General features: G+C 61.0%; 64 protein-coding genes and 2 riboswitches (1 of these 66 only partly in view). Of the genes, 11 read left to right on the forward strand and 53 right to left on the reverse strand.

All coding sequences use genetic code 11. The annotated features are described in order from the left end of the window. Positions 1-175 precede the first annotated feature (175 nt). The 18 genes from RIN56_04190 to yyaC all read right to left on the reverse strand — a co-directional run bounded on the left by RIN56_04190 (position 176) and on the right by yyaC (position 16,870). Positions 176-1,570 carry a TldD/PmbA family protein gene (locus tag RIN56_04190; protein ID MDR7865992.1) on the reverse strand — a complete coding sequence of 465 codons (1,395 nt, stop codon included), beginning with the start codon at positions 1,568-1,570 and terminating at the stop codon, positions 176-178. Positions 1,571-1,675: 105 nt separating this feature from the next. Beyond that, complete coding sequence (gene aroB / locus RIN56_04195; GenBank protein ID MDR7865993.1) at positions 1,676-2,758, reverse strand: 3-dehydroquinate synthase; 1,083 nt, start codon at positions 2,756-2,758, stop codon at positions 1,676-1,678. Beyond that, entirely contained in the window at positions 2,745-3,272 is a 528-nt protein-coding gene (locus tag RIN56_04200) for a shikimate kinase (GenBank protein MDR7865994.1), read from the reverse strand. Before RIN56_04200 ends, aroB begins: the two co-directional genes overlap by 14 nt. Then, entirely contained in the window at positions 3,269-4,429 is a 1,161-nt protein-coding gene (aroC, locus tag RIN56_04205) for a chorismate synthase (GenBank protein ID MDR7865995.1), read from the reverse strand. The genes RIN56_04200 and aroC overlap by 4 nt, the downstream gene beginning before the upstream one ends. 257 nt (positions 4,430-4,686) lie before the next feature. Further along, positions 4,687-5,235, reverse strand: coding sequence for a type 4a pilus biogenesis protein PilO (gene pilO / locus RIN56_04210; protein MDR7865996.1), 549 nt, complete (start codon positions 5,233-5,235; stop codon positions 4,687-4,689). A 2-nt stretch (positions 5,236-5,237) separates the two neighbouring features. Then, complete coding sequence (locus RIN56_04215) at positions 5,238-5,765, reverse strand: PilN domain-containing protein (protein ID MDR7865997.1); 528 nt, start codon at positions 5,763-5,765, stop codon at positions 5,238-5,240. Next, entirely contained in the window at positions 5,762-6,832 is a 1,071-nt protein-coding gene (gene pilM / locus RIN56_04220; protein ID MDR7865998.1) for a type IV pilus assembly protein PilM, read from the reverse strand. The genes RIN56_04215 and pilM overlap by 4 nt, the downstream gene beginning before the upstream one ends. 8 nt (positions 6,833-6,840) lie before the next feature. After that, positions 6,841-7,119 carry a late competence development ComFB family protein gene (locus tag RIN56_04225; protein ID MDR7865999.1) on the reverse strand — a complete coding sequence of 93 codons (279 nt, stop codon included), beginning with the start codon at positions 7,117-7,119 and terminating at the stop codon, positions 6,841-6,843. A 234-nt stretch (positions 7,120-7,353) separates the two neighbouring features. Continuing rightward, entirely contained in the window at positions 7,354-8,139 is a 786-nt protein-coding gene (locus tag RIN56_04230; protein MDR7866000.1) for a prepilin peptidase, read from the reverse strand. A gap of 62 nt (positions 8,140-8,201) precedes the next feature. Then, positions 8,202-8,600, reverse strand: a complete 399-nt coding sequence (locus RIN56_04235) for a prepilin-type N-terminal cleavage/methylation domain-containing protein (GenBank protein MDR7866001.1) — start codon at positions 8,598-8,600, stop codon at positions 8,202-8,204. 49 nt (positions 8,601-8,649) lie between these two features. Next, positions 8,650-9,870 (reverse strand): type II secretion system F family protein, encoded by a 1,221-nt coding sequence (locus RIN56_04240; GenBank protein MDR7866002.1) that lies wholly within the window; start codon positions 9,868-9,870, stop codon positions 8,650-8,652. Between the two features lie 151 nt (positions 9,871-10,021). After that, complete coding sequence (locus RIN56_04245; GenBank protein MDR7866003.1) at positions 10,022-11,071, reverse strand: type IV pilus twitching motility protein PilT; 1,050 nt, start codon at positions 11,069-11,071, stop codon at positions 10,022-10,024. 12 nt (positions 11,072-11,083) lie between these two features. Further along, positions 11,084-12,754, reverse strand: a complete 1,671-nt coding sequence (locus tag RIN56_04250) for an ATPase, T2SS/T4P/T4SS family (GenBank protein MDR7866004.1) — start codon at positions 12,752-12,754, stop codon at positions 11,084-11,086. 89 nt (positions 12,755-12,843) lie between these two features. Then, positions 12,844-12,929, reverse strand: a riboswitch (cyclic di-GMP riboswitch). A gap of 146 nt (positions 12,930-13,075) precedes the next feature. Continuing rightward, positions 13,076-13,924 carry a shikimate dehydrogenase gene (locus tag RIN56_04255; GenBank protein ID MDR7866005.1) on the reverse strand — a complete coding sequence of 283 codons (849 nt, stop codon included), beginning with the start codon at positions 13,922-13,924 and terminating at the stop codon, positions 13,076-13,078. Then, positions 13,921-14,697 (reverse strand): carbon-nitrogen family hydrolase, encoded by a 777-nt coding sequence (locus tag RIN56_04260; protein MDR7866006.1) that lies wholly within the window; start codon positions 14,695-14,697, stop codon positions 13,921-13,923. Before RIN56_04260 ends, RIN56_04255 begins: the two co-directional genes overlap by 4 nt. Positions 14,698-14,725: 28 nt before the next feature. Further along, positions 14,726-15,232: a YqeG family HAD IIIA-type phosphatase gene (locus tag RIN56_04265; GenBank protein MDR7866007.1), complete on the reverse strand. Its 507-nt coding sequence runs from the start codon at positions 15,230-15,232 to the stop codon at positions 14,726-14,728. A 118-nt stretch (positions 15,233-15,350) separates the two neighbouring features. Then, positions 15,351-16,058: an RNA polymerase sporulation sigma factor SigK gene (gene sigK, locus RIN56_04270; GenBank protein MDR7866008.1), complete on the reverse strand. Its 708-nt coding sequence runs from the start codon at positions 16,056-16,058 to the stop codon at positions 15,351-15,353. Positions 16,059-16,249: 191 nt separating this feature from the next. Next, on the reverse strand, positions 16,250-16,870 hold the full coding sequence (yyaC, locus tag RIN56_04275) for a spore protease YyaC (GenBank protein MDR7866009.1): 621 nt from the start codon (positions 16,868-16,870) through the stop codon (positions 16,250-16,252). A 259-nt stretch (positions 16,871-17,129) separates the two neighbouring features. Here yyaC and RIN56_04280 point away from each other — a divergent pair, with 259 nt between their 5' ends. Further along, a complete protein-coding gene (locus RIN56_04280) occupies positions 17,130-18,035 on the forward strand; it encodes a LysR family transcriptional regulator (GenBank protein MDR7866010.1) in 906 nt (301 codons plus the stop codon). A gap of 53 nt (positions 18,036-18,088) precedes the next feature. Here RIN56_04280 and RIN56_04285 read toward each other — a convergent pair whose 3' ends face one another. Further along, on the reverse strand, positions 18,089-18,310 hold the full coding sequence (locus RIN56_04285; GenBank protein ID MDR7866011.1) for a sulfurtransferase TusA family protein: 222 nt from the start codon (positions 18,308-18,310) through the stop codon (positions 18,089-18,091). Positions 18,311-18,526: 216 nt separating this feature from the next. Between RIN56_04285 and RIN56_04290 the strand changes: the two genes are divergently transcribed. The 3 genes from RIN56_04290 to RIN56_04300 are packed head-to-tail and all read left to right on the forward strand — an operon-like array spanning position 18,527 to position 20,678. Continuing rightward, positions 18,527-18,937, forward strand: coding sequence for a hypothetical protein (locus RIN56_04290; GenBank protein MDR7866012.1), 411 nt, complete (start codon positions 18,527-18,529; stop codon positions 18,935-18,937). Between the two features lie 5 nt (positions 18,938-18,942). Next, positions 18,943-19,437 (forward strand): type II secretion system protein, encoded by a 495-nt coding sequence (locus tag RIN56_04295; protein MDR7866013.1) that lies wholly within the window; start codon positions 18,943-18,945, stop codon positions 19,435-19,437. Between the two features lie 23 nt (positions 19,438-19,460). Next, a complete protein-coding gene (locus RIN56_04300) occupies positions 19,461-20,678 on the forward strand; it encodes a hypothetical protein (GenBank protein ID MDR7866014.1) in 1,218 nt (405 codons plus the stop codon). Positions 20,679-20,738: 60 nt separating this feature from the next. Here the strand turns inward: RIN56_04300 and RIN56_04305 are convergent, their stop codons facing one another. Further along, positions 20,739-21,299, reverse strand: a complete 561-nt coding sequence (locus RIN56_04305) for an HD domain-containing protein (protein ID MDR7866015.1) — start codon at positions 21,297-21,299, stop codon at positions 20,739-20,741. 135 nt (positions 21,300-21,434) lie between these two features. On the opposite strand from RIN56_04305, the gene RIN56_04310 reads away from it, so the two are divergent. After that, positions 21,435-22,367, forward strand: a complete 933-nt coding sequence (locus RIN56_04310) for a Na/Pi symporter (protein MDR7866016.1) — start codon at positions 21,435-21,437, stop codon at positions 22,365-22,367. Here RIN56_04310 and RIN56_04315 read toward each other — a convergent pair. The 4 genes from RIN56_04315 to RIN56_04330 form a co-directional block, all read right to left on the reverse strand. Next, positions 22,323-23,189: a metal ABC transporter permease gene (locus tag RIN56_04315; GenBank protein MDR7866017.1), complete on the reverse strand. Its 867-nt coding sequence runs from the start codon at positions 23,187-23,189 to the stop codon at positions 22,323-22,325. The genes RIN56_04310 and RIN56_04315 overlap by 45 nt on opposite strands. Before the next feature lie 16 nt (positions 23,190-23,205). Then, a complete protein-coding gene (locus RIN56_04320; protein MDR7866018.1) occupies positions 23,206-23,928 on the reverse strand; it encodes a metal ABC transporter ATP-binding protein in 723 nt (240 codons plus the stop codon). A gap of 47 nt (positions 23,929-23,975) precedes the next feature. Next, entirely contained in the window at positions 23,976-25,697 is a 1,722-nt protein-coding gene (locus tag RIN56_04325; protein MDR7866019.1) for an ABC transporter ATP-binding protein, read from the reverse strand. 181 nt (positions 25,698-25,878) lie between these two features. Continuing rightward, positions 25,879-26,541: an NlpC/P60 family protein gene (locus tag RIN56_04330; protein MDR7866020.1), complete on the reverse strand. Its 663-nt coding sequence runs from the start codon at positions 26,539-26,541 to the stop codon at positions 25,879-25,881. Between RIN56_04330 and RIN56_04335 the strand changes: the two genes are divergently transcribed. Next, on the forward strand, positions 26,492-26,632 hold the full coding sequence (locus RIN56_04335) for a hypothetical protein (GenBank protein ID MDR7866021.1): 141 nt from the start codon (positions 26,492-26,494) through the stop codon (positions 26,630-26,632). The genes RIN56_04330 and RIN56_04335 overlap by 50 nt on opposite strands. Continuing rightward, a riboswitch (cyclic di-AMP (ydaO/yuaA leader) is annotated at positions 26,606-26,739 on the reverse strand. (Overlaps the previous gene by 27 nt.) Before the next feature lie 374 nt (positions 26,740-27,113). On the opposite strand, the gene RIN56_04340 is transcribed toward RIN56_04335, so the two are convergent. The 11 genes from RIN56_04340 to RIN56_04390 all read right to left on the reverse strand — a co-directional run bounded on the left by RIN56_04340 (position 27,114) and on the right by RIN56_04390 (position 36,513). After that, positions 27,114-27,680, reverse strand: a complete 567-nt coding sequence (locus tag RIN56_04340) for a hemerythrin domain-containing protein (GenBank protein MDR7866022.1) — start codon at positions 27,678-27,680, stop codon at positions 27,114-27,116. 28 nt (positions 27,681-27,708) lie between these two features. Then, positions 27,709-28,185 (reverse strand): pyridoxamine 5'-phosphate oxidase family protein, encoded by a 477-nt coding sequence (locus RIN56_04345; protein MDR7866023.1) that lies wholly within the window; start codon positions 28,183-28,185, stop codon positions 27,709-27,711. A 34-nt stretch (positions 28,186-28,219) separates the two neighbouring features. After that, positions 28,220-28,828 (reverse strand): methyltransferase domain-containing protein, encoded by a 609-nt coding sequence (locus RIN56_04350; GenBank protein MDR7866024.1) that lies wholly within the window; start codon positions 28,826-28,828, stop codon positions 28,220-28,222. A gap of 108 nt (positions 28,829-28,936) precedes the next feature. Continuing rightward, positions 28,937-29,269 carry an antibiotic biosynthesis monooxygenase gene (locus RIN56_04355; GenBank protein MDR7866025.1) on the reverse strand — a complete coding sequence of 111 codons (333 nt, stop codon included), beginning with the start codon at positions 29,267-29,269 and terminating at the stop codon, positions 28,937-28,939. A gap of 88 nt (positions 29,270-29,357) precedes the next feature. After that, complete coding sequence (locus tag RIN56_04360; protein MDR7866026.1) at positions 29,358-30,650, reverse strand: TolC family protein; 1,293 nt, start codon at positions 30,648-30,650, stop codon at positions 29,358-29,360. A gap of 37 nt (positions 30,651-30,687) precedes the next feature. Then, positions 30,688-31,812 (reverse strand): ABC transporter permease, encoded by a 1,125-nt coding sequence (locus tag RIN56_04365; GenBank protein ID MDR7866027.1) that lies wholly within the window; start codon positions 31,810-31,812, stop codon positions 30,688-30,690. 3 nt (positions 31,813-31,815) lie between these two features. Further along, positions 31,816-32,949 carry an ABC transporter permease gene (locus tag RIN56_04370; protein MDR7866028.1) on the reverse strand — a complete coding sequence of 378 codons (1,134 nt, stop codon included), beginning with the start codon at positions 32,947-32,949 and terminating at the stop codon, positions 31,816-31,818. An 11-nt stretch (positions 32,950-32,960) separates the two neighbouring features. Further along, positions 32,961-33,923 carry an ABC transporter ATP-binding protein gene (locus tag RIN56_04375; protein MDR7866029.1) on the reverse strand — a complete coding sequence of 321 codons (963 nt, stop codon included), beginning with the start codon at positions 33,921-33,923 and terminating at the stop codon, positions 32,961-32,963. Then, the gene (locus tag RIN56_04380; GenBank protein MDR7866030.1) at positions 33,913-34,854 is read right to left on the reverse strand and encodes an ABC transporter ATP-binding protein; all 942 of its coding nucleotides are present in this window, start codon (positions 34,852-34,854) and stop codon (positions 33,913-33,915) included. The genes RIN56_04375 and RIN56_04380 overlap by 11 nt, the downstream gene beginning before the upstream one ends. A gap of 2 nt (positions 34,855-34,856) precedes the next feature. Next, entirely contained in the window at positions 34,857-35,849 is a 993-nt protein-coding gene (locus RIN56_04385; GenBank protein MDR7866031.1) for an efflux RND transporter periplasmic adaptor subunit, read from the reverse strand. Positions 35,850-35,928: 79 nt separating this feature from the next. Further along, entirely contained in the window at positions 35,929-36,513 is a 585-nt protein-coding gene (locus tag RIN56_04390) for a TetR/AcrR family transcriptional regulator (GenBank protein ID MDR7866032.1), read from the reverse strand. Between the two features lie 322 nt (positions 36,514-36,835). On the opposite strand from RIN56_04390, the gene RIN56_04395 reads away from it, so the two are divergent. The 4 genes from RIN56_04395 to RIN56_04410 all read left to right on the forward strand — a co-directional run bounded on the left by RIN56_04395 (position 36,836) and on the right by RIN56_04410 (position 39,714). Beyond that, complete coding sequence (locus RIN56_04395; GenBank protein MDR7866033.1) at positions 36,836-37,495, forward strand: response regulator transcription factor; 660 nt, start codon at positions 36,836-36,838, stop codon at positions 37,493-37,495. After that, positions 37,488-38,795 (forward strand): HAMP domain-containing sensor histidine kinase, encoded by a 1,308-nt coding sequence (locus tag RIN56_04400; GenBank protein ID MDR7866034.1) that lies wholly within the window; start codon positions 37,488-37,490, stop codon positions 38,793-38,795. The genes RIN56_04395 and RIN56_04400 overlap by 8 nt, the downstream gene beginning before the upstream one ends. After that, on the forward strand, positions 38,786-38,950 hold the full coding sequence (locus RIN56_04405; GenBank protein ID MDR7866035.1) for a hypothetical protein: 165 nt from the start codon (positions 38,786-38,788) through the stop codon (positions 38,948-38,950). Before RIN56_04400 ends, RIN56_04405 begins: the two co-directional genes overlap by 10 nt. Positions 38,951-39,045: 95 nt before the next feature. Next, positions 39,046-39,714: a CAP domain-containing protein gene (locus RIN56_04410; GenBank protein MDR7866036.1), complete on the forward strand. Its 669-nt coding sequence runs from the start codon at positions 39,046-39,048 to the stop codon at positions 39,712-39,714. Positions 39,715-39,775: 61 nt separating this feature from the next. Here RIN56_04410 and RIN56_04415 read toward each other — a convergent pair whose 3' ends face one another. Then, a complete protein-coding gene (locus RIN56_04415) occupies positions 39,776-40,744 on the reverse strand; it encodes a glycosyltransferase family 2 protein (protein ID MDR7866037.1) in 969 nt (322 codons plus the stop codon). A gap of 182 nt (positions 40,745-40,926) precedes the next feature. On the opposite strand from RIN56_04415, the gene mqnE reads away from it, so the two are divergent. Then, positions 40,927-42,015, forward strand: coding sequence for an aminofutalosine synthase MqnE (mqnE, locus tag RIN56_04420; GenBank protein ID MDR7866038.1), 1,089 nt, complete (start codon positions 40,927-40,929; stop codon positions 42,013-42,015). Positions 42,016-42,076: 61 nt separating this feature from the next. On the opposite strand, the gene aroH is transcribed toward mqnE, so the two are convergent. The 17 genes from aroH to RIN56_04505 form a co-directional block, all read right to left on the reverse strand. Further along, the gene (gene aroH, locus RIN56_04425; GenBank protein MDR7866039.1) at positions 42,077-42,439 is read right to left on the reverse strand and encodes a chorismate mutase; all 363 of its coding nucleotides are present in this window, start codon (positions 42,437-42,439) and stop codon (positions 42,077-42,079) included. 166 nt (positions 42,440-42,605) lie between these two features. After that, entirely contained in the window at positions 42,606-42,764 is a 159-nt protein-coding gene (locus tag RIN56_04430; protein MDR7866040.1) for a DUF1540 domain-containing protein, read from the reverse strand. 97 nt (positions 42,765-42,861) lie between these two features. Further along, the gene (locus RIN56_04435) at positions 42,862-42,990 is read right to left on the reverse strand and encodes a hypothetical protein (protein MDR7866041.1); all 129 of its coding nucleotides are present in this window, start codon (positions 42,988-42,990) and stop codon (positions 42,862-42,864) included. Positions 42,991-43,165: 175 nt separating this feature from the next. Next, on the reverse strand, positions 43,166-43,546 hold the full coding sequence (locus tag RIN56_04440; protein ID MDR7866042.1) for a hydrogenase expression/formation C-terminal domain-containing protein: 381 nt from the start codon (positions 43,544-43,546) through the stop codon (positions 43,166-43,168). After that, positions 43,536-44,030: a HyaD/HybD family hydrogenase maturation endopeptidase gene (locus tag RIN56_04445; protein MDR7866043.1), complete on the reverse strand. Its 495-nt coding sequence runs from the start codon at positions 44,028-44,030 to the stop codon at positions 43,536-43,538. Before RIN56_04445 ends, RIN56_04440 begins: the two co-directional genes overlap by 11 nt. Beyond that, entirely contained in the window at positions 43,972-44,727 is a 756-nt protein-coding gene (gene cybH, locus RIN56_04450; protein ID MDR7866044.1) for a Ni/Fe-hydrogenase, b-type cytochrome subunit, read from the reverse strand. The genes RIN56_04445 and cybH overlap by 59 nt, the downstream gene beginning before the upstream one ends. A 12-nt stretch (positions 44,728-44,739) precedes the next feature. Next, entirely contained in the window at positions 44,740-46,635 is a 1,896-nt protein-coding gene (locus RIN56_04455; protein ID MDR7866045.1) for a nickel-dependent hydrogenase large subunit, read from the reverse strand. Further along, on the reverse strand, positions 46,632-47,732 hold the full coding sequence (locus RIN56_04460) for a hydrogenase small subunit (protein MDR7866046.1): 1,101 nt from the start codon (positions 47,730-47,732) through the stop codon (positions 46,632-46,634). The genes RIN56_04455 and RIN56_04460 overlap by 4 nt, the downstream gene beginning before the upstream one ends. A gap of 249 nt (positions 47,733-47,981) precedes the next feature. Beyond that, entirely contained in the window at positions 47,982-48,965 is a 984-nt protein-coding gene (gene nirJ2, locus RIN56_04465; GenBank protein MDR7866047.1) for a putative heme d1 biosynthesis radical SAM protein NirJ2, read from the reverse strand. A gap of 6 nt (positions 48,966-48,971) precedes the next feature. Beyond that, complete coding sequence (locus RIN56_04470; protein MDR7866048.1) at positions 48,972-50,144, reverse strand: radical SAM protein; 1,173 nt, start codon at positions 50,142-50,144, stop codon at positions 48,972-48,974. Continuing rightward, on the reverse strand, positions 50,141-51,157 hold the full coding sequence (locus tag RIN56_04475; protein MDR7866049.1) for a 4Fe-4S binding protein: 1,017 nt from the start codon (positions 51,155-51,157) through the stop codon (positions 50,141-50,143). The genes RIN56_04470 and RIN56_04475 overlap by 4 nt, the downstream gene beginning before the upstream one ends. 124 nt (positions 51,158-51,281) lie before the next feature. Then, positions 51,282-51,488, reverse strand: a complete 207-nt coding sequence (gene tatA, locus RIN56_04480; protein MDR7866050.1) for a twin-arginine translocase TatA/TatE family subunit — start codon at positions 51,486-51,488, stop codon at positions 51,282-51,284. Between the two features lie 66 nt (positions 51,489-51,554). Further along, positions 51,555-53,105: a 5'-nucleotidase C-terminal domain-containing protein gene (locus RIN56_04485; GenBank protein MDR7866051.1), complete on the reverse strand. Its 1,551-nt coding sequence runs from the start codon at positions 53,103-53,105 to the stop codon at positions 51,555-51,557. A 24-nt stretch (positions 53,106-53,129) separates the two neighbouring features. Continuing rightward, complete coding sequence (locus RIN56_04490) at positions 53,130-54,677, reverse strand: ATP-binding protein (protein MDR7866052.1); 1,548 nt, start codon at positions 54,675-54,677, stop codon at positions 53,130-53,132. Next, positions 54,674-55,366 (reverse strand): response regulator transcription factor, encoded by a 693-nt coding sequence (locus RIN56_04495; GenBank protein MDR7866053.1) that lies wholly within the window; start codon positions 55,364-55,366, stop codon positions 54,674-54,676. Before RIN56_04495 ends, RIN56_04490 begins: the two co-directional genes overlap by 4 nt. An 84-nt stretch (positions 55,367-55,450) precedes the next feature. Then, complete coding sequence (gene trxA, locus RIN56_04500) at positions 55,451-55,774, reverse strand: thioredoxin (protein ID MDR7866054.1); 324 nt, start codon at positions 55,772-55,774, stop codon at positions 55,451-55,453. Positions 55,775-55,880: 106 nt separating this feature from the next. Beyond that, positions 55,881-56,289 carry the 3' portion of a TMEM165/GDT1 family protein gene (locus RIN56_04505; protein ID MDR7866055.1) on the reverse strand. 251 nt of this gene lie beyond the right edge of the window, so 409 of the gene's 660 nt are visible here — the last part of the coding sequence; the start codon falls outside the window, past its right edge; the stop codon is at positions 55,881-55,883.

Genomic DNA, 56,289 nt, shown 5'->3' on the forward strand with positions numbered 1-56,289 from the left:
GTTCAGAAGCGTCCAGATGCAAGGCGTACCGGAGGACGGACGCGAAGGCAGTACTGCGGGATGTACGACGAGCGTCCGTCCGAGGAACAACGAAGCGGATGGATGCTTTCCCGCGCCTCTGGGCGCGGATAGCTCAACTAAGGCTCGGGCCAAAGCCCGAGCCAAGTTTCGCTTATCAACGGCCGGAGTGGTCGGTGCCGCCGACGACGATCTCGGGAATGCGTATCGTCGGCTGCGCGTCCGATACCGGCGCCCCTTGGCCATCTTTGCCGCAGGTGCCGATGGAGAAGCCGAAATCGCTGCCCACCATGTCGATCTGGCGGAGCACTTCCGGTCCGTTGCCGGCGAGGGTCGCACCCCGTACGGCGTGGGCCACTTTCCCGTCCCTGATGAGGTAACCCTCGGCGACGTCGAAGACAAAGTCGCCGTTGACGGTATTGACCTGGCCGCCGCCCATCTTCTTGACCAGCAGGCCGTTCTTGACCGAACCGATGACGACGGCCGGGTCTTCCTTGCCGGCGGCGATATAGGTGTTACGCATGCGGGGGATGGGCTTGTGCTCGAAAGATTCGCGCCGCCCGTTGCCGGTGGTGTCGACCTTGTCGCGCCCGGCTGTCAGGTAGTCGTACATGAAGCCTTTGAGTACGCCGTCGGCGATCAGGACGGTCTTCTGGGCGGGGAAACCTTCGTCGTCGAAGCGCAGCGTACCGTAACGGTGCGGCAAGGTGCCGTCGTCAACCACGGTGATGCCGCGGGCGGCCACCTGTTCTCCCCGGCGGCCGGCGTAGACCGACAGGCCTTTCTGGACAAGATCGGCTTCCAGACCATGGCCGCAGGCTTCGTGGACCATGGTGCCGCCGGCAACGCCGGCCATGACGACCGGCATCCTGCCGGCGGGAGCGGGTTTAGCCTCGAGCGAGGAGACCGCCCGGCGGGCAGCCTCGCGGGCCACAGCTTCGCAAGCGTCGCGTCTCGCCAGTTCGAAGCCCTGCGTGCCGCCGATGGCTTCGAACCCGGTCTGGATCTGTCCGCCATCGGCGGCGACGGCGTTCACCGACAGCCGGGTCCGCACCCGGCGGTCCTCAACCAGCCGACCAAGCGAGTTGGCGATGGTCACGTCCTGGATAACGTCCCCGTATACCACTATCACCTGTTTAATCCGCTCGTCGACCTCCCGGGCCGCCGCATCGGCGGCGGACACCACCGCCACTTTGTCGTCGACGGGAACCGAGTCGGGCATGACGGCGATGTCCAGGTCGACCGTCGGCCTGACCGCCTTGAGGTCGATGCTGACGTCGCGCGCCGACACCTTGGCGGCGCGGCTGGCTACGTCGGCCACTTTGATGAGCTCGTCGGCGGTGATCTTATTTGTGTAGGCGTACGCAGTGGTGTCGCCCGAGATGACGCGCACGCCGGCGCCGCAGTCGGCGCCTGTCTTGACGCGCTCGATCCTGTTCTCTTCGCAGGACACCATAGTAGTGGCCCGGTTTTCCACGAATATGTCGGCAAAATCGCCGCCGCGCCGCAAGGCGGTGGCCAAAACGTCGCTGAACACCCTCCGGTCTAGCATTATATCTCCCCCATGCTGCGCGCCGGCCGTGAGGCGGCGCGTTGTCGTAGAGCTAGTATTCGTATTGGCGGACTTTTTACGCAGATGGGCTACAGGGACAGCCGGTTACGTTATTTCCGCCAACACCTGGCGGACCGCACCCTCCGGCACTTCGGCGCTGATGGCGACGCGGCCGATTTCGTCGGGCAGCACCCAGTTGACGGCTCCGTCGACGCTTTTCTTGTCTCTGGCCAGATAGGCCGCAAGGTCTTCCCCGCGGCAGCCGCGGGCGGCCGTCGGCAAACCGAGGCGCCGGAGGAGGGCGGCAATGTTCTCGACCGTCTCCGGCCCGCAACGGCCGAGGATGTTGCTCAGGCGGGCGGCGCCGTACATGCCGATGGCCACGCCCTCGCCGTGGGTGTAGCGGGCGAAGCCGGTGGCCGCTTCGACAGCGTGGCCGATGGTGTGGCCGAAATTGAGGATCATTCTGAGATGACTTTCCTTCTCGTCCTGTTCGACGACCGCAGCCTTGATCTCGCAGGAGCGGCGGACAATCTCGCCGATAACCCCGGCCTCGCGCGCCAGGATGGCCTCGCTGTTGGCGTCCAGCCAGGCAAAGAAGGCGGCGTCGGCGATGACGCCGTATTTGACGACTTCCGCCAGACCGGAGGCCAGTTCGCGGGCCGGCAGGGTCGCCAGCACGGCGGTGTCGGCTACCACCAGGCGCGGCTGATAGAAAGCGCCGATGAGGTTCTTGCCGGCGGGATGGTTGACAGCCACCTTGCCGCCGACGCTGGAATCGACCTGCGCTAGAAGGGTGGTCGGCACCTGGATGAAGGGCACGCCTCTAAGGTAGGTGGCGGCCACAAACCCGGCCAGGTCGCCCACGACTCCGCCGCCGACGGCGATAATCGGCGATTTGCGGTCAAGCCCGCCGTCGATCGCCTTGCTGTAGAGGCCCTCCGCTACGGCCAACGATTTCGATTCCTCCCCCGGCGGTATTACCGCCAGGTCGGCGCGCATACCCGCCCGCCGGAGGGCGGCCAGGGCGCGGTCGCCGTAAAGATCGGCGACATTGGCGTCCGTCACCGCCAGGGCGCGGTCGCCCAGTTTGAGGCGGCGGACAAGGTCGCCCAGCAGGTCGAGCCCGCCGGGGACGATATGGATGGCGTACCCGCCGCCGGTCAGGCTGACGTTAACTTCGGCCATAGATATGCCCCTCCTGCCTGAGAAAGGCGATGATTTTCTCCGCCGCCATCCGGGGCGGGATGTTGCTCGTGTCGAGGATGAAAGCGGCCTGGGCGTACAGGGGAGCCCGCTCGGCCAGCATCCGGGCGACGATCTCCTCGCGATCGGGCCGGGCGAGGAGCGGGCGGGTATTCCTCCGTCCCGTTCGCTCCAGGATGGTCTGGACGGAAGCGGTCAGGCAAATTATCACGCCGCCGGAGCGCAGCCTCTGCATGTTTTCCGCATCGAGCACGACGCCGCCGCCGGTGGCGATAACGGCTTTCCGGTGGCGGGCAACGCGGGCGATCACGTCCTTTTCCCTGGCTCTGAAGTATGCCTCGCCGTGCTTGGCGAAGATTTCGCCGATGGCGAGGCCGCTTTCCTGTTCAATCTTGCGGTCGACGTCGATGAAAGGGCGGCCGAGACGGCCGGCCAGCAGCCGGCCGGTGCAGCTCTTGCCCGTCCCCATGAAGCCGATGAGCACGATGTTCTTCATCGCGGTCCGCCGTCCAGGCGCCGACGGTATTGCTCCACCGCAGCGAGCAGGTCGCCGAGGTGGTCGCCGCCGAATTTCTCCAGCACCGCCCCGGCAAGGACGATGGCCACAACCGCTTCGCCCACCACCGCGGCGGCAGGCACGGCGCAGACGTCGCTGCGCTCGGTGTTGGCGCGGGTGGCCGCCTTGGTGGCGATGTCCACCGACGCCAGCGGCGCCATGAGGGTCGGGATGGGTTTCATCACCGCCCGGACCACAAGGTCTTCGCCGGTCGAGATGCCGCCTTCCACGCCTCCGGCCCGGTTGGTCTTACGGAAGTAACCGCGGGCGGGGTCGTAAAAAATCTCGTCGTGGGCCTGGCTGCCGGGCAGGGCGGCGTTGGCGAACCCCTCCCCTATCTCGACGCCCTTGACGGCCGGAATCGACATCAGGGCCGCGGCGAGCGCCGCGTCGAGGCGGCGGTCCCACTGTACATGGCTGCCCAGGCCGGGCGGCAGTCCGGACACCACGACCTCGAATACGCCGCCAAGGGTGTCGCCGCGCGTCTTGGCCGCGTCGACGGCCGCCATCATCGCCGCTTCGGCCGTCTTGTCGGCGCAGAAGAGCGGCGAGTCCGCGGTAAGGGTACCGATATCGCCCGCCGCGTATGCGCGGCGGGCTGCGGACACGCCGCCGACGGCGACGACGTGGGCGGCCACGGTGACGCCGAGGGCCGTCAGGAGCTGACGGGCGACGGCGCCCACGGCGACGCGGGCCGCCGTTTCCCGGGCGCTGGCCCGTTCGAGGATGTTGCGGATATCGTCATGGCCGTATTTTTGTATACCCGCCAGGTCGGCGTGGCCGGGCCGCGGCGCGGTGACCGCCTCCCCCGCCGCCGGGCCGGATGGCGACATCCGTTCCTGCCAGTTGGCCCAATCGCGGTTCTTTATGGCCAGCGTCAGCGGGCTGCCCAGGGTGCGCCCGAAGCGCAGGCCGGACAGCACCTCGGCCTCATCCTTTTCGATGCGCATGCGGCCGCCCCGGCCGTAGCCCTGCTGGCGGCGGGCCAGGTCGCGGTTCACGGCGGCCAGGTCCACGGGCAGGCCGGCGGGCAGGCCTTCGATGACGGCCGTCAGGCACGGCCCGTGGGATTCGCCGGCGGTCAGGAAACGGAACATCAGTCAGCCCTCCCAGTAGATGAAAGTAAAGAAAAAAATTATAACTGTAGTATTTCGAAACAGGAATAGCCATATCCTGCCTGGCAGACAGCAAAAAACCAAGGCAATCGCCTTGGTCGTAAATTTGCCGAACGGCCGTTCAGAAGTGCCCAGATGCTAGGCGCACCGGAGGATGGCCCGCGAAGGCGTACTTGGTGGCGTACGTCGAGTGGGCCATCCGAGGAGCAACAACGCAGATGGGCGCTGCTGGACGGCCGTTATTTTTTGACGCTGTAGATTACCACCTGCATCTTAGTCTCCAGCCCGCCCCCCAGCTTCATATTCATCGCCAGGGAATTGACGGAGTTGAAGCGCGGCGCGTCCTCGAGCTGCTTGAGGAAGCCCGCGGTCTGGAAAAAGTCGCCCCTGACGAGGATGTCGAGCGGCGTTTCCTGGTAGTTGTTGCGGCTGACGACCGCGGCGGGCTTGATGTGCATGATCTGGACGCCGCTGGCGCGGGCCGCCTTCTCGACGATGACGAGGAAGTCGCTGACGCCCGGCGTCTCGGGCAGCGCCCGGTCTACGACCCGCCGCCTGATGTCGAGCTCGGCCATGTGCTTAGCGGGATCGGGATGGGCGAGCACATGGGCTTCGATCGCATCCACCTGCCGCTTCTCGCTGCGGTAGCGGCCGTCAAGCTCGACGAGCCGGAGCCGCTGCTGCTGGAAAACGAAAGACCAGGCCACGACGGCGACCAGCACGGTGACGAAAGCGAACAACATCAGCTTATGTTTTAGGGAGAGCTCTTTTGGCAGCGTGATCGCCACGGTTACCTCCCCTTGATCTTAAGGGTGATCTCGAATTTGGTCGCAAAGGTGGTAATGTCCCGTTCCGCCTTGACCAATGTCGGCTCGGCGAACAGGTCGTCCTGCTCCAGCTTGCGCATGAAGGCGGCCAGATCCGGGGTGCTCTTGGCCATCCCGGTAAGCTTCAGGAGACCCTTATCGACCGTAAGGTCGGTGAACCACAGTTCGGGAGGCGTCTTGGCCCCGAGCTGGGTGAGGATGGCGTACCAGGATGTGCGCTCGCGGGTGAGGGCGATGAGCACGTTATCCTTAGCGTCGATGCCCTGCTGCTTGGCGTTGGCCGCCAGCATGGCCTCGCGGGACGGGCGCAGGAGCTGGTGGCGGTTTTTCGCTTCCTCCAGGTTGCGCTCGGTGTGGACAAGCATGAACTGGAAATAACCCCAGACGCTCAGGAAAACGCCGAGGACGAGGAAAATAAGGGCGCCGAAAATCCGGCCGGTCCGCCACTTGGGCTGGCGCTCGGCCAGCGGCAGAAGGTTGATGCGGATCATTCTTCCCCTCCCCTCAGCGCGAGGCCGACGGCCACGCCAAGGCGGCCGCCGAGGCTGCGGACATACTGGGGATCGAAGCTGCCGGCGATGTCGAACGGCGCCAGGGGGTCGTGGATGACCACCGGGACGTCGAGCTGGGCGGAGAAATAGTGGACGATGTTCTCCAGGGCGGCGCCGCCGCCGGTAAGAAAGGCTTTATCGATGATCGCCTCTTTGTTCTGGATGCGGTAATACTCGATGGTGCGCTGCGCCTCGCGGGCCGCCTCGGTGACGAGCAGCTCGAAGCGGCGGTGGACGGCGGACGTGTCATCCTGAGTGCCGGGACGGAAGAGCAGCCCCTTCTGACGCTGCTTGAGGCGCTCGGCTTCCGTCTGGCCGAGTTCGAACGCTTCCATAATGACCTCAGTGAACCGCTGGCCGCTGATGGGCACGGGACGGGCCACCACCGGGGCGCCGTCCTGGAAGATGGTGGCGTGGGAAAGCTCGGCGCCGATGTCGACCACCAGGGCGTTGCCGGCGGCCGGCAGCGTGCGGTAGATGGCGATGGGCTCGGCGTCGATGGCCGCCGGACGGAGACCGGCGGCTTTGACCGCGGCCACCAGATCGTCGACGGCTTCGCGGGGCGCGGCGGCGAGCATGACCCGCATCTCAAGCTCGCTCGTGGCGCGGTCGGTGACGGCGTAGTCGTAGTAATATGTGCCAGGGGCGAAGGGGACGTATTTTTCGCTGTCCCATTTCACAGCCTCGCGCAGTTCATCGGGGCTGAGGGGCGGAAAAGAGATTTCGCGCACAAAAAGGGCAGGCACGCCGATGGCCAGCGCCGCGTCGCGGATGCTGGCCCCGCTGGTGCCCACGGCCTGACGCAAAATAGCCGCCAGGGCTTTGACGTCGCGACACGCGCCGTTCTCCACAATGCCGGGCGGCAGATCCACGACGCCGACGGCCTTCAGCAGGGGCCGGCCCTTGCGGCGGTCGATCTGGACGATCTTGACGGCGCTGGTGCCGACGTCGACGCCGAGTACGTTATCCGTCTGACGGGCAAACAGGGACCGCAGGATGTTCCGCATGGGCGTCACTACTCATCGGCCCGGTGGTGGTGGGGCCGCGCCTTTACGAGAATGATGGCGTTGGTGAGCGCGGCGACGATGTCGACATAGAACTGCTGGTCGAGGGATTTGACCTTGGTCAGCGTCTGGCCCTTGTCGGTGACGACGTAGCGGGGCGGCAGAAAATTGAGCGCCAAGGCCGCGATGTCGTACTGGCAGTGCTTGCAGTTGCAGATGTCGGCGTGGTTGGCGAGCTGCTCGGGGAGGTACTGCCAGACGAGGGTTTCCATGTAGTTGATGAGTTCCATAGTCCGCACTCTCCTTTTTAACAGGCCGTTGATAAGCCCCCATCTGCGTCGTTGCTCCTCAGATCGCTTGCTTGCGTACGTTCGAGTACGCGGCGCGGCGCGCTCTTCCGGTGCGCCTTGCATCTGGGGACTTCTGAACGGCCTGGGGAACGGCATTTAGGATAAGCATATCTTAAATATAATTAGACAAAAGCCGCCGGCTACCTGCCGGGCGGCGCGGGGAAACGGAAAATATCAGCGTCTGAGGAAATGGCCCGCGTACCAGGCAACGATATCCGGGCCGTAGAGGAGGGTGACGAACGCGCCGGCGGCGATGAACGGCCCGAAGGGGATGAGGTCTTTGCGCTTCCTGAGCCTGAGCAGCAGCAGCGCCCCGCCGCCGAGGCCGCCGGCGAGGAAGGACAGGAAGAGCGCCAGCAGGGTGTGCTGCCAGCCGAACCACAGGCCGAGCGCGGCGGCGAACTTGACGTCGCCCCCGCCCATGCCGCCGCGGGTGATGACGGCGATGGCCAGCAGCAGGCCGCCGCCGAGGAGGCCGCCGAGGAGCATGTCGAGGAGACCGACGGGCAGGGTAAGCGCCGAGCCCCACAGCGGCGCGTACGCAAAGGAAAGGTTTATCGCGACACCGGCTCCGGCAAGCCATACGAGGACTTTGTCGTAGATGAGCTGGTGGTCGAAGTCGATGAGGGTGATGACGACGAGGAAGGATGTCAGGACAAGGGCTTTAATGAGCGACGACCCAAGGCCGAAAACAAAGAAACACCACACGAACAGCGCGCCGGTCGCAAGCTCGACCAGGGCGTAGCGGGCGGAGAAGGTAGCGCCGCACGACCGGCAGCGGCCGCGGCGGAGGATGTAGCTGAGGACGGGGATGAGATCGGCTGGCCCGAGGCGGACGCCGCAGGCGCGGCAGTGCGAGGGCGGGCTGACAACCGACTCCCCGGCCGGCAGGCGGTAGACGCAGACATTGAGAAAGCTGCCCACCGCCAGGCCGAGAAGGAAGATGATAAGTTCAAACAATTTGGGTTAACTCCCGAAAAAGTAGGTATCAAGGCAGTCCTGCGACTGCCTTGATATTATAATTAGAGATCTTCAGCCATTTTGTCAGTTCCGCCGATATCGATGGTTGCCCTACCTGCTGCGGTTACTTGGTATTTAGTGCCGGTTATTGCGGCGGCAGTAGTCGTTTTAGTAGCAGTAAAGTTTCCCGTAGGCGGAACCGGCACTGCTTGCAGATATGTGGTTACTGGAGCATCTACGTCGCCGGCTGTAATCGTTCCACCATTCGCGAGTGCCATCATGCATGCCGTGTCGATGGTCCTTAAATCAGCCTGAAGCTTCGCACCCCGAGCAGCATCTGCGGAACTAGCGATCTTGGGTATCGCAATTGCGGCCAGAACGCCGATTACGGCAATTACGACGATTAGCTCAACTAACGTAAAGCCTTTATTATTTTTTACATTACGTCTAAAATTCATCAACTTGATTCACCTCCTTTCAATAAATCTAAAAACAATCCAAAGGGCTAGCTTACTTGCCAATACTGGTGATTATGTCAAAGAGCGGCATGAGGATGGAGAAGACAATCATCCCGATAACCACTCCTAGCACCCCAATTAAGATAGGTCCCAACAAGCTGCTAAGGCGATTGACAGTGTCGTCGATGTCGTTCTCGTAAAAGTCAGCGACTTTCTCGAGCATCTTGTCCACCTCGCCCGTCTCCTCACCCACCGCCGCCATCTGCACGACCATCGGCGGGAAAACACCCGACGCTCCTAGGGTAGCGGCCAGACCGAGTCCTTCGCTGACGCCTTCCTGGGCGGCGGTGATGGCGCGGGCCATGAGGCGGTTGCCGGCAGTCTTTTTGACGACCTCCAGGGCGGCGATGATGGGCACGCCGCCGCGCAGCAGCGTGCTGAGGGTGCGGCTGAAGCGGGCGACGGCAATCTTGCGCCAAAGGGCGCCCATGACCGGCACATGCAGGATGAACTCATCAAGCAACCGCTGCCCCTGTGGTTGGCGCAGATAAATCCGCAACCCGTAGATGATGACGGCGATCCCGGCAGCTAGCAATAGACCATATTCGTTCAAGAAGGCGCTGATCGTCAACAGGGCGCGGGTTGGGGCAGGGAGGGTCACCTTCAGGCTAGCAAATATCTGCACGAAACGCGGTAAAACGAAGAGGAGGATAAATACTATCGCCGCCGCCGCGAAGGTCATAATCACCGCCGGGTAGGTGAGGGCCGATTTGACATTGGCGGTCAGCTTGCTCTCTTTTTCAAAATGGACGGCCAGGCGCTCCAGGACGACGTCGAGTACGCCGCCGACCTCGCCGGCTTCGACCATGCTGGCCATGATGTCCGGGAAGACGCCGGGGTGGTTCTGCATGGCCCGCGACATGGTCTCGCCTTCCTGGACCTTGACGAGGATGTCCTTGACCGCCGCCTTGAGGCGGGCATTGCCGGTCTGGTCGACCATGACGCCGAGGCTGACGGTGAGGGAGAGGCCGGCGTCGACCATGGTCGCGAACTGGCGGCAAAAGATAGCCAGATCCTTGGAGCTAACGGGGTTGAAGATATCGGCAAGCCCCCGGAGGGCTGAACCGCTGTCGGCGGCCGGCCTGATCTGGGTGACGAAATAGCCCTGGTTTCTTATGTAGGCCGCCACGGCCGCCTCGTTTTCGGCGACGAGCGAGCCGGTGAGCAGTTGGCCGGTGCGGTCCTTGGCTCTATAAGCGAAAGTCTTTGACACCGGGCTAATCTCCTCTACGTGGGGGCTGGCTAAAAAGTCCATCTGCGGCGTTGGGCCTGCGGGCGCTTGCTAGCGTACATTCGAGTACGCGTCGCTGCGCGTCCTCGGGCCGCCTTGCATCTGGAGCTTTTTATCTCAGCCCGTATGTTTTCTATCCGTTGATTAATTTCAACAGCGTTTCAGGGTCGGCGGCCCGCGCCAGCGCTTCGTCGGTGCTGACCAGGCCGCGGCGGCACAGGTCGCGCAGGGCGTTGTCCATCGTCTGCATGCCGTTTTTCGCGCCTGTCTGGATGACGGAGGCTAGCTGGTGGGTCTTGCCCTCGCGGATGATGTTGCGCACCGCAGGGGTGGCGAGGAGGATTTCGAGGGCCGCGACCCGGCCGCTGCCGCCCTTGAGGGGCAGGAGCTGCTGGGCGATTATGCCCTGGAGGGTAAGCGACAGCTGGACGCGGATCTGCTGCTGCTGGTAGGGCGGGAAGCCGTCGATGATGCGGTCGATGGTCTGGGCGGCGTCGCCGGTATGGAGGGTGGCCAGCACGAGGTGGCCGGTCTCGGCGGCGGTGATGGCGGTGGCGATCGTCTCCGGGTCGCGCATCTCGCCGACGAGGATGACGTCGGGGTCCTCGCGCAGAGCCGACCGCAGGGCGGCGGCGAAGGAATGGGTATCGGCGTGGATTTCCCGCTGGTTGATGATGCTGCGGTCGTGCCGATGGAGGTATTCGATCGGGTCTTCGAGGGTGACGACATGGCAGGCCCGTTCGCGGTTGACGAGGTCGATCATGGCCGCCAAAGTCGTGGATTTGCCGCTGCCGGTGGGGCCGGTGACGAGCACCAGGCCGCGCGGCTTGCGGGCCAGGGTTTTGACCGTTTCGGGGTGGCCGAGTTCGGCCAGCGTCGGCACCTGCTCGGCGACGACGCGGACGACGATGGCGGTGGCGCCCCGCTGGCGGAAGGCGTTTACGCGGAAACGGCTGAAGCCGGGGATAGCGTAGGAAAAGTCGACTTCGCCCCGTTCGTCGAAGACGGCGCGGTGGTTCTCGGCGGCGATGGCCGTGAGGAGCGCGGCGGTGTCGGCGGGCCTGAGGGCCGGCCGGTCGGTGCGGACGAGGTCGCCGTTGATCCTGAGGACGGGCGGGATGCCCACCGTTATATGCAGGTCGGAGGCTTTGCGGGCCACCGCTTCGCGCAGAAGGGATTGCATGCGTTACCTCCGTTATACTCCGCTGTATGCCACGCGCATGACTTCCTCGACGGTGGTCAGCCCTCCCATGGCTTTGGCGATACCGTCCTCGCGCATGGTGATCATTCCCTGGCTGCGGGCGAGGGCAGCGAGCTCGCCGGTGGATGCGCGGCGAATGATGAGCTCGTGCATCTCGGGGGTGACGGGCATGACTTCGTGGATGGCCACCCGGCCGCGGTAGCCGCTGTGGCCGCAGCGCAAGCAGCCGATGCCGCGGTAGAGGGTGACGTCGTCGTCGGGGCCGAGGCCGAGGAAGTGGCGTTCGGGCGAGTCGGCGGGCGGCGTGTATTTTTGTTTGCATTCCGGGCAGATGACCCGCACTAGGCGCTGGGCGACGACGCCGAGCACCGACGAGGCGGCCAGGAAAGGCTCGATCTCCATATCTATGAGGCGGGTGATGGCGCCGGGGGCGTCGTTGGTGTGGGCGGTGGAGAGGACGAGATGGCCGGTGAGGGCGGCGCGGACGGCGATGTCGGCCGTCTCGCTGTCGCGGACCTCGCCCACCATGATGATGTTGGGGTCCTGGCGGAGGATGGAGCGCAGGCCGTTGGCGAAGGACAAGCCGGCACGCGGGTTGACCTGGACCTGGTTGACGCCGTCGAGGCGATACTCGACCGGGTCCTCGACGGTGATGATGTTTTTGCCCGGCACGTTGACGGTGGCGAGGGTCGAATAGAGGGTTGTGGTCTTGCCGGAGCCGGTCGGGCCGGAGACAAGGATCATGCCGTGGGACTGACGGTAAAGATTACGGTATTTACTGAGATTATCGGCGGAAAAGCCTAAGCTGTTAATATCGAGAATCACCGTCTGCTTGTCCAGTATCCTGAGAACCGCCTTCTCGCCGAGGATGGTGGGCAGGGTGGACACGCGGATGTCGATGTCGCGACCGGACTCGTTCACCTTGATGCGGCCGTCCTGGGGCAGGCGCTTCTCGGCGATGTCCATTTCGCTCATTATCTTGACGCGCGAAATCAGCGACGCATGGGTGTGGCGCGGGAAGGTGACCACCTCGCGCAGCACGCCGTCGATGCGGAAGCGGACGCGGAGGTTCTTGTCCTGCGGTTCGATGTGGATATCGCTGGCCCGGTCCTTGACCGCCTGGCTGATGAGCGAGTTGACGATGCTCACCGCCGGGGCGTCGTCGGCGGTCTGGATATCGGCGGCGAGCGGGTCGTCGAAGCGGATCCTGCTGGCCGCTTTCTCGACAAGTTCGCGCACGCCGTAGGTCTCATTGATCGCCTGGACGATCTCGCGTTCGGCGGCGATGACCGGGTATATCTCGCAGCCGGTCACCATGCGGACATCGTCGATGGCGTAGAAGTTGGTGGGGTCGACCATAGCCAGGGTGAGCTTCTTGCCTTCTTTTTTCAGGGGCAGAACCTGATAGCGCTCCGCAAGGGCGGCGGGGATGACGGCGGCGACATCGCTGCTGACGGACATGGCCGACAGTTCGACGTGGGGGACGCCAAGCTGGAATTCGAGCACTTCGATGATACCGTGCTCGGTTATGTAGCCAAGGTTCACAAGGGTCTTGCCCAGTCGTTCCCCGGTTTTCTTCTGGACGGTGAGGGCCTTTTCGAGTTGGGGCTGCGTGATCATACCCGCTTCGACAAGCAGGTCGCCGAGCTTTTTGCGGCTTTTCACCTTTGGCACTCCTTCGGGAGACGAATAAGCGACAGTTTTCAGATAACTAAAAATGGGGAAAAAAAGGGCAACCTTACAAAAGCAAAAAACTTGCAAATGGTCGGTTGCACTACTAGCTCGGATTCAGGCAAGTGCCCATGTTACGCCAAGAACCGTCATTGCTCCCATATGAAGTTGATAGTAAAAGGCTACATTCGACATAATTAGGAGCACTTCCTGCAACAATATGTAATTTTATAACAAATTTGTGAAAAAAGTTTACTTATTTATTATCCGACAATAATTATCCTTTCTTTCGATACTCCCTATACCCGGCCGTCCCTAGCCGCGCAGAGCCCCGTCGAGAGCGGCGCGCATTGCATCGCGGGGCGCTTCCCGGCCTGTCCAGAGGGTGAAAGCGGCCGCCCCCTGCTCGATGAGCATGCCGGCGCCGCCCACTGTCAGGTGGCCGCGTTCGCGGGCGCGGGCCAGAAACTTGGTCAGCGGCGGCGTGTAGATAAGGTCGCAGACCGCCGCCTCCGGGTTTAAGGCCGCCCAATCGAGCGGCGCCTCTTCGGCGGCGCGGGGGTACATGCCGATGGGGGTACAGTTGACGAGGATGTCGCAGCAGCCCAGGGAGGCGGCGAATGCTTCGCCCTGCCAGCCACAGCCGGCGACTGAGCCGGCGGGGAAGGAAACGGCAAAGGCGGTCGCCTTGGCGGCGTCGCGGGCGCCGACGGTTATGGCCGCCGCTCCGTGCTCGATAAAGCCCCAGGCGACGGCGCGGGCGGCGCCGCCCGCGCCGAGGAGTACGGCCCGGCGGCCGGCGATGGCCACCCCTGCGGCGGTAAGCGAGTTGACGAACCCCGCCAGGTCGGTGTTGTGGCCGGTCGCCCGGCCGGCGGCGAAGACGACGGTGTTGACCGCGCCGACCAGTTCGGCGCTGCGGTCGAGCGCGTCAAGAAACGGGATGATGTTCACTTTATGCGGCACAGTGACGTTTATGCCCGCCAGACCGGCGGCTCTGAAGCCGGCGACGGCGGCGCCGAGAGCGTCGGGGGCGACGGCCAGGGGGACATAGACATAGTCGAGCCCGACGGCGGCGAACGCGGCGTTATGGATGGGAGGCGACAGGGAATGCTCCACCGGCCAGCCGATAACGGCGCAGACCTTCGTCTTGCCGGTAATCACAGGTACACCTCCGGCCGGCGGTCCTGCCAAACCTTCATCCCTTCCCGCACCACGGCGACGGCGGCGGGGTCGATTTCGCCATAGATGACCTCCTCCTCCGCCCCGCCGGCGGCGACGATCTCGCCGTCGGGCGCGATGAGGAGGGACTGGCCGGCGAAGGGGCTGCCACGGTGCTCGCCGACGCAGTTGACGGCGCATACGTATATCTGGTTCTCGATGGCCCGGGCGCGGCTCAGAATCTGCCAGGGAAGGGCGCGGACAAGCGGCCATTCGGACGGCATGAAGATTATCTGGGCGCCCTCGTGGGTCAGCGAGCGAAACAGCTCGGGGAATCTGAGGTCGTAGCAGATCGCCAGACCGGCTCTGACGCCGCCGATATCGAACAGGCAGCGGCGGTCGCCGGCGGCGAAGAAACGTTCCTCGCCCGTCATGCTGAAAAGGTGCAGTTTGGCGTAATTCGCGACCGTCGTCCCGTCGGGGCCGATTACGACCGACTCATTATATATCCGCCCGTGGCGGCGCAGCGTCAGCGACCCGGCCACAACCGTCACGCCCTCCCTGGCGGCGATTTCCCGTATCCCGGTCAGCGTCGGCCCGGCCTCGTCCTCGGCCATCTCCGCCACTTGGCGCAGCGCATAGCCGGTTGTCCATATCTCGGGCAGCACGACAACGGCGGCGTTTGCGGCCGCCTCGGCGATAAGGGCCAGGCCGCGGGCCCGGTTGGCCGCGACGTCGCCTGCGATGATGCGCATCTGGACCATAGCGATTTTCACGTACAGCCCTCCACTTCAGATAAATACTCTATTTCATCAGACCTCTGGACCGCAGCATCTTGACGGCCAGTTTCTCGAAGCGGCGGTGGATACGGGTGCCGATGAATTCCTGGGCGGTCAGCGGCTTGACCCAGATAGTCATCAGGCCCATGCGGTTGCCGCCGAGGACGTCGGTGAACAACTGGTCGCCGACAACCACCGCCTCGTGGGGTTCGAGCCCCAGTTCGGCCAGCGCTCGCCGGAAGCCCGTCTTGGCGGGCTTGTACGCCCGCGAGACGAACGGCAGGCCGAAACGGACGGCGATTTCCCGCACCCGCCCGCGCCAGTTGTTGGAAACGATCGCCACCTTAAAGCCCCGGGCCAGCACATCCTCCAGCCAGGCGACGATGGCGGCGTCCATCTCGCGGCTGTCCCAGGGGATGATGGTGTTGTCGAGGTCGAAGATGACCCCGCGGACGCCCTGGCCCGCAAGAGCGTCGAGGTCGATCTCGAACAGGGAGTCGACAACGAGATTAGGACAAAGCAGGCGATACAACAGGGCACCTCCCAGGATTTATTACCAAAAATTATATCACGGCCGCCGTCAAAAGACAAAAAATGCGGCAATAGGAAAAGCCTTACCTTGCGGTAAGGCTCTTGGCAGGTTTTCACGTTTAAAACTGGCCGTCTTCGGCGGACAGGTTCTTGCTGAGCTTGCCGATGGCCCGCTTCTCGATCCGTGATACATAAGAACGGGAGATACCGAGCATCTTGGCGATGTCGCGCTGCGTCTTCTTGCCGCCGTCCGGCATGCCGAACCGCATCTCCAGCACCCATTTCTCCCGGCTGCTCAGGCGGCTTATCTGCTTATTGAGCCGCTCCTGCTCGCACTGGATCTCGACCGCCTCGGCCACCACGTCGGGGGCGGTGCCGAGAACGTCGATCAACGTGATTTCATTGCCCTCCTTATCCACGCCGATGGGATCGTAGAGGCTGACCTCGGTGCGGGTGCGGCGGGTGCTGCGGAAATGCATGAGGATCTCGTTCTCGATGCAGCGGGCGGCATAGGTGGCCAGACGGGTCTTTTTCCCCTGGTCGAAAGTGTTGATGGCCTTTATCAGGCCGATGGTGCCGATGGAGATGAGGTCGTCGATCTCCTCGCCGGTGTTGTCGAACTTCTTGACGATGTGGGCTACCAGGCGCAGGTTTCTCTCGATGAGCACGTTGCGGGCTTTCTCATCGCCGCTCTTGAGGCGCTCAAGGTAGTGCTGCTCCTCTTTTTCCGACAGCGGTAACGGGAAGGTGTTGTTGGTAAGGTAGGCAACCAGGAAGTACAGTCCCTTGGCGACGGCGGCCGCGAGGACCGCAAAAAAAGAAACCAATCCCCTTCACCCCCGCAAAGACTTGTGCTTCATTGTATGGGCTGCGGGGAAATATTGTGCCTGTCAAGTAATGGAAGAGCAGCAGGAAACTTGTACTGGCGAAAAAAAATAGTGTATACTGGCACCAGGAGCGTGATAGGTTATGGAGCAGTTTATCGGCGATCTCGGCGTCCTGTTCGCCGCCGCCCTGGTCATTCTCTATCTGATGTGGGGCCGGCTGTTCCCCCACTGAGCCGGCACAGGGCGGCAGCCGCATCCCTGGCTGCCATCCGCCCCAGGGCGTCGGCGAGCGCCTCGCCGATAACCCGGCTGAGCTTGACCACGACGGCGAGAGGGGTGTTCTGGAGGTCGAGGTAGCCAAGATGGCCGCCGGCGTTCACGACGCCGACGATGGATACGTGGCCGACGCAGGGCAGGCGGTTGCCTACGGCGATGCCCGCTTCGATGCCCCCGTCCCATGCTTCGATGTTCCCGATCTCACCCGTACGGCCGAGGCAGGCGTCGACGGCGACGATAACCGGGTGGGGATGGCGGGCGTCGATCATGCCCACGGTTTCAACGAGATTGCCGGCGTGCACCGGGTGGTCGAGACTGCCGTACACGGTGCATACGCCGCGTTCTTCGAGATAGCTGCCCACCAGCGGCCCGAGAGCGTCGCCGGTGTAACGGTCCGACCCGATGCACAGAGCCACCAGCGGCCGGATGGCGATGCCCTCCTGCCTGTTCAGCAGTCGCCAGCAATGCTCGGCCAGCCGGGCGGCGATACCTGATTCCCTCAGATTTACAACCAGCTTGTCGTCCGCTTTGCCCATTATCCCCCTCCCCCTGCGTCACTCACTTAATCATTATGCGGCGAGAGGGCAATAGTTGCCAAAAAAGCTGGCGCGGCAAGGCCTGGACACCGCTTTCCTGAGAGCTTGAGCCCTGCCGGGTATCGCGAATGCTGATAGAATTCGGCAGGGTATAACTTTTTGGTTATATCTTGAACAAGATGATGAATATGGCCCGGACGGTCACACGGCATCTATCCATGTTATAATTTACACATATTCAGTGGGGAGGTCGGTGCTTATGCAATTAGGGCAATTTGACCTGTTTTGCCAGGTAGCGCGCGTCAAGAGCTTTTCTAAGGCAGCCAAGCTGCTTCATATTTCCCAGCCGGCGATCAGCGCCCAGATCCATTCCATGGAGGAGTTCTACGGCATCAAGCTGTTCGAGCGTACCCCCCACGGCGTGACGCTCACGCCGGCGGGCACGGTGCTGTTCGACTACGCCAAACAGATCCTCGAACTGCACGAAGACCTGGAGCGCAAGCTCACCAGCATGGCCGACGAAAAGAATCAGAAGCTCATCGTCGGCGCCACGCCTACCGTCGGCGGCCACGCCCTCGCCTGCGGCATCTGGACCTTCAAGGACAAATACCCCGACCTGCAGATCAACCTGGAGATCGACAATCCCCAGGAGATCGTAACCAAAATTTACGACAAAGACGTCGACCTGGCCATCGTCGAATGCCCTGTCCGCAGCTACAAAGGGCTGACCATTAAAACGGTGTTCACCGACGAGCTTGTGGCCATCGTCCCCAACAACAACCACTGGGCTGGCCGGACCTCCGTCACGCTCGAAGAGTTGCTGAAGAACCGTCTCATTCTCCGCGAGGAAGGGTCGGAGCTTCACCTGCTCCTCGACGAGGCGCTCAAGCCTCTTAATATGCGCTTCGCCGACCTCAAGCCCAGCACATCCATCTCGAGCGCCAGCGCCATAAAAACGGCGGTCGAGAACGGCCACGGCGTCTCCATCGGGCTCAGGCTGACCGTGCAGAAGGAACTGCGCCACGGCAACATCCTCGCCCTGACGATCGAAAACGTCGACCCACGGGTGGAGTACAATCTCGTCTACCGCGACGACGACCTGACCGGCGTCGCCAAGCGCTTTATCCGCTTCATCACCTCCCCCGGCGAACTGGAAGTCTGCTGATACACATATAAAGCCCCGGTTGCTCTCGCAACCGGGGCTTTTTTGTATTGCCGTCACTTTATTATCTTGACTTGCCAGACGCCCTTTTCGACCTCTTCGACGTCGAAACGGTGGCCGTTCTTGTCGGCCCAGGCCAGGATGTTGCGGACCGAGCGGCTGAAGTCGGATTCGACCACCAGGCAATCGCCGCTGGCCATCGTTTCCAGCTTGGCCTGCGCCATGAGCAGGGGATGCGGACAAGTTTCCCCCAGCATATCGAGATAATGCATCGCCATCATATCCCCTCCCTGAACAGGTTATATTCGCCGTCAAGGCCGAAATCCCTGTCGGCAGGAAGAATAGTGCGAGAAGGATAACTTTTCCGCCACACCACCGGTATTTTTCATGACAAAAAGTGCCGCCATTCGCCAGCACGACAAGGAATCGGGCCGTATGGCAACGAAATTGACCAGTATTGTCACGAAATACGGCAAACGCGGGGGTGAGCGGGAATGGCCAAAAACGAAAGAGGCTGGATACTGATCGACGCTCTCATCGGCATGGTCATCGTCGCCATTGCCCTCACCGCCTTGGCCGTGGCCTACCGCCAGGCCACCGTAGTGACCGTGTCCGCCAACAACCAGGCGACGGCGGTTTGGGTAGCCCAGCAGATCGTGGAGACAATCAAGCAGAAGGACGCCACCACATACACAGGCTTCCTGACCGGCCTGCCGGCCACGGTTACGGTTCCCCCCAACCCGACCGTCTTTACTATTGAAGCAACGGAACTGTCGCCGGATCTGAATATTCATAACAGCATGCGGAATTACGTGCGCCCGGTGAGAGTAAAGGTCAGTTGGACAGAAGCGGGCGGCACCGTATCGATAAATGTAATTAGTTATTATTATTTCAAGGAACTGTGACGGTCATGACTGTGAAAAACGAACGGGGCTTTACCCTCGTCGAACTGATCATCGGCATCGCGATCATGGGCCTGATTATGGCCGCGGTGTTCGGCGTGCTGTCCTCCTCGGTCGCCACCAAGAATTACGGCATGAGCCAGGAAGCGAGCTTCACCCAGGCGCGGGCGGTTATGACCGCCGTCGCCGACGAGCTGCGCCATGCCACGATATCGTCGCCGGCGGTCGGCGTGTCGGCTAATAATATACAGTACACCTATTACAACATCGACACCGCCGTCAGTGAGAACCGCTCCATCAGCTTCAGCGGCGGCTATGTCACCATCACGAGGGCTGCCGGCAACCAGCAGCTCGGCGGCGGCCTCATCCAGACCCTGACCTTCAACCGCGAGTCTGCTTCGCTCGTCAAGCTGACCGTCACGGCCGCCACCCAGACCGGCGGCACGGGCGCGTCGCTCAATCTCGAGTCGATAATACGCTACGGACCGATTAACAGGTACTAGGCACGCCGACAGGAGGAACCGTCATGACCGATCCCAGGATCGACAGACAGCAAGGCTCGGCCACCATTCTGGCCGTTGTGGCGATGATTTTCCTCACCATTGTCATCGCCGGCCTGCTGCCGATGATAACCCAGGAACTCCGCTCGGCCGGCAGCGACCGCGACGTGCTCGAAACCCGCTACGTGGCCGAGGCGGGGGTGAAGCGCGCTCTGGTACACCTGCAACGGGATTCGGATCAATGGGACTGGATAGAACAGAACGGCGTCGCCAACTGGCGGCCATTCGCCGGCGACGGCACCGGCACAAAAGCCTACACGGTGCGGCTTGTTCCTAACATCGAGCTCACTCAACCAAAACCGAAAAAGAAAACCACCTACCAGATATACTCCACCGGCAAGGTGGGTACGATCACCTACACGGCTTTCGACACGTTCACCACACCGCAAGGCAGCAGCGACTGGGGAGGGGGCGACATAAACCCTAACCCGCCCAACCCGCCGCCGCCGCTCAGCAACGAGATCATCGATACGATGCAGACCTCGGGCTATGTCTCCTACAACATAGGCTCAAGCCTCACAATCAACAACAACGTCACCATCACCGGAGGCACCCTCGGCACCAGCGCGACCGACATTACCAATCAAAGCAGCGCACCCATCCAGACGGGCATCAACCTCACCGTCCCCCCCATCCCGATATCGCTCGCCCCGACGACCTATTCGAGCTCCACGCCGCTCAGCGGCGCGCCGCCGTCCGGCACCACCGCGCTAGCCGGCACTTACTATGTCAGTGGCGGCCTCAATACCAACTCCAATAGTATCCTGTCGGCCACCGGCGGCACGAGCGGCGATGTCACCATCTTCGCCAACGGTCCGATCAACATCGGCGACGATGTCGTCACCAACGCCAGCACCAACCTCACCCTCGCCAGCAGCAGCAGTATCAACATCAACTCCAACGTCGACCTGGTCGGCAATATCCAGCTTTATGCCAAAGAAGACCTGATCATCAACTCAAACTCCGATCTGACCGGCGCCGATCTGCAACTGACCGGCTACGGGCTGTTCATGGCTGGCCGCGACATATACATAAACTCGAACGTCAACCTTAACAAGGCGGTGCTGATCGCCGGCCGCGACCTCTACATCAACGCCAACTCGACGGTCGTCGGCCAGATCATCGCCGGCCGCAACATAATCCTCAACAGCAACTGCACCATAATCATGGCCGACGTGCTGTAACCTCAAACCCATAAAAAACAGCCTGTAAATACAGGCTGTTTTTTTATATACTGCTATCGTCTATCCCACCAGCGGCAGGTCGCTCTTGCCGTTGGCGGCGGCTAGCGCCTTGGTGACGAAGGCGACATGCTCGGCGAAGTCTACGCCCATGGCGGCCGCTCCGTCGGTAATCGTCTCGCGGTTGACGGCGCGGGCGAAGGCTTTGTCCTTCATCTTCTTGAGGACGGACTTGACCTCGACGTTGTCAAGGCTTTTGTCGGGCCGGACGAGGGCGCAGGCGATGATGAACCCGGTCAGCTCGTCGAGGGCCAGCAGCGTTTTCTGTAGCAAGGTGCGGTCCCCCGCCCACTCGCGGCCGTGGGACTCGACGTCGGTGATGAACGCGTCGTCAAAGCCGTGGGCGGCGAGAAGCTCGCGGGCGTGATGGGGGTGCTCGTCGGGGAATTTGTCGAAGTCGATATCGTGGAGCAGGCCGACCGCGCCCCAGTAGTCGACGTCCTGGCCGAATTTGCCGGCGTAGGCCCGCATGGCGATTTCGGTCGCCAGGGAGTGCTTGAGAAGCACCTCGCTCTTGACGTGCTGACGGAGGATCTGCATTAATTCGCTGCGGTTGGTTGTCATCGGAAAACCTCCTTGTTTACGGATACACATCTGTTATCCATTATAGCAAAAAACGGTCCGACGCTGAAGAGCAGGAGTCTTAGCATCGCCCCGGCGGTCATAAGTTTAAGGAAACGGGGTATTTCGGAGGCGGATATGTACTTTTTCTTATTCTTCGCCGTCGGTCTGGGCCTGCTGATCGGCGGCCTGCTGGTGATGAGGTCCGGCCTGCGGCATGTCTTCTCCCCCGCCCTCGCCGGCCTGCTCGGCAGGCTGACGGTGACGCCGTGGCGCGGCCTGCTGGCGGGGGCCGCCGGCGCGGCTCTTATGCAGAGCAGCACCGCCCTCACCCTCACGACGGTTGGGCTGGTGAGCGCCGAATATCTTTCTTTCCGCCAGGGACTCGGCCTGGTGCTGGGTGCCAACATCGGCACTTGCTCGACCGTCGGCCTGCTGGCGCTGGACCCGCCCCTGCCGGTTCTGCTGGCGCTGCTGGCCGCGTCCCTGCTTGCGGCCGCCCTGTCCCGGCTGCGCGCCGCGGCCCTGGCCGTAGGCGGCCTGGCGGCGATGCTGACCGGCGTGCAGTTGCTTTCGGGAGCGCTGTCCGGCCTGTCGGAAGCGGCTACCGTCGTCCGCTGGCTGGCGTCCGCCGGTCAGAACCCGCTCGCCGGCATCGGCGGCGGCATTTTGCTCACCTTCCTGTTCCAGTCGAGCAGTGCGGCCACCGGCCTGCTGATGGCGCTGGCCGACGAAGGGACGATCGGCCTGACGGCCGCCGCTTACGGCGTATACGGCAACAATATCGGTTCGTGCCTGTCGTCGCTGGTCGTGGGTGCGGCCGCGCCGCTGGCGGCCAAACGGGTAGCCATGGCCCATATCGTGCTTAACCTGGCGGGGGTGACGGTCTTTCTGCCGTTCACCGCGCTGTTCGTGCAAGCCGCCGCCCTGCTGGCGGACGGTTTCGCCGCCCGCGTGGCGGCGATGCATACCTTGTTCAATATAGTCTCCTCGCTGGCCGTCCTCCCCTTTGCGGGCGCGTTCGCTTCACTGGTCGCCCTGCTTGTTCCCGGCCGGGACGGCGGCGCCTGAGCAGCGCCGGACCACGCCGGCGCCGATGCCGCGGCCAGCGGCTACGAGAACGGCCAGATAGACGGCGACCGCGGTTATGACGATGGTACCGCCGGGGGCGATGTCGAGATAAAAAGACAAGGTCAGACCGCCGGCCACGGCGAGGACGGAGAAGGCCACCGCCCAGGCCATAGTCGCCCGGAAACCGCGCCTAAGGAGATGGGCGGCCGCCACCGGCACAACCATGAGGGCGCTGACGAGCAGGATGCCCACCACCCTCATGCCGACGACGACGACGAGCGCGGTGAGGACGCTGAGCAGGACGCTGACAAATGCGGTGTTTATGCCGGCGACATGGGCGATCTCTTCGTCGAAGGCCACGAGGACGAGCCGTTCGAAAAGCACTGCGACGGACGCAGCTACCATCAGGCCGCAGACGGCGATGAGAATTAGATCCTGGACGGTAACGGTGAGGATGCTTCCGAACAGTACGCCGAGAAGATTGGTCCCGGGGGTGCGGGCCATGCTGCTGAAGATGACCGCCAGGGCGATGCCGGTGTAGAACATAATGGCCAGGGCGGTATCGGCGTGGTGGGCGTGGCGACGGCGGATAAATTCGATGGCGCCGGCGCCGAGCATAGTAACGGCCGCAGCAGCGGCGGTGGGATAGACGCCGAGGAGGTAGCCGCCCATCACGCCGGCGAAGGCGATGTGGCCGAGGCCGTCGCCGATGAGGGCCTGACGGCGCACGACCACAAACATGCCGATGAGCGGACAGACAACCGCCGTTACCAGGCCGGCGGCCATGGCCCGCTGCATAAAATCATAGCTTAAAAAGTCCATGGATCTTTATGTCCTCTCAGCCCGAATAATAAAGCAGATGCGGTTCCTGGGCATGGACGCGGCGGAATTCGGCGCAGTCGCCGAGGAAGCACAGGCCTTTGTTGATACAGGCCACCCGTCCTGCCCAGCGCGTCACCTTGTCGATATCGTGGGAAACGGCGACAACAGTTATCCCGAGGCTTTTGTTGAGTTCGCCGAGGAGGTTGTATATCTTTGTGCTCGTGTCGAAATCCACGCCGCTCGTGGGCTCGTCCAGCAGCAGCAGCCGGGGGTTGCCGGCCAGCGCCCTGGCCACCATTACCCGCTGCTGCTGGCCGCCGGAAAGCTCGTCGACGCGCTTGTCCCTCAGTTCTTCAAGGTCCACCAGCGCCAGCATGTGGGAAACGATATGACGGGCCGCGTCACGGGACAGGTTTTTTTTCCGGCCGGATACCAGGCCGAGAGCGACGATCTCGGCGACGGTGGCCGGGAAATCGGCGATGTTGCGGGCGAAATTCTGAGGGATGTAGCCGATGTCGCCGGCGGCGCGGGCCTCGTCGGACGTCCGGCCGGCGACCGTCACCTGGCCGCTGTCCGGCCTGAGCAGGCCGGCCACCAGCTTGAGCATCGTGCTCTTGCCCGCCCCGTTCGGTCCGACGACGGCGATGAATTCGCCGGCGGCGACCGCCATGGAAAGGCCGCTGAGGACGGTGCTGTCGCCGTATGAATATGTCACATCCGTGAGCTTGATATCGTACATGTCGTATCTCCTCGAAACCTATGGCTTTGTAAACATTATACCCATTTTCAGCCTTTTAGTCCCAGTTCGCCCCTGTCGACCGCACGGGCGTAGACGCCGCCCCGGGCCATAAGCTCGGCGTGGGTGCCGCTCTCGGCGATCTGGCCGCCCGTCAGATATATGATCTTATCGGATGCCAGCAGGGTGGAAAGGTGATGGGTGATGATAAAGGTGGTGCGCCCCCGGCTGACGTTGCGGATGGCGGCCATGACCTGCTTTTCGGCATGGCTGTCGAGAGCGGCGGTCGGCTCATCAAGCAGCATAATCACCGGTTCGAGGATGATGGCCCGCGCCAGGGCGATTCGCTGGCGCTGACCGCCGGACAGGTTGGCTCCCAGTTCACCTACCGGGGTGTCGTAGCCGCGGGGCAGCTCCATGATGAAATCATGGGCGTTGGCGAGCCGGGCGGCATGCTCCACCTGGCTATAGGTAGCCGTCGGCCGGCCGTAGCGGATATTTTCGAGAATGCTGGCGTTGAACAGAACGGGATTCTGCTGGATGAACCCGATCTGATGGCGCAGGGCGCCGATCTTGAGACTGCGGATGTCGACGCCGTCGAGGTAGATAGCCCCGGCAGCGGGGTCGTAAAAACGCAGGAGCAGGTTGGCGAACGAGGATTTGCCGGCGCCGCTCGGGCCGACGACGGCGATGACGTCGCCGGGCTCGGCGGTGAGGCTGATGTTCTTAAGCACGTCGCCGCCGGAAGGGTAGCGGAAGGCTACATCCCGGAACTCCACCCGGCCGGCGGCTTTATCCAGGTCGAGGCGGCCGTCGACGACGGTGTGGGGCTGGCGGTCGAGATCGCGAATGCGCTCCCAGGCCACCATCCCCATCTTCATGCCGGAGAATGCCTGCGTGATCTTGCGCACCGGGGCCGGTACGTTGATGATGTAGATGAGAAAGGCGAACATGCCGCCGATTGTCAGGTCGCCGTTGATAACCTCGCGGCCGCCGAACCAGATGATTACGGTAAGCCCGATGGCGGCGAGGAATTCGACCAAGGGAATCAACAGTGCGTTGAGGCGCTGGACGTGGAAGTATTCCTGCGCGGCTTCATGAATCTGGTGACGGAACTTCCCGTACTCGTAATCCTCGCGCACATAACTCTGCACCATCATCACCGACAGGATCGCCTGGTGCAACAGGCTGGTCATCCTCGCCATCGTGTGCTCCAGCAGGCCGCCGAGGTCGGCGAGCTTGCGGTTGAAGTGGCTGACGGCTACGACAATGAACGGCAGAGTGACAAAAGTCACCAGCGCCAGCTGCCAGTCGAAATAGATCATGATGACCAGGATGGCCAGCAGATTGAGCGATTCCACAACAAGATCGGGAACGCCCACGGTGACAGCCTGCTGGATGAGCAGCAGGTCGTTGGTGAAATAGGAGACGATGTTGCCTGTGGAGGTGTTGATAAAGTAGCTGTAGTCGAGGGAGTGCAGGCGCGAAAACATGGCCGCGCGCATGCGGGCTATCATGGTGCTGCCGGCTTTGGCCATGGTATAACCGTAAAAAAAGTAAAAAACCGCCCTGAGCAAATACAGGATGACAATGCTGCCGACGATAATGTTGAGGTCGGTAAAGTCACCGCTCTCCAGGGCGCCGTCGATGAGGAACTTTATTATGAGGGGAGCCGCAAGCCCGGCTGCCGAAGCGACAACGAAACAAGCCACCGCAATGGTTGTCAGCAGCCAGAACGGGACAACGAATTTTTCCCAATAAAAGCGGAACATAACTCCTCCGACACGGCTGACGTCCGACCACGCGGGGCAATACGCCCCCAACCCGCCATCTCGAACCGCGACCACTATTATTCCACAATCAGAGCCGGTCCACAATCAATAAATACCATCCCCACAGGCAAAATCCCTGCGCGGAAATTAAAATTGGGAGGCGAATGCCTCCCAACAACGACTATACCCTGCGTGCGCCGATATAGCGGGGACCCCAATAACTGTCCGCCATCCGGTCGATCGCGACTCCGCGGCTGGACGTGGCGCTGATGAATTTGCCCTCGCCAAGGTAGATGCCCACATGGGAGACGCCGTCCGCGTAGGTGGTGAAGAATACAAGGTCGCCAGGCCGGAGCTGGGCCTTGGAAACAGGGTGACCGAGGACGTATTGTTCGTCGGCCATACGGGGGAGACCCATGCCGCCCCTGGCAAAAACATAGCGGGTAAAACCGGAGCAGTCGAACCCGTCGGGGGTATTGCCGCCGAAAACGTACGGCACGCCGACAAACCGCAGCGCGGTCTGGATTATCTTCCTAGCAGCGGTCGCACCGTCGCGGCTTACCGGGATATCCCGGCCCATCAGCGACCGGTAGGTATCGGGACCGACAACGCCGTCAGCGTCAAGGCCGCGGTCTTTCTGAAACGCCTTCACGGCCGACGTGGTCATCGCGCCGAACTCGCCGTCCGCAGGACCGGCGGCGTAACCGAGGGCGCCAAGCTTGGCCTGCACCTGGGCCACTTCCTGGCCGAAGTCGCCTTCTTCATAGATGCTTGCGGCAAAAGCCATGGTGGACATGGAAAAAAGCAAACAGCACAAAACAAGGGAACGCCAGACTATCCGCATTATTTCTCCTCTCGACAAGCCCCCGGATATAGCTGCCGCTAAAAAACAGGCAAGCATACGCGGGGTTTTCTTCGCCTCGGGGATTAGCTGACGGGTTAGGGCTAGAGGAAAAGACGCCCTTCTGCGCAACTGCGCAAATTCACCCCTCTATATGTAGTGGTTCTCCCCTACCTGATATGGATTCGGCGCACTATATCGTGAACTGTATTCTACAGAAATGGGAAAAATCCTTTTTTGCGTCAAATATTGTGCGAATAGTTATTCTAAATTCGCAAGCCGCAACCGCTTGAATGCCATTCAAGCGAATGGTGTCCAGTACGCAATTTCAATGTCCGAAAAGCCTTATTAATCCAGTATTTGTTGTCATTCATTTGTCCACATTTCTCAAGCATAAATAGAGACGTCCGCTAGCCAAAGACTTGCTAATACAAATACTCTTTCTTTTTGCCTATCCCGATAAGCACATTTCGTCTTTCAGTTTCAGCCTGTAGGCAGGGTCTGTGGCAAAATCAATTTTTATCGCAAAACAGCTACGGGCGACAAGGGGGTTAGCAAACAAACACAGCTCGATTCTAGCCGAGGTAGGCCGCCCTGAACTCTTTCAGCATGGCGTGAAACTGCTCGTGAGTTCCCGGTCCTATCCGGTCTGCCTCAATCCCTTCGAAGGCTTCTATCATCCCGTCCTGGACAGGTTGTGGAATACCGGCGTCGGCCAGCGGATAAAGAATGTCGTCTTCCTTGGCGATGTGATCTACCAGGAGCTGTGTGTATCCCTGTGCCGCAGCAGCAAGAGCGGTGACGGCGCCCGGCGTTCCCGCGCGGTAGTCTGCCAAAGCGGCGGACATTTCAGCGACCAGCTTCCGGCCGGCGTCGTGTTCGGCAAGCATAACTTGGACCGGCCCTCCTTCGCGGGGCAGTCCTGATTCCAGAAGCGCCGGGAACAGCACCTCCTCTTCCTTGGCATGATGGCACTTGTCGACGAAGACGCGGAAGAAATCGAGCAACTTGGCATAATCACTGACATATGCCGCGTCCAAATTCCCTGGGGTGCCGGCGATCCGCTCGTTTATCCGGCCTAGAACCTTGAGAGCAAGCTTTACCCCATGATGCTCTTCCTTGAGAATGTCCGTCGGTTTCATTGCCCAACCCCTCCCTTACTTTAGAAATTCAGCCCTGGTCCTTACTCCCCGCAAGACCGTGTTTCCCGGTGATGATTTCCATTTGCATCTTATAGACCAGGACACGGTCCAGCATTCTGGCAATGATTGCTTGCCCCTTCTCGCGGTAGCCCGGACTTCTGCTCTCAACTACCCAGGTCATGACCTGTCTTTTTTGCTCCGGATCGTCAATCAGCTCGATCGAACCTTCGACAATTGCGGATTGATACATTCTGCCGAATTTTTCGGGAACGATCGCTGTGGCTCCCATAATCACCGCGCAGGCCCTGGGATTAGCCATCATCGAATCAGTTTTTCTTCCTTCCCGGGCGCCGTGGAAGTAAAGAAATCCGTCTCTGCGGACGTAATCCAGCGGAACGCCGTAAGGTCGGCCGGCCGAGTCGATCAAACACAGCACCGCGTAATCTTGCGCATCGATAACCGCCAATGTTTCTTCGTACGACATCGCCAAATCGTTTCTTCTCACCCCGTACACCCCCACGTAAAATCAGCCGTTGGAATTACTTCTCGGCTACGACCAGCCTTACGATATCTCCGAGCAAGTTATTATCCGTTATCCCCGTAAACCCGGCTTTTGCAACGACCTCGACTGTATCGCGGTTAATATGGTCGCCTAAAAACCTGACCGTGAACGGATTAAGCCAATCCATGAACTGGCGAAGCGCCCTATTGCCGCTCCCCGTATGCTCCAGCAGAATCAGCTTCCCGCCGGGTTTTAGCACCCGACGGCATTCCCGCAGTCCCTGTAATGGGTTGGGGACGGTGCAGAAGACAAACGCTGCCAATACACTATCGAAACTGTCGGCAGCAAACGGCAAGTCCTGCACATCCATGATCTCCAGTCTGACAGGCGCCTTGCACTGAGAAGCTCTCTCTTTGGCCTTTTCAAGCATGCCGGAACTGATGTCAATGCCGAGGATCTCCGTGCAGCAGTCGGCATAAAAAGGGAGATTGAGTCCCGTCCCTATGCCTACCTCCAATACTCGTCCACAGGCCAGACCCGCGGCCCGGCGTCGCCAGCGGGAGGGAATAAACCAGTCGACCGTATCGTAGCTGCCGGCTATACGATTGTACTTGTCCGCAATTTCCTTAACAACCGCGTTATCCAAACCGATCTCCTTTGCCGTCCCAATTCGACAGAGCGTTAGCCTGAAGCTGGCCAGGCGCGGGAGCGCCGGACAATATCCCGGCTGCCAGCAGATCACGGGTAAACAGCCTTACTTTGAATGTTCGGCAGGGACAGCCGCTTTGCCTTTCTCGTGCAAGCTTACTTCTTCGTAAAAATGAGGCGTCGGATAACCATCCAGCAGCGGCAGCACCCGCTTCTGAGCCTCTGCGTGAAAAGTGCTGCCATGCATTGCCTTGAAGGTTTCGTTGCTCTCGTGTTCGACCACTGCTGCATAATTGCCGCCTTCTCGCGGCACGAGCAGCTTTCTGCTGATGAAGCCGGGAAATTTGGCGTACTCTTCGTTGGTCCAGGCGAACCACTGCCGGAATTCCCCGTCTTTCCCGGCTTTGATCGCCGGGAAATAAACTATATTGACCAACATGTTATCTCCTCCTAATATGTTTTGACCTGCTAGTTTCCTGGGCTTAATAACCCATTGGCTCCACCTCTCCTCCTACAAGGCCACCCTGTCACCTCACGGCAATCCCCATGGCTTTGTCAAGTTGCGCCTTGCTGGTGTTATAGTCGTATAACGCCTGAATATAATTGGTCTTGGCCTGGGTCAGCGCCAGTTGGGCATCGATAACGTCGAGGTTTGTGCCTACGCCGGCGGTATAGCGGACTTGGGAGATCTTGAAATCCTCCTCGGCTTTGTCGACAGCAACCTTACTTGTCGCGATGCGTTTTTCCGCTTCCCGCATGTTCAGGTAAGCCTGCTGGACTTCAAGAGCCACGCCGTCCCTCGTTTTCCGGGCCGTCTCGCTGGCGCTGACGACCGCATACTCGGCCTCTTTCACCTTCGAGCGGGTCAGTTGGGTATCGAATAGGGTCAGCGAGACCGTAAGACTGGCCGTCCAGTTGTGATTCTTGCCGCCGGGAAAATCGCTGTCATACCAATCCTTCGCGGCGCTGGCGGTGATGGTCGGCAGAAAACCGGAGCGGGCGGCCTTGACGCCCTGTTTCGCGCCTTCGAAGTTGGCCTGGGCCTGGTTGACATCCGGCCGGTTGCTGAGCGCGTAGCTGATACTGTCGTTCAGGGCTTGGCCGTGTTGTTCGTATTTCAAATCTTCTTTCAGCTTTATCTCGCTCGTCAGCGGCAGGCCGACGACGTTGCTCAGGTTGGCCATCGCCACGTCATAATCGTTCTGGGCCTTGATCAGATTCTGCTGGGCGTTGGCCAGTTCGACCTCGGATCGCAGCACGTCCGACCGCGCGACCGTCCCCGCGTCGTACTGGGCCTGCACATTCCGCAGGTGAGCGACCAGATTGTCGACCGATTCCTGGCTGACCTGCCGCAGATTGCGGGTCTGCAGCAGCTTGAAATAGGCGTTTGTGGCATCCAGCTTTGTCTGCTGCAGGGACTTGGAATAACCGAGGTCGTAATACTTCAAATTGTATTCGGCCTGTCCGACAAGGCCCTCTACCCGCCCGCCGGTATAAAGATCGATAGACAGTTTGAGATAATTATCGAACTTATTGTTTATATCCGGCGTCAGCCCGGTAGTCGGCGACGGGACCGCCGCCGGCGACGTCCGCGTATCGGTATGGGTGTATTTTAGGGTAGGCCCCCAGCCCGCCTTGTACTCCCTGAGCGACCAGGCCGCTTTCTCGCGGTCGGCGGCGGCAATTTTCACATTCGGGTTATTCCGGAGCGCCATGGCTACGCTTTCATCCAGCGACAGTTCGATTGGCGCCGCCAACGCCGCTTGATTAAAGGCAGCGATCATGACGGCGGCCACTAATGATTTACGCCAAAGTCTCATAATAAGCCAGCCTCCAAACTGTACGAACTTAATTGCTCTAAGCGAGCGTCTTGCGGAACCTTTTGACCGCCAGCGCCAGCACCAGGCTCCCGAGGACGAGCAACGCCAGGATTTGCGGCCACAGTATCGCCACCCCCACGCCTTTCAGGAAGATTCCCCGGATAATAACCAGGAAATAGCGCAGGGGATTGAAATAAGTGAAGAACTGTACCACATCCGGCATATTGGCGATCGGGAACATGAATCCGGACAACAGCACCGCCGGCAGGTAGAAGAAGAAGGTCGACATCATGGCCTGCTGCTGCGTATCCGAGATTGTGGAGATGACAAGGCCGATGCCGATCGTTGTCATCAGATAAAAGCCGTTGGCCACAAATAGCGTCGTTATGCTGCCCCTGACCGGTATGTCGAACCAAAAGACGCTGATTAGGGTAACGAAGATCATATTTACGAATCCGAGGATAATCGACGGCATGGTCTTGCCCAGGATAAATTCTGCCGGCGTGATCGGGGTGACGACGATCTGCTCCATCGTCCCCAGCTCTTTCTCGCGGACCACCGACATGCTGGTGAGCAGCAGGGTAACAAGCATCACGATTACCGCGATGACCCCGGGCACGTAAAAATTGCGGCTGGTCAGGTTCTCGTTGAACCACGCCCTGGCCTGGAGGTTTACCCCTCCAAGTTCCCGACCGGAGCCGCCGACCTGCTTTCGCAAAAGTTCGATGGCGTCGTTTCGGATGATGTTGCCTGCGTAGCTCATAACGACGCCCGCCGTGTTGGAGTCGGTGCCGTCGACGATGATCTGGACGGCGGCGGTTCTACCGCTGGCGACATTGCCGCTGAAATCGGCGGGGATGCGAATCACGGCCGACACCTTTCCGTAGTCGATCAGTTCATCTATCTCGCGGTCGCTATGGACCATGGCCTTGACTGTGAAATAACCGGAGTGGATAAACCGGTCGACCAAATCGCGGCTTTCCGGCGTCCGGGCCTGGTCATACACGGCAGTGGCCACCTGCTTCACATCCGTCGTCACGGCGTAGCCGAAAACCATACTCTGGATCAGCGGCATCACCAGGACAATCGCCCGCATCTTCGGGTTGCGGAAGACCTGGATGAATTCCTTTTTGATCATGTGCCGCAAACGTTCGAAGGCCATAATCTACACCAGCCTTTTCCGGAGCTTGACATTGGCGACCGCGATGAGCACCACGGCAAACACCAGGAGAATACTTGCCTCGGATATGAGAATCGGGATGCCGGCGCCTTTCAGATAGATGTTCTTCAAGATGGCGACAAAATAGCGGGAAGGCACGAGGTACGTTATCCCCTGAATCGCCGTCGGCATATTGGCGATAGCGTACATGAAGCCGGACAATAGGAAGGACGGCAGGAAGGTCAGCACCATGGCCAGCTGACTGGCGAGAAGCTGCGACCGAGTCACAATACTAATCAGCATCCCCATGGTGAGCGAGCCGGCGAGAAATATCGCCGCCGCCCCGAAGATGAGCGCCGCGTTGCCCCGCAAAGGAACCTCGAAGAGGTATTGGCCCATCAGCACCGCCAGCAAGACATCCAGCATGCCGATAGCGAAATAGGGCGTCAGTTTTCCCACAATTAGCTCCAGCGGCTTCAGCGGCGTGGTGATGAGCTGTTCCATCGTCCCGTTTTCCCATTCGCGGGCGATAGTCAGTGAGGTCAGCAGCGCGGCGATGACCATCATGATGACGGCGATGAGTCCGGGGATGATGTAGTTTTTGGCCAGCATGTTTTGGTTGAACCACACCCTCGGCTTGGCTTCCAGGGGCACGACCGCCGTTTTGGCGCCGCGCTGCTTGGCTGCTTTTATAAGCAGCGAACTCGTATAGCCGTCAGTCACCGCCTGGGCGTAGCCGATGGCGATTGTCGCCGTGTTGGCGTCGCTGCCGTCGACGATAAGCTGCACATCCGCCGTCTGGCCGCTTTCCAGCCGACGGCCGAAATCGCGGGGCACCACGAGCGCCAATATCGCCTCCCGCCTGTCGATCGCCTGTTCAATCTCCGCGTAGGAACTTACATACCCGGTCACGCCGAAATACCGGGAGGCCGTGAAGCGGCCGACGAATTCGCGGCTGTCGCTGGTGCCGCTCTGGTCCCATACCACCAGCGGCACGTTGTCCACATCCAGGCTCAGGGACGACCCGAAGAGGAATATCAGCAGGATGGGCATGGCGATCGCCATGCCTAAACTGCGCGGATCGCGGATGATGTGGATGAATTCCTTGCGCATTATCGCTACTGCCCGATGGATGTTCATATAATCACCGCCTAGCGCCCGGCTGTGCTGTCGCGGGCTTCGATTATCGACACGAACACGTCCTCCAGCGAGGGTCTGATCTTTTCGAGTTTTGTATAAACGGCTTCCCGCTCTTTCAGCGCGGCGGCGATAACGGGAAGCTCCGCCTGCGCGTCAGCCACCGAGAGGTGCAGCCCGCGCCCGAACAGGGCGGCTTCTTTGATCTCGGGAATCCCGTTTACCGCCTGCAGCATCGCGAAAGGATCGGGGCACTCCAGGTTCAGGATATCCGCGCTCATATACTTGGCCTTTAGTTCGTCGGGGGTGCCGATGGCCACCAGCTCGCCCCGGTAGATCATCGCCAGCCGGTCGCAGTATTCGGCTTCATCCATGTAGTGGGTAGTCACGAAAACGGTGACGCCTTCGGCCGCGAGCTGGTAGATCAGGTCCCAGAAGCTGCGGCGGGATATCGGATCGACCCCTGATGTCGGTTCGTCGAGAAAGATCACCGCCGGCCTGTGCAGGAGGGCGCATCCCAGGGCCAGCCTCTGCCGCCAGCCCCCGGCGAGAACGGAGGTCAGACTGCCCCGATGCTCCTCAAGGCCGGCCATTTTGATTACCCATTGCATGCGGCTCTGTTTTTCGGCCGCGGGAATCTGATAAATGCCACTGTAAAAGTCGATATTTTCCTCTACCGTAAGGTCTTCGTAAAGGGAAAACTTCTGCGACATGTAGCCGATATGGGCTTTGATCTGCTCCGCCTCTTTGAACACGTCGAAACCGATTACCTCGGCTTTTCCGGCCGTGGGAGCGATGATGCCGCACAACATCCTGATAGTGGTCGACTTCCCGGCGCCGTTCGGCCCGAGGAAACCGAATATTTCTCCCCGCTTGACCTGGAAAGACACCTTATTTACCGCCTGGAAACTGCCGAACGACTTTTCCAGGTTTTCTACCGTGACCGCGTATTCAGTAACTTCCGTATTAGCAGGCATTGGCGCCACTTCCCTTTACAGGCGTTATCATCGAGATGAAGACGTCTTCCAGCGACGGGACGACGATTTCCGTCTCCGCCTGCACGCCCCCGCTTGCCAGCGTTTTTTCGACCGCCCGTAGAGCCTGCGTCGGCTCGCCGTTCAACACCACATGGATTTTTGCGCCGAATAATCCCGACGATACCGGGGCCAATTCGTCCGTCAATCTGGCTAGAACCTGTCGTGGCTCGCGGCAGCGCACCTCGACGAGAACACCGTGCATGCCTGCCTTGACCTCGTCCGGGGTGCCGGACATTATCAGCCGTCCCTGATGCAGCAGGCCGATCCTGGCGCACCGTTCGGCCTCGTCGAGATAAGCGGTGGAAACGAAGATGGTGACCTTCTCGGCCAGCAGCCGGTACAGGATTCGCCAGAAGTCCCGCCGCGACAGAGGGTCGACGCCGTTGGTGGGTTCGTCCAGCAGCAGCACCTTGGGGGTGTGAATGAGGGCGCAGGCCAGCGCCAGTTTCTGTTTCATGCCGCCGGACAGGTTCCGGGCCAGGCGATCGCGGAACGGCGTCATATTGCTGAACGCCAGCAGTTCGGGAACTTTCTCCTGCCTGACTTGCCGCGGCACGTTGTAAAGGTCGGCGTAAAAGTTGATATTCTCCTCAACGGTCAGATCCAGATACAGCCCGAAACGCTGGGGCATATAGCTTATGTGGTTTTTCAGCTCTTCCGAATCTTTGACCGTATCACAGCCGTACACGGAGGCCCCGCCGGCCGTTGGGGCCATCAGCCCGGCAAGGAGGCGCATCACCGTAGTCTTGCCGGCGCCGTCCGGCCCCACCAGCCCGAAGACTTCGCCTTCTTTGACGGATAGGCTTAGGTTATCCACGGCTGTGTTAGCGCCGAATTTGCGGGTTAGGCCAACTGTACTGATGGCATCCATGGCTACTGGCCACCCAGCTTAATGACCGCATCTGCGGGCATCCCTGGTTTCAACTCGCGCGCCTGATTTTCGATCATGACCTTGATGCGATAGACTAGCTTCACCCGTTCTTCTGCTGTCTGGATATTTTTTGGGGTGAATTCGGCTTCGGAAGCGATAAAACCGATGGAGCCGTTGTAGGTTTTGCCGGGATATGTATCGGTGGTAACCGCTACTTTCTGGCCGAGCTTCACTCTGCCGAGGTCGGTCTCGGCGATATAGGCTTTGAGCCATACCTGGTCAAGCTCGCCGATCGTCACCACCGGCGTTCCGGGGGCGACGTATTCGCCCGGTTCGATGTTCTTCGAAAGCACCACTCCGTTGATGGGAGCGGCAATCTGCGCATAAGCCAGCCGTGTCTGCGCCAGCTTCAGCTGCTGCTTGGCCTGCTCGACCCGGGCTGCAGCCAGCTCGATCTCTTCCTGCCGCGGCCCCTCTGCCACCAGGCTGAGCTGCTGGGCAACCTGATCAGCGCGGGCGCTCGCCGTCGCAAACGCGGTCTGACTCCGGTCCCTGTCCTGGGCCGATATCGCACTTTGGGCAAAAAGCTGCTGCATGCGACGGTACTCGGCTGCGGCGTTTTGCCTATCAGCCTCGGCGCTCCTGAGCGCCGCCTGCGCCGCCGAAATATCCTGGGGCCGCGAACCGTTGGCAAGCTGCGTCAATGTGGCCTGGGCCGCCAGCAATTGGGCCTTGGCATTGGCAACATCGAGTTCGAGATCCGCGGTCTCCAGACTCGCTATCGGTTGTCCCTTCTTTACGCTTTCGCCTTCATCGACCATCCGCTGCGCGACGTGGCCGGCAATCTTGAACCCCGCGCCTACTGTGGTTGTTTCGATATTGCCTGATACCTTGACTTGATTGGGATCTACCTGCTTTTTGGCGTAGAGCGAATATCCGCCAACGGCTAAAGCGATTACCAGCACGGGGATGAGTATCCTAACCCTTTTTTTCATGGCCTTCCCTCCACACTTCATATTCTGTATGGGTCTATCGTCTATGTGAATATTAATTCACATGTGTTGTAAAAAAATTTCATTTCCCGATACCGCGGGCGTATACGTCCCATAACGGCTTTTTGAAAGCATCCACCGAATTGTCTCCTGCCTGGTTTAGGATGATCAGCGGTTGAATCATGCCGACGAACAGCAGCGCCGCCGACATCGGGTCAATCGCCGCTGCGATTTCGCCCTGAGGCTGTCCTTTAGCAATTATATTCCTGACTTCGGCCACGTAGGACGCGATAACGGAAATCATCCGTTGTTTCAGAGCCGGATTCCTATTGCCCGCCAGCAGTGAGAACATGATCAACGGGATGGCCGGCTGAGTTCTTAAAAAATCGGTATGCAATTTATACAGCAGCTCCAGCTTTTCCACCGCAGCCTTGCCGCCGGCGACCCTGGCGACATTGGCCTGCAGCGACCGGTCGACGAAGTCGACCAGACATTCGATAATGTCCTCCTTGCCGCCAAAATGGCGGTATATGGCGGAAGGAACCAAATTTATCGCCGCAGCGATATCGGCCACGCTGAGATTGTCCAGTCCTTTTTCCTCGATAAGCTTAAGTGATGCGGTAATTATCTCATCCCGCCTTGTTTCCGTAGCTTTTTTCTCGGTCACTTTTGCAGCTCCTGTCATATTGTGAATGATGATTCACTTTCAGTTTAGCACTATTTTCCCTTCCCGTCAACCGACTCTTTTACGGAGATCTCATCCCCTGACGGCGGGTTGCCGTCGCAGCGGCACATACTCTCCCCGAGCAAGCGTGAGCAATAGCCGGCCAGACCGGTAATTCCTCCGTTTCTTTTCGCTAAAATTTGACAATCTTTGAATTTTATTTGAAATATTAAATGAAATTCAAAGAATAATCTTCTAAAATGTAGTTAGTGAAAAGTTTTGCAAATCTACGCAAAAAACAATACTGTTTCGCACGAGGTATTCTATGAAGCTGCTGTTAGTCGAAGACAACCGCAAACTGGTCGATGCCCTCGGTCATGTTTTAAAAACGAACGGCTATACGGTCGATTGCGCGCAGGACGGAGAAACCGGCTTAGAAATGGCTGTAAGCGGCGTGTACGACATCATAATCCTCGACCGCATGCTGCCGCGTATGGACGGCATGGCCTTTTTGGAGGAATTCCGCGGTCTCGGGTATCATACCCCCATTCTCATCCTGACAGCGAAGGACGCCCCCAAGGAACGGGTCGAGGGCCTGGACGCCGGCGCCGACGATTATCTGATCAAGCCCTTCTTCACCGAGGAACTGCTGGCCAGGCTGCGCGCCCTGACGAGAAGGAAAGGCAAAGACCTTGTGGGCGACACCATCTCTATTGACGGGCTGACGCTCAAACCTCTGCTTGGCGAAGTAACCAAAGGCAGCGAAACGATTCACCTGACCGTTAAAGAGTCGCTACTGCTCGAACTGCTTATGCGCAACCACGGCCAGGTGGTTCCCAAGGAGCGGATAATGGAAAAGGTATGGGGCTACAACGTCGACACCGACATCGCCAGCGTCGACCTGTACATCTATTACCTGCGCAAGAAGCTCCAGATCCCCAACATCAAGACGGTTCGAGGGGTAGGCTACTACTTCCATGGGTAACAGCCTTATCAACAAGCTGCATCGCCAGCTGACTCTCGTCAATGTTACGGTCATCCTGCTGCTGTTTCTCATCCTCGTCGTCGGCGCCTATTTTTTCTTCCGGCACGATATGAACAGGCGAAACGATGCTCTTGCCGGCCGGCTGGTGACAGACATAAAGAGTGGTCAATTGACCGACCTGCCGAAGTTCAAAAGCGCCATGCCCGGTCCCCATCCCCCGCCGCCGGCAGGACCTCCCGGTCAACCGCTAGCTTTTCCGCCCGGGCCGCCCCCCCCTATGCACAACTTCTTTTTCCTCAAAACCTCCCCGGCCGGCTCCGTCACTTTCCAGTCGTCCGGGCAGCCGTTCGAGGGCAAGCAACTGGAAGCCCTTGCCGCAAGAGTCCTCGACGACTCCCAAGCACAGGGAACCATAGCTTTCGGCCAGGAGCAGTACACCTATTACAAATCGCCGCTGGAAAATGAGGCCGGTACGCTGATCCTCTTCTACGATATGGGGCAGGATCTGGATATGCTGCGCATTCTGCTCACCTCCCTGATAGTTGTCGGCGCCAACTGTTTGCTGCTGTCGTTCGCCGCCAGCTTCTATATGGCCCGGCGGGCGATCGTGCCCATCAAGGCGGCCTGGCGGCAGCAAACCGATTTCTTGTCCGACGCCTCCCACGAATTGCGCACCCCGCTCGCCGTCATTCAAACTAACCTCGACGTCGTGCTCAACAACAGCGGCGAGACGGTGGCCAGCCAGCATAAATGGCTGACCAATATCCGCGAAGAGTCCATCCATATGGCCAAATTGGTCGACTCTCTCCTGTTCCTCGCCCGGGCCGACTCCAACCAGCAACTTCTCGACCTACGGCCTTTCCCCCTGGGCAATTCGCTGCTACGGGCCGCTGGGCCGTTCGAACCCCTCGCCGCCGCCAAAGGGGTCACCCTCAAATACGCGGTCGACGGCACCTTCAACGGGTATGGGGACGAAGCGCGCATCAAGCAGGTCATCGGCATCCTGCTCGACAACGCCCTCCGGCACACGCCGGCCGGCGGCGAAGTGAAGGTGGCGTTGGCTAAATACGGCCCGAAAGCGGTGCTGACCGTCACCGATACCGGTGAAGGGATCGGCCCCGAATACCACGACAAAATCTTCGACCGCTTCTTCCAGGTCGACCGGTCCCGCAACGACAGCGGGACCGGTCTAGGGCTGGCGATCGCCAAATGGATCGTCGAAAGCCACGGGGGAACGATCGAAGTCAGCAGCGTCCCCGGCAAGGGCGCCTCCTTCGTCGTCGGGCTGCCGTGGAAATGAACAACGGCAATTCCCAACAACTTCATTTCCGCCGTGCTAAAAAGAAGGGCTGCATAATAGTGCAGCCCTTCTTTTGCACAAATAACAGTCAGGCAGAAATTATTGGCTATGGGCCGCCAGCAGGCGCGGCAAGCGGACAGTCCGCCATGCCATAACCTTCCTCGCCTAGCCAGACAGGATACGCACAAGAAAAAGCGAATTATTGCACCATGAGTCAGTTTACATAAATCATAAGAATGGCAGGTGCACAATGATAAAACAAATCCTGAAAAACAAACTGCTCCCGCTTCTGCTCATGATTTCCCTGCTCACGACATCTTTCGGCGGCGCTTTCGCCCTCCCGGCCGCGGCGGCCGACGCGGAGACGGTCCGGGACGAGGGCGCGAATCACGGCTTACTGGCGGCCATCGCCGCAGTGGGCCTGATCGCGGCCCTTTCCAGCGGCGGCTCGTCCGACAGCGGCTCGGCCCCCAGTAAGGAGACCGGCTCGGGGCAGGGTTCCGGTTCGGGCTCAAGTCAGGGCGGCAGCACCAGCGCAACCGCCGATGAACAGCAGGCGTTCGCGCTGCTTAACCGGGATCGGGCCGCCAACGGCCTGCCGGCGCTGAAGGCCAACTCCCAGTTGACTCAACTGGCGCGAAACTACGCCCAGGACATGATCAGTCGCGGCTTCTTCTCCCACTACAACCCCGAGGGCCAGTCACCGTTCGACCGCATGAGGCAGGCGGGGATCAGCTACAACTACGCCGGCGAGAATCTGGCGGTCAATAGCGGCGTCGCCGCCGCCGAGGCCGCATTCATGAACAGTTCCGGGCACCGCGCCAACATCCTCAGTCCCAGCTTCACCGAAGTCGGCATCGGCGTGGCCCGCAACGCCAGCGGCCAAGTGTATGTAGTACAGGAGTTCATCGGCAGATAAGCTGCCTGCGGCAATATAAAGGCCCTGCGGCCCAGACCGGGACCGCAGGGCCTTATTCCTTTTACTGCGGGGGTTGCGGGCTGTTTTCCTCCCCGCCGTCCTGAGGCCAGTTGAGCTTCTCGCGAATCAGGTACAGCGGCCGCCGCTTGACTTCCTCGAATATGCGGCCGACATATTCGCCGATAATGCCCATAAACACGAGCTGAAGGCCGCCGAGAAGCAAGATGCTGGCCGAGATCGTCGCCCAGCCCGGCACAGCCTCGGCGGTGAAAAATTTGATGTAAAGGACGTGCATGGTCAGTCCGACGCTGATCGCCCCGAAAATCACCCCCGTGTAAAAAGCGAAGCGGAGGGGCAGTTTGGAATAAGCGGTTATGCCGTCAAGGGCAAAGGTCAACATTTTGCGGAGCGAAAACTTCGATACCCCGGCGTAGCGAGGCGGAGCGACAAACGATATCTGCGTCTGGCGGAAACCGATGTCGCTGATCATGCCGCGGATAAAGCGGGCCTTTTCCCGGAACAGGCGGAAACTCTCCACCACCCGCTTGTCCAGCAGACGAAAATCGGAACCGCCTTCCTGGACACGAACCTTGGACATGGCGTTCATCAGCCTGTAGAATGTGCTGGACGTGAAATTCTTGAACCAGGAGACACCCTCGGTGGTAAGGCGGATAGTCTGGACGACATCGAAGCCTTCCTCCCACTTGGCGATCAGTTGGGGCAGCATCTCCGGGGGGTGCTGCATATCGCCGTCCATGCTTACCACCGCATCCCCCTGCGCGTGATCGAGGCCGCAGGACAAGGCTCCCTGAAGGCCGTAGTTGCGGGCGAGGACGAGGGCGCGCACCCTCGGGTCCTCCCCGGAAAGGCGGTGGAGGATGGCCGGCGTGGCATCCCGCGAGCCGTCGTCAACAAAGATGAGCTCGAAGCGGTATGGCAGCGGCTCCATATGTTTACACACTTCTTTATAAAAAATGTCGATATTTTCCTGTTCGTTGAAAACTGGCACAACTATGGAAATGAGTTTCATCTTCATCCCTCCATTTCTTAATTATTACATCTGCGGCCCCGGAGGTCAAGCCTCCGTCTGCGGCGCCGCCAGCTTTCCCGCCCACGGCATCGGGACCGCTGAAGCAAAGCTGCGCAACATCGTCCACAGCGACAGGAAAACGGCGGCCGGCCGGCGAATAATTCCGCGAAAGGAGTGGCCTTATTTTGCAGACAACCTACCAGCATATTGCCGCCAGGGTAGCTCGCGGCGAACGGCTTGCACGCGAGGACGGCCTTGCCCTACTCGGCTGCAACGATCTTGCGTGGCTCGGGCAGCTGGCAGACGCCGTCAAGCGGCGCCTGAGCGGCGAATACGTATACTTCAACGTCAACCGCCACATCAACCTGACAAACATCTGCCTGGCAAAATGCCGCTTCTGCGCTTTCGGCTGCGACGCCAAAAGCTCCCAGGCCTATTTCCTCAGCAAAGAAAATGTCCTCGACATCGCCAGCCGCTCGGCCCGTGATCCCGATCTGCGCGAACTCCATATCGTCAGCGGCCTCCATCCCGACTGGCCGTTCGACTACTATGTGGACATCATCCGCTCCCTGAGGGCCGCCCTGCCCCATGTGCACCTCAAGGCGTTCACCGCCGTGGAGATCTGCCACTTCGCCCATATCTCCAGCCAGAGCGTCGCCGAAGTGCTGCAAATCCTCAAAGATGCCGGCCTCGACTCGATGCCCGGCGGCGGGGCGGAAATCTTCAGCGAGCGCGTGCGCCAGGACCTCTGCCCCCATAAGGCAAGCGCCGCCGAATGGCTCGACATTGCCCGCACCGCTCACAACCTCGGCATCCCCACCAACGCCACAATGCTCTACGGCCACATCGAAACAGCCGAGGAGCGGATCGATCATCTCCTGTCACTAAGGGACCTTCAGGACGAGACCGGCGGCTTCCAGACCTTTCTCGCCCTCCCCTTCCACCCCAATAACACCGGCCTCGCGAACGAGGTGACGAGGGCTTCGTCGTGGGAAGACCTCAAAATGGTGGCCGTCTCCCGGCTGATGCTGGACAACTTCCCCCATGTGAAAGCATACTGGATAATGCTTACCCTGCCGGTAGCCCAACTGGCGCTAGGTTTCGGCGCCGACGACATCGACGGGACGGTGACCGAGGAAAAAATCACCCACGCAGCCGGCGCCCGGACCGCCCAACAACTCGACAAGGAAACGCTTATAACCACAATTCGCCAGACGGGGCATACGCCGGTGGAACGGGATTCAGTATATAACATTATCAAGAAGTATTGAGACAATACAAGAGGCTGCCTGACCTTTCCGGTCTGGCAGCCTTTTCCTTTTGTGCGAGGCCTTAATTTCCGGCAATATCCTTGCGGAGGATTGCGGCGCCGTGCAGGTATATATGCCTGATATCCCCCTGGCCCTTGTCGGTATTCCACAGGATGAGGATGCGGATGCAACGGGCCACGCCGTCCGGGCTGGCGATCTCCTGGGCGCCGAACAGCGGCACCTCCGCCCAGCCCATCTCGCGGGCGGCGGCGGCGGGAAACGCCGCGTCGAGGTCGGGGGTCGAGCTGAAAATGACGGCGCCGATGTCTTCACTGGCTATCCCGTTTTCCGCCGCCATCGCCTGAACAAGCTCGGTCGTGCGCCGGAAAATCTCTTCCCGGTTGTTGGCTTCCACTGTTGTCGCCCCGCGTACGCCACGCAGCATGGGCACTCCCCCTTCCTGGCAGGTTATTATCTAGTTCGCGTCCTGGCGCTTTTTTCCTGCCTGCGGTCGGCAAAAGAGCGGCCGAGGAAGAAAAAGAGCCCGGTGCTTGAACTGCTCCAGGCTCATTTCCCTGCTGACGTGTCTTTCCACAGTCACCATCGCGTCGCTACTTGGGTGCGAAAGTATGGCAGTTGGTCTGCTCGCTCTGGCGGGCCTGCATCCCGCCGCCGTCAACGTTGACCTCAATCGCGGACGCGTCGCAGTGCTCGCCCTGTTTCCAGAACTTGCAGGACTGTACTTTACATTTGACTCCCGACAATGACACTATATCTCACCTCCTCGGAAAATACGCCCCTAGTATGGGCAGTTCGCCGTCCAAATATGCCGAAAAAGAGAAAAACCGGGAGAAACATCTCCCGGTTTCATATTAGTTTCCAACCCTCAAGTTGGAGCGACTTAAACCCGAACAAACTGCGCAGCTTGATTACGAGCGGAAACGGCGAATCGAGATCGGCCGGCAAATGCAGGTTAACGCCGTCGAACTCCAGCACGCGATGATCACCGGGGGTTTTCGGCAGCCCCAGTCCCACGGACGGGGTAAGTTTAACCCTCCCTCAGCACAGGCTCATTCCCTGGTAGGAAACAAGGTGGACTACGCCGCCCCTCGCGAGAATGTAGTCACGGGCCTCGGCGCTGATCGTCAGATTCATGCCAGCAACCCCCTCTTCACAGCTCCGCCAGCCGTTGCCTGAACGCGGCCAGGCCGTCGGTCACGTCTTCCGGTTGGGCGGCGGCAATCGCCGGGAACCCGCCCACTTCGATCGTCTCCAGCAGCGGGCGCCGGGACTGATCGTAAAATACGCCGTACCAAACGCCGGCAACGCCGCTCTCCAGCCACTCGGCCGGCTCGGCGCTGTTTTCGATGCTGATGCGCACCCCGCCCTGTCCGAGGCAGTCGCGGATTGCCTGGCGCTCGTCCTGGACGAAGCCCATTTTGTCGATATAGATGGTCCAGCCCTCGCCGCTCGCGGCATAGCGTTCGAGCGCGGCGGCGATTTCGGCGAGCACTGCTTTGGTCTTTTCGGAAAAACCGGTATCAGCCGTCAACAGCGGTCACCTCCACCTGCCAGCGGGCCAGTTCCGCCAGCACCGCCGCCACGGTATCCGGCAGAGCGGCGGCGACGACGGGAGTCAGTTCGAGGCCGACATCCAGCGACTCAGGCTGGACGCCAAGCACAACCACTTCCCCGATTGCCCGGTCGGTAGCTTCCAGCACCGCCAGCACATCCTTGATGCCCAGCTCGTGGAGCGAAACTTTCTCCCGGAAATAAGCCTTGACCTCGTCGCCGGCGAACCGGTAGAACGTGCCGGGCGGCCCGCCGCCGGCGATAGCATCGACGACGACGAGCCGCTTTGTTCCGGTGAGAAAGCGCAGGAGATCCATGCCGAGCGTACCGCCGTCAAGCACCTGAACGGCGGCGGGAAAACGGTAGCGGCCGAGCAGCGCTTCCACTGCCCTGACGCCGAACCCCTCATCCCTGAGCAGAATGTTGCCGATGCCGAGTACCGTAATTTGCTTGTTCGCTGTCATCGGCGATATCTCCTATGTCTACAGGTTTGTGGGCAAAAAATTTCACGCCGGAAAACATGCTCGAAGCTTCGCCTTCCCGCTCCATAAAATCGGCGCGGATGACCAGGTATACGTGGACGATGACGAAGATGACGAGCAGCCAGGCTACATAGTGATGAACGAGATGGACGGTATACTCTCCCCCCAGGAGGCCGTTGACGGGGCCGAAGAACTTCGCCCCCAGGCCATTGGGGTTGACCATGAAATACATCGCGAAACCCGTTACCGCCTCAACGGCAAGCAGTACATACACGCCCAGATAGGCGCTGCGCGCCAGGGAATTGCGCAGGTACGGCCTGTGGTCCGCGGACAGGAAGAGATAATGCTTCATCAGCTCGATGACGCCCTGCCAATATAGCGCGGTCCAGAATCTCGGCAGCAGGCGGTCGCCGCGATTGACGGCGAAACCGTAAATCCGCAGGATGAAGGCCGCCACCAGGATATAGGCGGCAGCGAAGTGAATGTAGCGGATAGTCTCCATCGACATTAACTTGTTGACTGCGAAGGTGGGCTCAACACCCTGGGTGCCGATGAAGAACGGGTTGCCGATATACAGGCCGGTGGCGAACAGGACGGCCACCGAAACGGCCATCAGCCAGTGGAATACCCTCAACCACGGACTGTAGATGTAGTATTCCTTCACAGGACCCTCACTCATGCTTCATCCCCCCTAAACCTTGAAATAGGGGTCGGTATGCACGACGCCCACTTCCTTGCCTTCGGCGTCGTAGAGGTGGGTTGCGCAGGCGATGCACGGGTCGAAGGAATGGATGGTCTTAAGGATCTCCAGCGGCTTGTCGGCCACCTTGACCTTGGTGTCGATCATGCTGGCCTCGTAAGCCCCGTAGCCGGCCTTGCTGTCGCGCGGGCAGCCGTTCCAGGTGGTGGGGACGATGGCCTGGTAATTGTCGATCTTGCCGTCCTTGATAACTACCCAGTGGCCGAGCGCGCCGCGGGGCGCCTCGTGCAGGCCGACACCCTTGGCGGCTTTGGCCCAGCTGGCCGGTTCCCACTTGACGGTGTTGGCGACCGCGGTATCGCCGGCGCGGATATTTTTGATCAGCTTGTCGAAGAAGTATTTGTTGATATAGGCATTGAGCTGAGCTTCCAGGCCGCGGACGGCGGTGCGGCCGACCATGGTGGGCAGCCAGACTTCCGGCGGCAGACCGAGGACCTTGGAAACGGCTTCGATCTGGTCGACGACCATCTTCTCGGCCCATGTCGGCTGGATAACGCCCTTCTTCACCTTGGTGTAAACGATGATGTAGCGGGCCAGCGGGCCGACTTCGGCCATCTTGCCCTTCCATTTAGGCGTCTTGAGCCACGAGTACTTGCCCGACTCGTCAAGATACTTCCACTCCGTTTTGGTGCCTTCCTTGGGGCCGGTGTAGTTCTGGGCTGTCACGCCTTCGAACGGATGGAGGTCCTTGCCGGCCTGCGGGTAGTTATACCAGGAGTGCTCGACGCCCTCGGCAAGAATCGCCGGATCGGCATAGTCTTTGCCGGTCAGGTCGTGATAAACGGCGGCCGACAGTCCCTTGCCGAAGTTCTCGACGACACCGTTGGAGCGAAGCAGCAGCTTCTTGTGGAAATCGCCGTTGGCGATGCCGGTGTAAGGCTCGTCGGGGAAGTCTCCGTACCCCAGCACCCTTTCCTTCGCCAGGCCGCCGCCGTCCACGTAGCCCTTCTGGACATACATGTGGCCGATGGCCAGCAGGTCGGGCAGGTAGAAATAATTGACAAGATTGATGGCCAGCATGATCGACTGGTCGACGACGGCCAGCCGTTCGCTGTTGACCGGGGCGTTCATGTCGTTCATCGAGATCGAGCAGGGCATGCCGCCTACTATGTAGTGCGGGTGAGGGTTCTTGCCGCCGAACACGACGTGGGAACCGACCAGTTCGCGCTGCCGGTCGAGCATGTTGAGATAGTGGCCGACCGCCATGAGATGCACTTCCGGCGGCAGCAGCTGATAGTCGGGGTGATCCCACCAGTGGGCGGCAAAGATGCCGAGCTGGCCGCTTTCGACGATCTGCTTGACCTTGCCCTGGACAGCCTTATAGTAGGCGGTGGTCGCTTTGGGGAAATCTTTCGGATAGGCGTCGAAGTTAAAATCCATCGGCCCGCTGAGCGGCAGGGCGTACTTTTCGAGCACGGTATTCTGCAGCGCGGCGGTAGCGGCCGGGTCGGCCTTGAGAGCCTCGACCGGGCTGACCCAGTCAAGGGCGTGCAGGTGGTAGAAATGGACGAGATGGTCCTGGGCGGTCTGTGTGGCGTTCATGATATTGCGCATATAGTTGGCGTTCTTGGGAATCTCGATGCCCAGAGCGTCCTCGACCGAACGCAGCGAAGCAAGCGCGTGGACGGTGGTGCAGACGCCGCAGATGCGCTGCACGAACGCCCAGGCGTCGCGCGGGTCGCGATCCTTGAGGATCAGTTCTATTCCGCGCCAGGCGGTGCCGCTCGACAGCGCGTCCTCCACCTTGCCGGTCGCTTCGTCTATCTTCAGTTCGACTCGCAGGTGGCCTTCGATGCGGGTTACGGGATCGACTACAATTCGCTTCATGCCTCAGGCCCCCTCACATCAGTATCTTGCTGCTTGGCCTGCTTGCTCTTCTGCATGGCCGACAGCGCTCCGTGGGCTACAACCCCGACCAGGGCCGCGCCGGCGGCTACCATGCCCACCTTGTCGGCGTCGGCGATCGTACCGGGCACCGGCAGGTCGGGCAACCGCTCGAAGAACGGGCCATTGTCCCAGAAATTGTTGCTGCCGCAGGCGAAACAGGGCGCCCCCGACTGAATGGGATACGACAGGCCGTTCCACCAGCGCATGTTGCCGCAGGAGTTGTAAGCCACCGGACCCCGGCAGCCTACCTTGTACAGGCACCAGCCGGCCTTGGCCCCGGCGTCGTCGAACTTCTCGACGAACATCCCCGAATCGAAGAACGGACGACGGTAGCAGGTGTCGTGAATGCGGTTGCCGTAAAACTGCTTGGGCCGGCCCTGCGCGTCGAGCGGCGGCAATTGGCCGAAGAGCGCGAAGTGCATGACGACGGCCGTCATGACCTCGGGGATGGGCGGACAGCCTGGCACCTTGACGATCGGCTTGCCGGAGATTACGTCACTCACCGACACCGATTTCGTCGGGTTGGGCTTGGCGGCCTGGATGCCTCCCCAGGCTGCGCACGAGCCGTACTCGATGATCGCCGCGGCGCCGGCGGCGGCTTCCTTCAGCGCCGCCAGGAACGTGCGGCCGCCGGTCATGCAGTGGATGCCGTTGTCCGCCAGGGGTACGCCGCCTTCGACAGCCAGGATGTACTGTCCGGCGTACTTTTTCATCAGATCCTTCAGGTGATGCTCGAACGCTTCGCCGGCAGACGCCGACAGGGTATCGCTGTACTCGAGAGAAATCATGTTCAGGACGACGTCGGACGCCAGAGGCGACTGCGAACGGATAAAAGCCTCGTCACAGCCAGTACATTCATGGCCGTGCAGCCAGATGACCGGCGGCAGCGTCTTCTTCTCGGCCGCGGCCACCACCTTGGGCAGCATGGCCGGCGACAGGCCCAGCATACCGGTGACAACCGCGCAGGTCTTCAGGAAAGACCGCCGGCTCACGCCCCGTTTCTGGAATAACGCCCACATTGAATCGCTATGTTCCATATGCACCCCTCCCCCTAATAAAAAAATTTTACAAAAAGGTGTTCCCCGTCCGGCGCCAACATCGCACGCTTATTGCCGCCAAAACAAAAAAGCGGGAATCTTCTTTATTCTCTACTTAATCGTATCAGAGAAACGGCCGCGGCTGAACAAGGCATTTTTTTATGATGATATAGGCGTTGTTTATCCCCCCTGGGAGGGGGGACATAAGTAAAAGTAATGACAGGGTATGCCCCTGTCATTGACTCAAGCTCAACGCCCGCAGACACACCACGGCTCCTCGGCCAGGTAGTCGCCGTCCGAATAATAATAGGCCCTGGCCCGGCAGCCGCCGCAGATATCGCCGTAGCCGCAGCGTCCGCAGCCGCCCTTGAGGGGCTGATGGCGCAGCTCGCCAAAGAGGGCGCTGTCCCGCCAGATAGCGTCGAAGGGCGCCTCGCGAACGTTGCCGGCCTTCAGCGGCAGGTACGGGCAGGGATGCACGTCGCCGTTGGGGAGGATCACACAGTAAGTGGTGCCTGCGAGGCAGCCCTTCGTGAAGCGCATCGGGATGCCTTTTTGCCTGGCGATGCGCATGAACTGGGGGGCGCAGGTGGGCTTGAGCTCGATGGGCACCTCGGCCTGCTTGGCGAGAATCCTTTCCAGCAGGGCTTCGTACTGCCGGGTTTTGAGGGTTGTTTCCTCGATATCTTTTCCCCGGCCGGTAGGCACGAGGAAAAAGATGTGGTGCGCCACCGCCCCCAGCTCCACCGCCAGATCGGTTATCGCCGTAACTTCCTCCTCGTTCCAGTTCATTACGGTGGTATGGATCTGGAACGGCAGACCGACTTCACGGCAGGCGGCGATGCCCTTCATCGTCTCTTCCCACGCCCCTTCGTACCCGCGGAACCAGTCGTGCTTCGCCTTGTCGCGGCTGTCGAGACTTATGCCGGCGCACGCCGCTCCCGCTTCCTTTAATCTGGCGGCTGTCTCCGGGGTAATGAGGATGCCGTTGGTGCCGAGCACCGGCCTGAGGCCGAGTTTCCTGGCGTAGGCGATGAGTTCGTAAATGTCGGGGCGGATGAGCGGCTCGCCGCCGCTGAAAACCATGATTTTGAAACCGGCGCGGGCGATCTCCGCCAGCAGCTTCTTGCCTTCGGCTGTCGTCAGCTCGCCGCTTTCGGCGGCGCCGGCGTCGCGGTAGCAGTGCACGCAGCTGAGGTTGCAGGCCCGGGTCGTATTCCAGGATATAATCATGGCGGGCTACTCCTTCCAGTCGGCCAGATAACAGGCTGGGTCCTCGCCCCATAGGTTGCCGGTGGCCGCCTCGGCCCTGATGCGGCAGCCACCGCACAGGCTCTTGTAACGGCACTCGCCGCAGCGGCCCTCGATGTGGGCAGCCTTGTCGCGGAGTTTGAGAAGAAACTCGTCCTGGCTCTTCTGCCAGATGGCGCTGAACGGTTTCTCGCGGACATTGCCGAGGGTGGCGTGGCCCCAGAACTGACATGCATGCACGTCGCCGCGCGGATCGACGTTGGCCATCTTCTCGCCGGCCGAGCAACCGCCGTGCATCGCCAGCAGATTTTTTATCTCCTCCACCCTCTCCGGCTGGGTGCGTTCGATATGCTGGAGGATATAGATGCCGTCGGCGTGATTGTCGGTGGTGAGAATCTCCACCTCTACCCCCCGGCGGTTGAAATCAAGCGTCTTCTCGATTAAGAGGTCGATAGTCTGCCGCTTCTCCTCGGCGGTGGTGTCCAGGTCGGCTATGCCTTTGCCGCGGCCGGCGTAGACGAGGTGATACATGCAAAAGCGGGCGATCTTCTCCCTCTCCACCAGGTCGAGAATTTCCGGCAGGGTATGGCGGTTGAGCTTGTTGACGGTGAAGCGGACACCGGTCTTATTGCCCGCGGCCAGCGAATTCCTGATGCCCTGCAGCGTTTCGGCGAAACAGCCCTTGCGGCCGCGGAAAAAGTCGTGCACCTCTTCGTCGCCATCGATGCTGATGCCCACGTACTGGAAGCCGGTTTCCTTGATCTTGCGGGCCACCTCGGGGGTGATGAGCGTACCGTTGGTCGAGATGACGGGCCGAATGCCCTTGGCCACCGCGTACGCGCCCAGCTCGAACAGATCTTCGCGGATGAGCGGCTCGCCGCCGGAAAATAGCAGCACCGGCACCTTCATGGCCGCGAGGTCGTCGATGAAGATCTTGGCTTCGGCGGTGGTCAGCTCGCCCTTGTAAGCGCGGTCCTCCGCCTCGATATAGCAGTGGCGGCAGCTCAGGTTGCAGCGGTTTGTCATGTTCCAGACGACGATGGGCGTGGCGTCGGACGAGAACTGCAGCATGTGGGGCGGCAGATCGCGGGAGCTGCGGCCGTATTTGACGATATCGGAAATGGTCGCCGTGCCGCAGAGTAATTTAGTACAACCAATCATTCGTTATCCTCCGTGTTTTGCGGTAATATACTCCGGCTGGTGTTTTTCAGCAGGCATTCGATGCAGACCGGCTGATTGCCGACCGGCTGGTAGACCTGCCCGCAGCTCTGGCAGAGGGGCAGGTCGCGTCTGGCTACGTGATAAGGCTCCGGCCGCCCGGGGGGCGCCACCGCCAGCGTGCCCTGCGGGCAGTGGGCGGCGCATAGGCCGCAGCCCGTGCAGCGCCCCGGTCGATGGTAAAAGTCGAGGGCGGTGCCGTGGTCTTCGGCGGTAAGAGCCTTGTTGGGACAGATCCTGATGCACAGGCCGCAGGCCAGGCAGGCTTCGCCGATGGTCACGGCGGTGAAAAAGGGCGACGGCGTTGCGGACCTGAATGCGCCGGCGTGGCTGGCGAACCAATCCTGCCGAGGCAGGCGCTCACGGCCGCCAGCGCCCGCGGCCACCACCTCGCGGACGGTGTCGACCGTCGCTCCGAGGAGGGAGGCAAAAAACGCCCGGCGCGAGATGGGCCGTTCCTTCGCCGTCTCGCGCGCGGCTGCTTCGCCCCGCACGACAGCAGGCTTGCCGGCCGATAACAACAGGCGGTTCGTCTCGGCAATCGTCGCCTCCAGGTGGGCCGCCACCTCCGGCCGGCAGGCCGCGCAGGCGGTATCGTCCACGGCAAGCTGCCGGGCGCCGTCCTTGCCGCTGCCGGACATCGCCAGCAGCAGGCGGCCGTCGATAAAGCCCAGGCAAGGCCAGGGGCTGTCCTCCCGCCGTCGCCGGCAGGCAAACAGCAGCGGAGCAGCCGGATCATCCAAAGCCTTGTCCAGGGGAGCGCGGGGAAAACTCTCGCCCGTCACCGCGTCGGCCGGGCAGGCCGTAAGGCACAGCCCGCAGTCGGTGCAGCGGCCGGCATCGACGGCGAGGCTGTCGTCGATGCACCCGTTTGGGCAGGCCGAGGCGCAGCGCCGGCACTGCATGCGCTTGTAGTTGTCGTTCAGGCAAAGCTGGCGGTCGACTGCCACCGGCATAGTATTCCTCCTCGCGAGGGAATAGATAAGAAAAGGCGGCTTCCGGTCACGAAAGCAGCCTCGGAATGTTGACCTTGATCCCGGGATAGGTCCCGCCTGCCCGGCATTCAAGCAAAGGCTAGGTTTAGGACGTCTTCCCCTGATCCTTGGCGGGGGGCGCTTCCAGAGCGGTAGCGTTGTGTATTTCTTCTCTCACGCCGTTGGTCTCCTCTTTGAAGCCGCGGATGCTCTTACCGATCGCCTTGCCTACTTCCGGCAGCTTCGAGGGCCCGAAGACGACGAGAACGATAACCAGCACCAGTATCAGTTCGGTCATGCCGATATTGAACATAATAAGCCTCCTCTCTGAATAATTACATTATCGCAAACAGGACGAGTTTAGACAATGAATATTTTCTTATGCCGCAATAAACAGGGCCGCGCTCCTGCTAAGCTCTTTCAACCGGCCGTCGCCCCGGAAGCGGATCACGCCCGCCTTCCGGACCGCTTCGGCCAGTGCATCGCGCAGCGTCAGGAATGTATTGGTGTGACGGGCTGCCGCCTTGATCATGTCGTAGCCGTCGCCGCCGGCAATGAGGAAATCGCTCACAGCCACCAGATAAGTCTTATCGGCTGCCAGCAGGCTGCCGTCGGCCATTGTCGCAGCCGCCACCCGCCGGCCGGCCGGGGCCGCGGCGCGGTAATCGACCGTGAGGCCGGAGAACTGGAGTGTGCCATACTTGGGATTGGCGATGCCATGTTCGAGGGCGGCCAGCACCTGGGCGCCTGTCATCTCGGCCACGAACAGGTCGTTGTCGAACGGCATCACCGCGTACATATCGCCGAGGGTGACAGTCCCCGCCGCCAGCCCGGTCCTAAGGCCGCCGCCGTTGCACAGGGCGATATCCGCCTTGGCGGCCTGGCGCATCGCGTCGGTCGCCCACTGCCCGAGCGGCGAAAGCTGGAAGCGGTCGTGGGGCAGGGCGGTCTCAGCCCGGCCGAGGATAAGCCCCTTCACCGGCGCGATCTCGCTTTGGGCAGCGGCGACAATCGCCGCCACCCGTTTGTCGGGGACAAGGCCGGGCGGCACGTCCTTCACTTCGACCGTCGCGCCGAGCACTTCGCCGCTTGCAGCGCTGTAGGCGATATGGACGGCCGCGACTGAACGGCCGTTATAGTAAGCCTGCACCAGCGGCACGCCAGACACCTTTCCGGCTACCTTCAGATGGGAATGTCCGCTGACGACGGCGGCCAGATCGCTCCCCGCCGCCGCGGCCAGGTCGGCCGCCTCGCCGGTCGGCGGTTCGCCGGGATAGCTCGCCAGATGGGCAAGGGCGACGACAACGTCCGCGCCCTTCGCTTTCAACTCAGGAATCAGCGCCTTCAGCGTCGCGGCAGGGTCGGCGAATACGAAATTCTGTACATTTCGAGGATTGGTCGTCACAGCCGTATCGGGGGTCGTGAGCCCGACGACGGCGATTTTGACACCGTCGCGTTCCACGATGACATACGGCGCGACCAGCTCGGCCCGCCGGCCACTGCTCCTGTCGAGGATGTTGGCGGACAACATCGGGAAAGCGGCCTGCGCCATGCGTTCCCTGAGCACATCCAGCCCCCAGTCGAATTCGTGGTTGCCCAGGGCCATGGCGTCGAAGCCCACCGCGTTCATCACCGCGACCACCGTTTTGCCGCGCAGCAGATTGGAATCGGGAGTACCCTGGAACATGTCGCCGGCGCTAAGGATAAGCGTGCCGTCCGGGTTCTTGTCCCGTTCCGCCCTGAGATAGGCGGCCAGCGCGGCCGCGCCGGGGTTTTTGCCTTCGGCGGCCAGGGCGCCGTGAAAATCGTTGACCGTCAGGATGTCGAGACTGACCACACCCGGCTGGGGCGCAGCGGCGACGCCGGTCAGCGAAAGCGCCAAAGCCAGGAGCAAAAGTACGGCTGCCAGTCGACGGAAACGGGTAATCATCAGCGAATACCTCCTAATTGGCAATCATCCGGCGGGAAAATAAACGGTGAACGTACTCCCCTTGCCGAGTTCGCTCGCCACTTCGGCGCGGGCGCCGTGGCGGGCGACGATCTCGCGGGCTATGGCCAGCCCGAGACCGGTGCCGGCGGCGGTCCGGCCGTGGGACTTGTCCCCCTTGTAAAACCGTTCCCAGATGAACGGTAAATCCTCGCGGGAGATGCCGCTGCCGGTGTCGGCCACCTGCAGCCGCACCTCGCCGTCGGAGCGAGTGACGCTGGCCGTCACCTTCCCTCCAGGCGGGGTGAACTTCAGCGCGTTGTCGAGTAAAATCAGCAACAGTTGGGTGAGGCGGTCGCCATTACCGTTCACCGCCGTCTCGCCGTCCGTCGCCAGCGCCAGGGCCACCCCGGCCTGCTCGGCCCGGGGCGTAAGCAGTGACACAACGCTGTCGGCGATAGCCGCCAGCGGAATCTTCTCCATCGCCAGAACGGCGCCCTCGGCCTGCAGCCGGCTGAGATCAAGCAGCTCGTTTATCAGCCCCTCCAACCTCACCGTCTCGTCCCGCATCACGCGGTGGTACTTCTCGGCTTCCCGCGGCTCCTGCACCGTGCCGTCGAGGAGGGCTTCCGTATAGCCGCGGATAACGGTCAGCGGCGTCCTGAGCTCGTGAGAAATATTGGCGACGAAATCGCGGCGCAGCTTCTCCATCCTGGCTGTACTGGCCACAAAGCGGCCGAGTTCCTGGGCCAGCGCGTTAAGCGACCGGCCAAGCTCCCCGACCTCGTCGCCGTCGTCCGCCTTCACCCTGATGGCGTAGTCGCCGCGGGCCATCGTGGCCGCCGCCTCCTGCATATCGCGAAGCGGGCGCGTGATGCCGCTGGCCAACCGGCGGACAAGGAAAAACGTCAGCAGCAGGGCGGCGAGACCCAAGCCGCCGATGTAAAAATACAAACGCGTGAGGAACTCGTCGACGCCGCGGACCGGGGAGTTAAGGATGACGGCGCCGCTCACCGTCCCGTCCGCCTTAAAGAGCGGCACGCCGACAATCAGCATATTCTCGGCGTAAGTGGGGTGATAGAAACTTCTCGCCAAAACCTGGCCGTCAAAAACCGGCTCCAACCGGTCGGCCAGCGCCCGCGCCAGCAGGTTTCCCTGGCCCATGCCGTGGCCGCCGGGGCCCATATGGCCTCCCTGCCCCATACCATGGCCTCCCTGGCCCAGGCCGGGGCCACGGCCCATACCGGGGCCGCCCTGGCCGCGTCCCATAACACTGCCGGGCGGCGTCGAAATGGCGACTACCCGCCGCGCGTCGTCGACCACCCACACGCGGGCGCCAAGGAAGGCGTCGACGCTGTCGATCAGCTTAGTGAACTGCGTCTGGTCGATGCGGCCCTCGTTATAGCTCTCAACCAAGCGCCCGAGCTCATAGCCCTTATTGACCAGTTCCTGCTGCTTGCTGGCGAGGAAGTACTCGCGCAGCAGGAGGGAAATGCCGGCCGACACGCAGGCCAGCACCAGCACCACCACCATTATATAGCTGTACAGCAGCCTGCGCTGCAGCGAGTTTCTCACATTTTCACCTCAAACTTATAGCCGACCCCCCATACCGTCTTGATATCCCAGGGGGTGCTGTCCTGGGCGCCGATCTTCTGACGGATGCGTTTGATATGGGTATCGACAGTGCGGGTATCCCCGCAGTACGTATAGCCCCACACCGACTCCAGCAACTGCTCGCGGGAAAAAACGCGGGCCGGGTGGGAAGCAAGGTGCCACAGCAGTTCCATCTCCTTGGCGGTCAGGGGCTCGGTGCGACCGAACGCGGTAACGGTATATTCGCCGCGGTTAATATCCAGATTGGGAAACCGCAGGGTATCGGCCGCGGCTTCCTCCGCTCCGGGCGAGCGGCGCAGCACCGCCTTGACCCTCGCCACCACCTCACGGGGATTGAAGGGCTTGCCGATATAGTCGTCCGCCCCCGTCTCGAGGCCAAGGATGCGGTCGTCGTCGTCGGCGCTGGCGGTCAGCATGATTATCGGCACACGGGAAAATTTGCGGATCTGGCGGCACGCCTCCAGGCCGTCGAGCACCGGCATCATAATATCGAGGATGACCAAGCTGGGCGAAAGCTGCTGCACCTTGACGATCGTCTCCGCGCCGTCGGCCGCTTCGGCCACCGTGAAGCCTTCCTTGACAAAGTACAGCTTCAGCAATTCTCTTATCTGGGCGTCGTCATCGGCAACGAGAACCAGCGGTCCGGACATCGGTTCACCTTCTTCCCAGTTTGCGGCTTATATAAGCCGTAAAATAAAAAGGCGGGGGTATCCCGCCTTTCTTGCCTACACGTTTTACACGGCTCCGTCGATGGCCGCAGCGATATCCCGGCGAGGACGGAACCCGACGATGCGGTTGACTTCCGCGCCGTTCTTAAAGACCACCATGGTCGGAATGCCCATGACCTTGAATTGCCCGGCCAGCTCGGGTTGCTCGTCGACGTTGACCTTGGCCACGACTGCCTTACCGTCGTAGTCGGCGGCAACGGCTTCCAATTCAGGCGCCACCATCTTGCATGGGCCGCACCACGGCGCCCAGAAATCAACCAGCACCGGCTGGGCGGATTTCAACACCTTGTCGGCAAAATCGGCTTGATTGGCAATATTCACTATTGACATGCAGATTCTCCTTCCTGTGCAATGTTTCCTGCTGTCCGCCCCCCCTCGGGGGGGTTTGTTTTTATTGTAAAATATTTCCCCATCAAAGTCAAGGCACGCTTTCGGCCTAGTCGCCCGGCAGGCGGCCGCCTTGCATCCGGACAGCGAAATACGCGGCCAGCGCCAGGAAAGCGAGGCCGACGGCGGCGACGGCAGGCGAGATCAGGCCCGGCGGCAGATAGCGGTACAGGCCGGCGAGTCCGAACGCAATGAAGATCAGCGCCGCACCCCATTTCACCAGACGCTCGGGTATACTCCGCCCCATGACCACCCCCACCCCGATGCCGATACCGTCGGCGACCATCATCCCGGCGGTCGTCCCCAGCCACACCGGGACGACCGTCTGGTACTGGGCGGCCAGCGCCATAGTGGCAAGCTGGGTCTTGTCGCCCATCTCCGCGAAGAAAAAGGCGATCGCCACCGTCCAGAAAGGGCTGCGACGGACAGCGTCGGCCTCGCCGGCCAGCTCGTCGCCG

This window comes from Sporomusaceae bacterium, assembly GCA_031460455.1.
Taxonomy (GTDB): Bacteria; Bacillota; Negativicutes; order Sporomusales; family UBA7701; genus Anaeroselena.

Coding starts and splice junctions, on each gene's coding strand:
- RIN56_04290 (MDR7866012.1), top strand. CDS start 18,527: ATGGCCAAAAACGAAAGAGGCTGGATACTGATCGACGCTCTCATCGGC.
- RIN56_04400 (MDR7866034.1), top strand. CDS start 37,488: ATGGGTAACAGCCTTATCAACAAGCTGCATCGCCAGCTGACTCTCGTC.
- nirJ2 (MDR7866047.1), bottom strand. CDS start 48,965: ATGATTATATCCTGGAATACGACCCGGGCCTGCAACCTCAGCTGCGTG.
- RIN56_04325 (MDR7866019.1), bottom strand. CDS start 25,697: ATGTTCCGCTTTTATTGGGAAAAATTCGTTGTCCCGTTCTGGCTGCTG.
- RIN56_04190 (MDR7865992.1), bottom strand. CDS start 1,570: ATGCTAGACCGGAGGGTGTTCAGCGACGTTTTGGCCACCGCCTTGCGG.
- trxA (MDR7866054.1), bottom strand. CDS start 55,774: ATGTCAATAGTGAATATTGCCAATCAAGCCGATTTTGCCGACAAGGTG.
- RIN56_04305 (MDR7866015.1), bottom strand. CDS start 21,299: ATGACAACCAACCGCAGCGAATTAATGCAGATCCTCCGTCAGCACGTC.
- RIN56_04285 (MDR7866011.1), bottom strand. CDS start 18,310: ATGGCGATGCATTATCTCGATATGCTGGGGGAAACTTGTCCGCATCCC.
- RIN56_04245 (MDR7866003.1), bottom strand. CDS start 11,071: ATGCAATCCCTTCTGCGCGAAGCGGTGGCCCGCAAAGCCTCCGACCTG.
- RIN56_04320 (MDR7866018.1), bottom strand. CDS start 23,928: ATGTACGATATCAAGCTCACGGATGTGACATATTCATACGGCGACAGC.
- RIN56_04495 (MDR7866053.1), bottom strand. CDS start 55,366: ATGTCCGGACCGCTGGTTCTCGTTGCCGATGACGACGCCCAGATAAGA.
- RIN56_04370 (MDR7866028.1), bottom strand. CDS start 32,949: ATGAACATCCATCGGGCAGTAGCGATAATGCGCAAGGAATTCATCCAC.
- RIN56_04410 (MDR7866036.1), top strand. CDS start 39,046: ATGATAAAACAAATCCTGAAAAACAAACTGCTCCCGCTTCTGCTCATG.
- RIN56_04415 (MDR7866037.1), bottom strand. CDS start 40,744: ATGAAACTCATTTCCATAGTTGTGCCAGTTTTCAACGAACAGGAAAAT.
- RIN56_04460 (MDR7866046.1), bottom strand. CDS start 47,732: ATGGAACATAGCGATTCAATGTGGGCGTTATTCCAGAAACGGGGCGTG.
- RIN56_04485 (MDR7866051.1), bottom strand. CDS start 53,105: ATGATTACCCGTTTCCGTCGACTGGCAGCCGTACTTTTGCTCCTGGCT.
- RIN56_04200 (MDR7865994.1), bottom strand. CDS start 3,272: ATGAAGAACATCGTGCTCATCGGCTTCATGGGGACGGGCAAGAGCTGC.
- RIN56_04335 (MDR7866021.1), top strand. CDS start 26,492: ATGGAAAAAAGCAAACAGCACAAAACAAGGGAACGCCAGACTATCCGC.
- RIN56_04445 (MDR7866043.1), bottom strand. CDS start 44,030: ATGACAGCGAACAAGCAAATTACGGTACTCGGCATCGGCAACATTCTG.
- RIN56_04395 (MDR7866033.1), top strand. CDS start 36,836: ATGAAGCTGCTGTTAGTCGAAGACAACCGCAAACTGGTCGATGCCCTC.
- pilM (MDR7865998.1), bottom strand. CDS start 6,832: ATGCGGAACATCCTGCGGTCCCTGTTTGCCCGTCAGACGGATAACGTA.
- RIN56_04225 (MDR7865999.1), bottom strand. CDS start 7,119: ATGGAACTCATCAACTACATGGAAACCCTCGTCTGGCAGTACCTCCCC.
- RIN56_04330 (MDR7866020.1), bottom strand. CDS start 26,541: ATGCGGATAGTCTGGCGTTCCCTTGTTTTGTGCTGTTTGCTTTTTTCC.
- RIN56_04300 (MDR7866014.1), top strand. CDS start 19,461: ATGACCGATCCCAGGATCGACAGACAGCAAGGCTCGGCCACCATTCTG.
- RIN56_04315 (MDR7866017.1), bottom strand. CDS start 23,189: ATGGACTTTTTAAGCTATGATTTTATGCAGCGGGCCATGGCCGCCGGC.
- RIN56_04470 (MDR7866048.1), bottom strand. CDS start 50,144: ATGATTGGTTGTACTAAATTACTCTGCGGCACGGCGACCATTTCCGAT.
- cybH (MDR7866044.1), bottom strand. CDS start 44,727: ATGAGTGAGGGTCCTGTGAAGGAATACTACATCTACAGTCCGTGGTTG.
- aroB (MDR7865993.1), bottom strand. CDS start 2,758: ATGGCCGAAGTTAACGTCAGCCTGACCGGCGGCGGGTACGCCATCCAT.
- RIN56_04380 (MDR7866030.1), bottom strand. CDS start 34,854: ATGGATGCCATCAGTACAGTTGGCCTAACCCGCAAATTCGGCGCTAAC.
- RIN56_04475 (MDR7866049.1), bottom strand. CDS start 51,157: ATGCCGGTGGCAGTCGACCGCCAGCTTTGCCTGAACGACAACTACAAG.
- yyaC (MDR7866009.1), bottom strand. CDS start 16,870: ATGGGCAAAGCGGACGACAAGCTGGTTGTAAATCTGAGGGAATCAGGT.
- RIN56_04375 (MDR7866029.1), bottom strand. CDS start 33,923: ATGCCTGCTAATACGGAAGTTACTGAATACGCGGTCACGGTAGAAAAC.
- RIN56_04455 (MDR7866045.1), bottom strand. CDS start 46,635: ATGAAGCGAATTGTAGTCGATCCCGTAACCCGCATCGAAGGCCACCTG.
- RIN56_04215 (MDR7865997.1), bottom strand. CDS start 5,765: ATGATCCGCATCAACCTTCTGCCGCTGGCCGAGCGCCAGCCCAAGTGG.
- RIN56_04355 (MDR7866025.1), bottom strand. CDS start 29,269: ATGTTGGTCAATATAGTTTATTTCCCGGCGATCAAAGCCGGGAAAGAC.
- RIN56_04310 (MDR7866016.1), top strand. CDS start 21,435: ATGTACTTTTTCTTATTCTTCGCCGTCGGTCTGGGCCTGCTGATCGGC.
- RIN56_04385 (MDR7866031.1), bottom strand. CDS start 35,849: ATGAAAAAAAGGGTTAGGATACTCATCCCCGTGCTGGTAATCGCTTTA.
- aroC (MDR7865995.1), bottom strand. CDS start 4,429: ATGTTCCGTTTCCTGACCGCCGGCGAATCCCACGGGCCGTGCCTGACG.
- RIN56_04295 (MDR7866013.1), top strand. CDS start 18,943: ATGACTGTGAAAAACGAACGGGGCTTTACCCTCGTCGAACTGATCATC.
- aroH (MDR7866039.1), bottom strand. CDS start 42,439: ATGCTGCGTGGCGTACGCGGGGCGACAACAGTGGAAGCCAACAACCGG.
- RIN56_04360 (MDR7866026.1), bottom strand. CDS start 30,650: ATGAGACTTTGGCGTAAATCATTAGTGGCCGCCGTCATGATCGCTGCC.
- RIN56_04280 (MDR7866010.1), top strand. CDS start 17,130: ATGCAATTAGGGCAATTTGACCTGTTTTGCCAGGTAGCGCGCGTCAAG.
- RIN56_04365 (MDR7866027.1), bottom strand. CDS start 31,812: ATGGCCTTCGAACGTTTGCGGCACATGATCAAAAAGGAATTCATCCAG.
- tatA (MDR7866050.1), bottom strand. CDS start 51,488: ATGTTCAATATCGGCATGACCGAACTGATACTGGTGCTGGTTATCGTT.
- RIN56_04340 (MDR7866022.1), bottom strand. CDS start 27,680: ATGAAACCGACGGACATTCTCAAGGAAGAGCATCATGGGGTAAAGCTT.